This window comes from Dyadobacter sp. HNCC25DJ186 (assembly GCF_056895235.1).
Genome location: NZ_JBXHAS010000001.1, coordinates 922,743 through 980,413, shown reverse-complemented (window position 1 = coordinate 980,413; position 57,671 = coordinate 922,743). Strand labels below are relative to the sequence as shown.

Annotated in this window: 58 protein-coding genes (1 of these 58 only partly in view); 36 read left to right on the top strand and 22 right to left on the bottom strand. The window is 40.7% G+C overall.

Annotation, left to right across the window (positions count from 1 at the left end):
* The 4 genes from AC1XUO_RS04215 to AC1XUO_RS04200 form a co-directional block, all read left to right on the top strand.
* A protein-coding gene (locus AC1XUO_RS04215; protein WP_483328503.1) for a DUF4230 domain-containing protein crosses the window boundary here: on the top strand, positions 1–347 show its 3' portion. It extends 277 nt beyond the left edge of the window; only the last 347 of its 624 coding nucleotides appear in the window; its start codon lies off the left edge, out of view; it ends in the stop codon at positions 345–347.
* Positions 348–360: 13 nt separating this feature from the next.
* Complete coding sequence (locus AC1XUO_RS04210) at positions 361–1,740, top strand: glutamine synthetase family protein (RefSeq protein ID WP_483328502.1); 1,380 nt, start codon at positions 361–363, stop codon at positions 1,738–1,740.
* A gap of 287 nt (positions 1,741–2,027) precedes the next feature.
* Complete coding sequence (locus tag AC1XUO_RS04205) at positions 2,028–2,801, top strand: glucose 1-dehydrogenase (RefSeq protein ID WP_483328501.1); 774 nt, start codon at positions 2,028–2,030, stop codon at positions 2,799–2,801.
* Between the two features lie 12 nt (positions 2,802–2,813).
* The gene (locus AC1XUO_RS04200; RefSeq protein WP_483328500.1) at positions 2,814–4,196 is read left to right on the top strand and encodes an aldehyde dehydrogenase family protein; all 1,383 of its coding nucleotides are present in this window, start codon (positions 2,814–2,816) and stop codon (positions 4,194–4,196) included.
* A gap of 92 nt (positions 4,197–4,288) precedes the next feature.
* On the opposite strand, the gene lysA is transcribed toward AC1XUO_RS04200, so the two are convergent.
* Both lysA and pyrF read right to left on the bottom strand, forming a co-directional pair.
* Entirely contained in the window at positions 4,289–5,524 is a 1,236-nt protein-coding gene (gene lysA, locus AC1XUO_RS04195; RefSeq protein ID WP_483328499.1) for a diaminopimelate decarboxylase, read from the bottom strand.
* A gap of 50 nt (positions 5,525–5,574) precedes the next feature.
* Positions 5,575–6,402, bottom strand: a complete 828-nt coding sequence (pyrF, locus tag AC1XUO_RS04190; RefSeq protein ID WP_483328498.1) for an orotidine-5'-phosphate decarboxylase — start codon at positions 6,400–6,402, stop codon at positions 5,575–5,577.
* A gap of 108 nt (positions 6,403–6,510) precedes the next feature.
* On the opposite strand from pyrF, the gene rfbC reads away from it, so the two are divergent.
* Positions 6,511–7,053 (top strand): dTDP-4-dehydrorhamnose 3,5-epimerase, encoded by a 543-nt coding sequence (gene rfbC / locus AC1XUO_RS04185; protein WP_483328497.1) that lies wholly within the window; start codon positions 6,511–6,513, stop codon positions 7,051–7,053.
* A gap of 36 nt (positions 7,054–7,089) precedes the next feature.
* Here the strand turns inward: rfbC and AC1XUO_RS04180 are convergent, their stop codons facing one another.
* The 5 genes from AC1XUO_RS04180 to AC1XUO_RS04160 all read right to left on the bottom strand — a co-directional run bounded on the left by AC1XUO_RS04180 (position 7,090) and on the right by AC1XUO_RS04160 (position 10,577).
* Positions 7,090–7,770 carry a type 1 glutamine amidotransferase domain-containing protein gene (locus AC1XUO_RS04180; protein ID WP_483328496.1) on the bottom strand — a complete coding sequence of 227 codons (681 nt, stop codon included), beginning with the start codon at positions 7,768–7,770 and terminating at the stop codon, positions 7,090–7,092.
* 192 nt (positions 7,771–7,962) lie between these two features.
* Entirely contained in the window at positions 7,963–8,619 is a 657-nt protein-coding gene (locus tag AC1XUO_RS04175) for a response regulator transcription factor (RefSeq protein ID WP_483328495.1), read from the bottom strand.
* A gap of 4 nt (positions 8,620–8,623) precedes the next feature.
* Complete coding sequence (locus AC1XUO_RS04170) at positions 8,624–9,484, bottom strand: sensor histidine kinase (RefSeq protein ID WP_483328494.1); 861 nt, start codon at positions 9,482–9,484, stop codon at positions 8,624–8,626.
* A complete protein-coding gene (locus AC1XUO_RS04165; protein ID WP_483328493.1) occupies positions 9,471–9,902 on the bottom strand; it encodes a hypothetical protein in 432 nt (143 codons plus the stop codon). The genes AC1XUO_RS04170 and AC1XUO_RS04165 overlap by 14 nt, the downstream gene beginning before the upstream one ends.
* Positions 9,903–10,190: 288 nt before the next feature.
* A complete protein-coding gene (locus AC1XUO_RS04160) occupies positions 10,191–10,577 on the bottom strand; it encodes a hypothetical protein (RefSeq protein ID WP_483328492.1) in 387 nt (128 codons plus the stop codon).
* 762 nt (positions 10,578–11,339) lie between these two features.
* Here AC1XUO_RS04160 and AC1XUO_RS04155 point away from each other — a divergent pair.
* The 3 genes from AC1XUO_RS04155 to AC1XUO_RS04145 all read left to right on the top strand — a co-directional run bounded on the left by AC1XUO_RS04155 (position 11,340) and on the right by AC1XUO_RS04145 (position 12,966).
* A complete protein-coding gene (locus AC1XUO_RS04155; RefSeq protein ID WP_483328491.1) occupies positions 11,340–11,615 on the top strand; it encodes an Rdx family protein in 276 nt (91 codons plus the stop codon).
* A gap of 334 nt (positions 11,616–11,949) precedes the next feature.
* The gene (locus AC1XUO_RS04150; RefSeq protein WP_483328490.1) at positions 11,950–12,354 is read left to right on the top strand and encodes an Hsp20/alpha crystallin family protein; all 405 of its coding nucleotides are present in this window, start codon (positions 11,950–11,952) and stop codon (positions 12,352–12,354) included.
* 276 nt (positions 12,355–12,630) lie between these two features.
* Positions 12,631–12,966 carry a hypothetical protein gene (locus AC1XUO_RS04145; protein WP_483328489.1) on the top strand — a complete coding sequence of 112 codons (336 nt, stop codon included), beginning with the start codon at positions 12,631–12,633 and terminating at the stop codon, positions 12,964–12,966.
* An 86-nt stretch (positions 12,967–13,052) separates the two neighbouring features.
* On the opposite strand, the gene metG is transcribed toward AC1XUO_RS04145, so the two are convergent.
* On the bottom strand, positions 13,053–15,125 hold the full coding sequence (gene metG, locus AC1XUO_RS04140) for a methionine--tRNA ligase (RefSeq protein ID WP_483328488.1): 2,073 nt from the start codon (positions 15,123–15,125) through the stop codon (positions 13,053–13,055).
* Positions 15,126–15,341: 216 nt separating this feature from the next.
* Between metG and AC1XUO_RS04135 the strand changes: the two genes are divergently transcribed.
* From AC1XUO_RS04135 to AC1XUO_RS04085, 11 genes are all read left to right on the top strand, one after another.
* On the top strand, positions 15,342–15,848 hold the full coding sequence (locus AC1XUO_RS04135) for a hypothetical protein (protein WP_483328487.1): 507 nt from the start codon (positions 15,342–15,344) through the stop codon (positions 15,846–15,848).
* Between the two features lie 209 nt (positions 15,849–16,057).
* Complete coding sequence (locus tag AC1XUO_RS04130) at positions 16,058–16,597, top strand: carboxymuconolactone decarboxylase family protein (protein WP_483328486.1); 540 nt, start codon at positions 16,058–16,060, stop codon at positions 16,595–16,597.
* 14 nt (positions 16,598–16,611) lie between these two features.
* Positions 16,612–17,172, top strand: coding sequence for a carboxymuconolactone decarboxylase family protein (locus tag AC1XUO_RS04125; protein WP_483328485.1), 561 nt, complete (start codon positions 16,612–16,614; stop codon positions 17,170–17,172).
* A gap of 32 nt (positions 17,173–17,204) precedes the next feature.
* Positions 17,205–19,970, top strand: coding sequence for a TonB-dependent receptor (locus AC1XUO_RS04120; protein WP_483328484.1), 2,766 nt, complete (start codon positions 17,205–17,207; stop codon positions 19,968–19,970).
* A 16-nt stretch (positions 19,971–19,986) separates the two neighbouring features.
* On the top strand, positions 19,987–21,237 hold the full coding sequence (locus tag AC1XUO_RS04115) for an MFS transporter (protein ID WP_483328483.1): 1,251 nt from the start codon (positions 19,987–19,989) through the stop codon (positions 21,235–21,237).
* Positions 21,238–21,321: 84 nt separating this feature from the next.
* Complete coding sequence (locus AC1XUO_RS04110; RefSeq protein WP_483328482.1) at positions 21,322–22,470, top strand: DUF3179 domain-containing (seleno)protein; 1,149 nt, start codon at positions 21,322–21,324, stop codon at positions 22,468–22,470.
* A gap of 92 nt (positions 22,471–22,562) precedes the next feature.
* Positions 22,563–23,132: a carboxymuconolactone decarboxylase family protein gene (locus AC1XUO_RS04105; protein WP_483328481.1), complete on the top strand. Its 570-nt coding sequence runs from the start codon at positions 22,563–22,565 to the stop codon at positions 23,130–23,132.
* 79 nt (positions 23,133–23,211) lie between these two features.
* Positions 23,212–24,324 (top strand): AAA family ATPase, encoded by a 1,113-nt coding sequence (locus AC1XUO_RS04100; protein ID WP_483328480.1) that lies wholly within the window; start codon positions 23,212–23,214, stop codon positions 24,322–24,324.
* Positions 24,317–24,808, top strand: a complete 492-nt coding sequence (locus AC1XUO_RS04095; RefSeq protein ID WP_483328479.1) for a hypothetical protein — start codon at positions 24,317–24,319, stop codon at positions 24,806–24,808. The genes AC1XUO_RS04100 and AC1XUO_RS04095 overlap by 8 nt, the downstream gene beginning before the upstream one ends.
* Positions 24,809–24,824: 16 nt before the next feature.
* Positions 24,825–25,823 (top strand): NAD-dependent epimerase/dehydratase family protein, encoded by a 999-nt coding sequence (locus tag AC1XUO_RS04090; RefSeq protein ID WP_483328478.1) that lies wholly within the window; start codon positions 24,825–24,827, stop codon positions 25,821–25,823.
* A 78-nt stretch (positions 25,824–25,901) separates the two neighbouring features.
* Complete coding sequence (locus tag AC1XUO_RS04085) at positions 25,902–27,308, top strand: tetratricopeptide repeat protein (RefSeq protein ID WP_483328477.1); 1,407 nt, start codon at positions 25,902–25,904, stop codon at positions 27,306–27,308.
* Positions 27,309–27,345: 37 nt separating this feature from the next.
* Here the strand turns inward: AC1XUO_RS04085 and AC1XUO_RS04080 are convergent, their stop codons facing one another.
* Positions 27,346–28,341: a glycosyltransferase family 9 protein gene (locus AC1XUO_RS04080; protein ID WP_483328476.1), complete on the bottom strand. Its 996-nt coding sequence runs from the start codon at positions 28,339–28,341 to the stop codon at positions 27,346–27,348.
* A gap of 185 nt (positions 28,342–28,526) precedes the next feature.
* Between AC1XUO_RS04080 and AC1XUO_RS04075 the strand changes: the two genes are divergently transcribed.
* Together AC1XUO_RS04075 and AC1XUO_RS04070 are read left to right on the top strand one after the other, a co-directional pair.
* Positions 28,527–29,816: a M16 family metallopeptidase gene (locus AC1XUO_RS04075; protein WP_483328475.1), complete on the top strand. Its 1,290-nt coding sequence runs from the start codon at positions 28,527–28,529 to the stop codon at positions 29,814–29,816.
* A gap of 576 nt (positions 29,817–30,392) precedes the next feature.
* Positions 30,393–31,307, top strand: a complete 915-nt coding sequence (locus AC1XUO_RS04070; protein ID WP_483328474.1) for a glycoside hydrolase family protein — start codon at positions 30,393–30,395, stop codon at positions 31,305–31,307.
* Positions 31,308–31,316: 9 nt separating this feature from the next.
* On the opposite strand, the gene AC1XUO_RS04065 is transcribed toward AC1XUO_RS04070, so the two are convergent.
* Both AC1XUO_RS04065 and AC1XUO_RS04060 read right to left on the bottom strand, forming a co-directional pair.
* Complete coding sequence (locus AC1XUO_RS04065) at positions 31,317–31,637, bottom strand: hypothetical protein (protein WP_483328473.1); 321 nt, start codon at positions 31,635–31,637, stop codon at positions 31,317–31,319.
* Positions 31,638–31,706: 69 nt separating this feature from the next.
* Positions 31,707–32,951: a M16 family metallopeptidase gene (locus AC1XUO_RS04060; protein WP_483328472.1), complete on the bottom strand. Its 1,245-nt coding sequence runs from the start codon at positions 32,949–32,951 to the stop codon at positions 31,707–31,709.
* A 146-nt stretch (positions 32,952–33,097) separates the two neighbouring features.
* Between AC1XUO_RS04060 and AC1XUO_RS04055 the strand changes: the two genes are divergently transcribed.
* Entirely contained in the window at positions 33,098–34,216 is a 1,119-nt protein-coding gene (locus AC1XUO_RS04055; RefSeq protein ID WP_483328471.1) for a tetratricopeptide repeat protein, read from the top strand.
* A gap of 99 nt (positions 34,217–34,315) precedes the next feature.
* On the opposite strand, the gene AC1XUO_RS04050 is transcribed toward AC1XUO_RS04055, so the two are convergent.
* The 4 genes from AC1XUO_RS04050 to AC1XUO_RS04035 form a co-directional block, all read right to left on the bottom strand.
* The gene (locus tag AC1XUO_RS04050) at positions 34,316–35,461 is read right to left on the bottom strand and encodes an amidohydrolase family protein (RefSeq protein ID WP_483328470.1); all 1,146 of its coding nucleotides are present in this window, start codon (positions 35,459–35,461) and stop codon (positions 34,316–34,318) included.
* A gap of 79 nt (positions 35,462–35,540) precedes the next feature.
* On the bottom strand, positions 35,541–36,035 hold the full coding sequence (gene ispF / locus AC1XUO_RS04045) for a 2-C-methyl-D-erythritol 2,4-cyclodiphosphate synthase (protein WP_483328469.1): 495 nt from the start codon (positions 36,033–36,035) through the stop codon (positions 35,541–35,543).
* Positions 36,036–36,222: 187 nt separating this feature from the next.
* Positions 36,223–36,699, bottom strand: coding sequence for a hypothetical protein (locus tag AC1XUO_RS04040; RefSeq protein WP_483328468.1), 477 nt, complete (start codon positions 36,697–36,699; stop codon positions 36,223–36,225).
* A 12-nt stretch (positions 36,700–36,711) separates the two neighbouring features.
* Positions 36,712–37,173, bottom strand: coding sequence for a hypothetical protein (locus AC1XUO_RS04035; protein WP_483328467.1), 462 nt, complete (start codon positions 37,171–37,173; stop codon positions 36,712–36,714).
* A 352-nt stretch (positions 37,174–37,525) separates the two neighbouring features.
* Between AC1XUO_RS04035 and AC1XUO_RS04030 the strand changes: the two genes are divergently transcribed.
* The gene (locus AC1XUO_RS04030; RefSeq protein ID WP_483328466.1) at positions 37,526–38,182 is read left to right on the top strand and encodes an HAD family hydrolase; all 657 of its coding nucleotides are present in this window, start codon (positions 37,526–37,528) and stop codon (positions 38,180–38,182) included.
* 21 nt (positions 38,183–38,203) lie between these two features.
* Here AC1XUO_RS04030 and AC1XUO_RS04025 read toward each other — a convergent pair whose 3' ends face one another.
* The 3 genes from AC1XUO_RS04025 to AC1XUO_RS04015 all read right to left on the bottom strand — a co-directional run bounded on the left by AC1XUO_RS04025 (position 38,204) and on the right by AC1XUO_RS04015 (position 41,820).
* Positions 38,204–39,862, bottom strand: coding sequence for a hypothetical protein (locus AC1XUO_RS04025; RefSeq protein ID WP_483328465.1), 1,659 nt, complete (start codon positions 39,860–39,862; stop codon positions 38,204–38,206).
* Entirely contained in the window at positions 39,859–41,082 is a 1,224-nt protein-coding gene (locus AC1XUO_RS04020; RefSeq protein WP_483328464.1) for a hypothetical protein, read from the bottom strand. The genes AC1XUO_RS04025 and AC1XUO_RS04020 overlap by 4 nt, the downstream gene beginning before the upstream one ends.
* A gap of 123 nt (positions 41,083–41,205) precedes the next feature.
* The gene (locus tag AC1XUO_RS04015) at positions 41,206–41,820 is read right to left on the bottom strand and encodes a C40 family peptidase (protein WP_483328463.1); all 615 of its coding nucleotides are present in this window, start codon (positions 41,818–41,820) and stop codon (positions 41,206–41,208) included.
* Positions 41,821–42,141: 321 nt separating this feature from the next.
* Here AC1XUO_RS04015 and AC1XUO_RS04010 point away from each other — a divergent pair, with 321 nt between their 5' ends.
* The 10 genes from AC1XUO_RS04010 to AC1XUO_RS03965 all read left to right on the top strand — a co-directional run bounded on the left by AC1XUO_RS04010 (position 42,142) and on the right by AC1XUO_RS03965 (position 50,528).
* Positions 42,142–42,753 (top strand): fumarylacetoacetate hydrolase family protein, encoded by a 612-nt coding sequence (locus AC1XUO_RS04010; protein WP_483328462.1) that lies wholly within the window; start codon positions 42,142–42,144, stop codon positions 42,751–42,753.
* Positions 42,754–42,782: 29 nt separating this feature from the next.
* Positions 42,783–44,735, top strand: a complete 1,953-nt coding sequence (locus tag AC1XUO_RS04005; RefSeq protein ID WP_483328461.1) for a M23 family metallopeptidase — start codon at positions 42,783–42,785, stop codon at positions 44,733–44,735.
* 2 nt (positions 44,736–44,737) lie between these two features.
* Positions 44,738–45,196: a thioredoxin-dependent thiol peroxidase gene (bcp, locus tag AC1XUO_RS04000; RefSeq protein WP_483328460.1), complete on the top strand. Its 459-nt coding sequence runs from the start codon at positions 44,738–44,740 to the stop codon at positions 45,194–45,196.
* A 126-nt stretch (positions 45,197–45,322) separates the two neighbouring features.
* On the top strand, positions 45,323–46,180 hold the full coding sequence (locus AC1XUO_RS03995) for a transketolase (RefSeq protein WP_483328459.1): 858 nt from the start codon (positions 45,323–45,325) through the stop codon (positions 46,178–46,180).
* Between the two features lie 65 nt (positions 46,181–46,245).
* Positions 46,246–47,226 (top strand): AAA family ATPase, encoded by a 981-nt coding sequence (locus AC1XUO_RS03990; RefSeq protein WP_483328458.1) that lies wholly within the window; start codon positions 46,246–46,248, stop codon positions 47,224–47,226.
* Positions 47,220–47,777, top strand: a complete 558-nt coding sequence (locus tag AC1XUO_RS03985) for a hypothetical protein (protein WP_483328457.1) — start codon at positions 47,220–47,222, stop codon at positions 47,775–47,777. The genes AC1XUO_RS03990 and AC1XUO_RS03985 overlap by 7 nt, the downstream gene beginning before the upstream one ends.
* Before the next feature lie 19 nt (positions 47,778–47,796).
* On the top strand, positions 47,797–48,753 hold the full coding sequence (locus AC1XUO_RS03980) for a transketolase family protein (RefSeq protein WP_235148453.1): 957 nt from the start codon (positions 47,797–47,799) through the stop codon (positions 48,751–48,753).
* Positions 48,754–48,989: 236 nt separating this feature from the next.
* Positions 48,990–49,532 carry an RNA polymerase sigma factor gene (locus tag AC1XUO_RS03975; RefSeq protein WP_483328456.1) on the top strand — a complete coding sequence of 181 codons (543 nt, stop codon included), beginning with the start codon at positions 48,990–48,992 and terminating at the stop codon, positions 49,530–49,532.
* Positions 49,533–49,587: 55 nt separating this feature from the next.
* Positions 49,588–50,028, top strand: a complete 441-nt coding sequence (locus AC1XUO_RS03970) for a hypothetical protein (protein WP_483328455.1) — start codon at positions 49,588–49,590, stop codon at positions 50,026–50,028.
* Positions 50,029–50,048: 20 nt separating this feature from the next.
* On the top strand, positions 50,049–50,528 hold the full coding sequence (locus AC1XUO_RS03965) for a hypothetical protein (protein WP_483328454.1): 480 nt from the start codon (positions 50,049–50,051) through the stop codon (positions 50,526–50,528).
* 72 nt (positions 50,529–50,600) lie between these two features.
* On the opposite strand, the gene AC1XUO_RS03960 is transcribed toward AC1XUO_RS03965, so the two are convergent.
* The 4 genes from AC1XUO_RS03960 to hisB all read right to left on the bottom strand — a co-directional run bounded on the left by AC1XUO_RS03960 (position 50,601) and on the right by hisB (position 54,760).
* Positions 50,601–52,178, bottom strand: coding sequence for a SulP family inorganic anion transporter (locus tag AC1XUO_RS03960; RefSeq protein ID WP_483328453.1), 1,578 nt, complete (start codon positions 52,176–52,178; stop codon positions 50,601–50,603).
* A 44-nt stretch (positions 52,179–52,222) separates the two neighbouring features.
* Positions 52,223–52,867 (bottom strand): carbonate dehydratase, encoded by a 645-nt coding sequence (can, locus tag AC1XUO_RS03955; protein WP_483328661.1) that lies wholly within the window; start codon positions 52,865–52,867, stop codon positions 52,223–52,225.
* A gap of 126 nt (positions 52,868–52,993) precedes the next feature.
* On the bottom strand, positions 52,994–53,269 hold the full coding sequence (locus AC1XUO_RS03950; protein ID WP_483328452.1) for a hypothetical protein: 276 nt from the start codon (positions 53,267–53,269) through the stop codon (positions 52,994–52,996).
* Positions 53,270–53,635: 366 nt separating this feature from the next.
* Positions 53,636–54,760, bottom strand: coding sequence for a bifunctional histidinol-phosphatase/imidazoleglycerol-phosphate dehydratase HisB (gene hisB / locus AC1XUO_RS03945; protein WP_483328451.1), 1,125 nt, complete (start codon positions 54,758–54,760; stop codon positions 53,636–53,638).
* 515 nt (positions 54,761–55,275) lie between these two features.
* Here hisB and AC1XUO_RS03940 point away from each other — a divergent pair.
* The 3 genes from AC1XUO_RS03940 to AC1XUO_RS03930 all read left to right on the top strand — a co-directional run bounded on the left by AC1XUO_RS03940 (position 55,276) and on the right by AC1XUO_RS03930 (position 57,638).
* On the top strand, positions 55,276–55,620 hold the full coding sequence (locus AC1XUO_RS03940; RefSeq protein WP_483328450.1) for a hypothetical protein: 345 nt from the start codon (positions 55,276–55,278) through the stop codon (positions 55,618–55,620).
* Between the two features lie 699 nt (positions 55,621–56,319).
* Positions 56,320–56,676, top strand: coding sequence for a hypothetical protein (locus tag AC1XUO_RS03935; RefSeq protein WP_483328449.1), 357 nt, complete (start codon positions 56,320–56,322; stop codon positions 56,674–56,676).
* Positions 56,677–57,044: 368 nt separating this feature from the next.
* A complete protein-coding gene (locus AC1XUO_RS03930) occupies positions 57,045–57,638 on the top strand; it encodes a riboflavin synthase (RefSeq protein WP_483328448.1) in 594 nt (197 codons plus the stop codon).
* Positions 57,639–57,671 lie beyond the last annotated feature (33 nt).

Sequence of the window (57,671 nt, the reverse complement as noted above, 5' to 3'; positions counted from 1 at the left end):
CAATTGGTTGTGTGGATTTAACCAAAATTGAGATCGCTGACATTACCTCTGACCAAGAGATTTTAGTAGTGAACATGCCTGAACCTGAGTTATGTGTTTTCAAAATTGATCACGAACATTCCAAAGTTTATAACACGGAATACGCTTTTATGGAAGAGGGGAAACTTGTGAATGATGCATTTTTACAAGCAGAAAAGCAAATTCAGAAATCAGCCCTGGATATGGGGATTTTGGAGCAGACAAAGGAAAATGCAACAAAAATATTGACGCCCATGCTTGAAAAAGCGTCAGGTAAAAAGGTGATGTTAAAATTTCCAATGAGTACGAAAATAGATAAATTACGCTAACAACCACTTTCTTATGCCCGTTAAAGGATTTCTCACACAGGAAGATTTTGAAAAAAAAGTTCAGCTTGAAGAAATAGAAACTGTTATCGTAGGTTTTACAGACCATTACGGGCGCCTGCTGGGAAAGCGGGTGGACGCTGAATATTTCATCGACAGTGTGCTGAAATCGGGAACACACGGCTGTGATTATCTTTTGACAACCGATATGGAAATGGAGCCGGTTCCGGGATATACTTATGCGAACTGGGAGCTTGGTTACGGCGATTTTCACATGGTTCCAGATCTTTCAACCTTGCGTATGGCAGACTGGCTGGAAAAAACGGCGCTAATTATCTGTGATATTTTTGATGAAAAAACCCATGCTCCGGTTCCTGTCGCACCGCGTTCTATCCTGAATAAGCAGCTTGAAAATGCCGCTGACTATGATGGCTTAAAATGTTTTGCAGCGTCTGAACTGGAATATTATCTTTTAGAAAACACTTATAAGGATGCTTTTCAAAAGCATTACCAAGACTTAACCCCGGCCGGATATTATCTCGAAGATTACCATATACTTCAAGGGACGAGAAATGAAAAATTCACTTCGGCGGTCAGGAGGCATTTGAAAAACTCCGGCATAGCCATCGAAACGTCCAAAGGCGAGTGGGGTTTAGGACAACATGAGCTGAATGTGAAGTATGATGAGGCTCTGCCCATGGCGGATAACCATGTTGTTTATAAACAATGCATGAAGGAAGTAGCCGATGCCATGGGGTTTTCGGTGACTTTCATGGCAAAGTTTGCAACGGGGCAGGCGGGGTCCAGCAGCCATATTCACATGAGTTTGTGGAAAGACGGCAAAAACGCCTTTGCCGGAGAGCAGCAATTTGGGCCGGTAAAAGGATCGGATATTTTTCGCTGGTTTCTTGGTGGTTGGATAAAACATGTGCCGGACGTTATGCCGTTTTACGCGCCAACAGTGAATTCCTACAAGCGTTTTGTCGACGGCTCCTGGGCTCCTACGCGGCTTGCATGGAGTTATGACAATCGCACGGCGGGTTTTCGCGTAGTCGGACATGGGGCAAGTCTGCGGATCGAATGCCGGATTCCCGGCGCAGATTGTAATCCTTATCTGACTTTTGCAGCTTCACTTGCGTCAGGTTTGGCCGGAATAAAAAATAAAATCGAACCGCCGGAATGTTTTACAGGAGATATTTATGCAGCATCGCATTTGCCAAGAGTCCCGTACACACTTGCCGAGGCAACAGCTCTTTTTGAACAAAGTACATTTGCTAAGGAGACTTTTGGAGAAGATGTTGTGAAACATTACACTCATTTTTTTAAAACAGAACAGCGGGCATATGATATGTCAGTTACGGATTGGGAGCGCAAACGGTATTTCGAAAGGATATAAGTGAAACTTAGGAGTTAGGCAGGAGGCTCCGATGGAGCCGGAATTTTAAAAGATTAGAATCAATTGCTATAAACAGGAAGCTCCAATGGAGCGAGGTAGTAAGCCTGGAAATTCGTGAATAGAAATTAGTTTTAAAAATTTGGAATTGTCCAGCCGGGCAGCGGCTTCCTGTTTATAGAAATGAATTATAACGCGTAAGGTTTGGCTCCGTAGGAGCCTCCTGGAATTACCAGAAAATTTTAAACAATAATAAGCTCAATTACTATAATTTTAACCAATACCATCCAATGCGTTTAGAAAACAAAGTCGCCCTCATCACAGGTGGAAGTGGTGGAATCGGCCGGGAAACTGCTCTTTTGTTTGCAACAGAAGGAGCGAAGATTGTTATTACCGATGTCAACGACGAAGCCGGGCAGGAAACGGCAGATATGATAACCGCAGAAGGCGGCGAAGCTTTTTATCTACATGCCGACGTCTCAAAAGCAGCCGATTGTGAAGCGATGGTTGCCTTCACGGAAGAGAAATTTGGAAAGTTGAATATTATGTTCAACAATGCTGGTATCATGCATAGCGATGATGATAATGCGGTAACGACCGAAGAATCTATCTGGGATCTGACGATGAATATCAATGCAAAGGGAGTTTTTCTTGGTTGTAAATATGGTATTCCGGCATTGCAGCGGGCCGGAGGAGGATCCATTATTAATACTGCCTCTTTTGTCGCAATTTTAGGAGCTGCAACCCCGCAAGTTGCTTATACAGCCAGTAAAGGAGCTGTTTTAGCTTTGACCAGAGAATTGGCGATCATTCACGCACGTGAAAACATCCGTGTAAATGCCTTGTGCCCGGGCCCTCTTCGGACAGAGTTACTAATGAAATTTTTGAATACAGAAGAAAAGAAACAACGTCGTCTGGTACATATACCCATGGGCCGTTTTGGTGAAGCAAAAGAAATGGCTTCTGCCGTTTTGTTCCTTGCATCAGATGAATCATCTTTTGTTACCGGTACTGACTTTCTGGTTGATGGAGGGATTACTTCCGCCTACGTAACGCCATTATAAATTTTCGGTTTTATGCAAAAAACAATAAGTCCTGTTGATGGATCCATATACCTGGAAAGGCCATTGGCGACAGATGAAATGATCGAAAACGCTTTGGCAAAAGCAACTGAAGCGCAGAAAGAATGGAAAAAAACGTCGATTAAAGATCGCGCTGATTTTTGTCTGAAGGCTGTGGAATACTTCCTGAATCATGCAGACGAAATCGGTTTGGAGTTGACCTGGCAAATGGGGCGCCCGATACGGTACACAGCCAATGAAATTCGCAAAGGATTTCAGGAGCGTGCGAAGTATATGATTTCAGTCGCAGAACAGGCTCTGGCTGACATTGAGGTAGAAGAAATTTCGGGCTTTAAGCGGTTTATCAGACGTGATCCGGTTGGTGTAGTATTTGTGGTTGCGCCATGGAATTATCCTTATCTCACTTCGGTCAACTCTGTTATTCCGGCGATTATGGCTGGAAATACGGTTATTTTGAAACATGCCCAGCAAACGCCTCTTTGTGCCGAGCGTTATGCCGAGGCATTTGCCTTCGCAGGTTTACCGGATGGTGTTTTTCAATATTTGCATTTAAGTCACGAAAAGGTAGCAAAGGTTATTGCCGATCCCAGAACTTCTTATGTTGCATTTACAGGTTCTGTGGAAGGCGGACATGCAGTTCAAAAATCGATCAATGAGCGATTTATCGTAGGAGGTTTGGAGCTTGGAGGTAAAGATCCTGCCTATGTGCGCGCTGATGCAAACCTCGCCGATGCAGTTGAAAATCTTGTAGATGGATCGTTTTTTAATTCCGGACAATCTTGCTGCGGTATCGAACGGATTTATGTTCACGAAGATGTCTATGATAAGTTTGTTGAGGAATTCGTAGCACTTACTAAGACCTACACCTTAGACGATCCATTGAATTCGGACACAACTTTGGGCCCGATGGTAAGAACATCTGCTGCCGCTTTTGCTCAGAAACAGGTGGATGAAGCAGTTAAACAAGGCGCAAAAGCACTTATTGATACGTCGCTTTTTCCCTCACATAAAGAAGGAACGCCGTATATGGCACCACAGGTTTTGGTCAATGTCGATCATTCCATGGAGGTAATGACGGAAGAAACTTTTGCTCCCGTTGTCGGAATCATGTCTGTGAAAAGTGATGAGGAAGCGATTCAATTAATGAATGATAGCCAATATGGCTTGACGGCTTCTATCTGGACAAGCGATATTGATGCCGCTTTGGAAATTGGGGCGCAGGTTGAAACGGGAACATGGTTTATGAACCGCTGCGATTATCTGGATCCAGCTCTTGCCTGGACGGGTGTTAAAAATTCTGGTAGGGGAGTGACGCTTTCAAAAGTTGGATACGAAGCTTTAACAAAAGCAAAATCTTTCCATTTGAAAATAGGGTAGTTTTTAGGTTACACAGATGGCCACGGAGTTAATGAGAGGACCACAGTTTGAATTATTTAAACGCTGTGGTCCTCTTTCAATTTACCTCTATGCTACTCTGTGTAACCTACCTGCGTGCGAAGAAGATCTTCTAGAGTCTCGCGTCTTCTTACCAATTTCGCGGTGCCGTTGTCAATTAAAACTTCTGCCGGGCGGAAACGGGCATTGTAGTTTGAACTCATCGTGAAACCGTATGCGCCGGCATTCATAAACGCCAGAACATCGCCCTGACGAACTTCCGGTAGCGGACGATCGGTAGCGAACGTATCTGTTTCGCAGATATAACCCACAACAGTATAATCCATTTCTTCACCCGCCGGATTAGAAATGTTCAGGATATGGTGGTAAGAACCGTACATCATCGGACGGATAAGGTGGTTCAAACCAGAGTCGATATGAACAAAGGTGCGGGCCGGATCTTTCTTTACCACAGTCGCATTGACCAGCAAATAACCACATTCGCTCACCAGAAACTTCCCTGGTTCAAACCATAGTTGCAATTCACGGCCATATTTAGCGCAAAAATTTTTAAAACGTTCTGAAATTTTATTTCCCAAAAGCTCCATATCAGTGATCGGATCATTTGGTTTGTAGGAAACTTTAAAGCCGCCTCCCAAGTCAATAATTTCAAGGTCCGGGAACTGCAACGCAGCTTCGAAAAGGATATCCGCTACCTGCAAAAATGGTTCAGCATCTTTTATGTCTGACCCGGTATGCTGGTGCAAGCCAATAACTTTGATATCGTATTTTTTAACAACTTCCAAAATCTGGTCCATAAGCAGCACCGAAATTCCAAATTTGGAATCTGCGTGGGCCGTCATGATTTTAATATTTCCACCAGCAGCTACGTTCGGTTTCAGACGTATCAGGCATGGCTTTGTATTTCCATAAGTTTGCCCAAACCATTCCAGCAAAGGAATGCTGTCAACGTTTACGATCGCACCAGCTTCAACTGCTGTTTTTACTTCGTCAAATGGAACACCGCTCGGGGTGAATGTGATTTGTGTCGTATCATATCCGGCGAGTTTTCCCATTTCCAATTCGCCAGTCGAAACGACATCAAGGCCAACACCGATTTCACGCATCAATCTTAAAATGGCAAGATTCGTATTCGATTTGCAGGCAAATTTTATCTTCATATCAATGCTTGAAAAAGCACTCTGTAATTCCTCCACTTTACGACGAATTGTGGATCCATCATAAACATAAAGAGGACTGCCGTATTGCTCAACAAGCTGGGTTGGGTCAATATCTTGAATTGTATATGTATTTTGTTCTGAAAGCTGCATTGGAAATAATTGGATGGTATTAAATTAATATTTAGAAAGCGGAAGGTGACTTATTTGCAATATTTGTCAAGATATACAGCCATTTCCTTTTGTAGAACCTGCGCTTCCTCCTTCGCCTTTTGAGCAAAATCAAGACCGTCGCCGGCGTAAATAATACTTCTGGAAGCATTGACAAGTAGCCCACAGGATTTATTCATACCATAACGTGATACTTCTTCGAGGTTTCCACCTTGTGCGCCAACACCCGGAACCAATAAAAAATGGTCAGGAACGATCGTGCGGATATTGGCCAGATCCTTCGCCTGTGTCGCACCAACCACATACATCATCCGATCAGCACCGGCCCAGGTTTTTGAAGTTTTCAACACCTGTTCATATAGCAGGCCTTCACTTGTTTCGAGTCGCTGAAAATCAGATCCTCCTGAATTTGATGTTAAGGCTAAAAGAATCACCCATTTTCCATCAAAATCAAGAAATGGTTTTACGGAATCGCTTCCCATATAAGGCGCGACGGTCACCGAATCAAAATCCAGGCCCGATGAAGATGGATCGAAGAAAGTTCGGGCATAAAGTCCCGAGGTATTTCCGATATCACCTCTTTTGGCATCTGCTATCGTAAAATGGCTTTTTGGAATATACTCAATCGTTTTTTGCAAACTTTCCCATCCCTTTGCGCCCAGCGCTTCGTAAAATGCGATATTGGGTTTGTAAGAAACGCAATAATCAGCTGTGGCGTCAATAATCTGTTTATTGAATTCAAAAACCGGGTCACGCTCTTTCTGTAAATGAGCAGGGATTTTACGTATATCGGTATCAAGTCCGACGCAGAGGTAAGATTTCTTTTGGGAAATTTGGTCAAAAAGCGCTTCGTATGTCATGTTATTTCGAAATAATGTGCCGAAATTACAACGTCTGCAAATAGATTCATAAATTTGAGCGCACATTAAATTGTTACAATCTTAAAAAGGGTAATTTAAAAAGTCATTATGCAGATCCGTGAAACATCTATTGCTGGTTTAGTCGAAATTTTCCCACGCGTTTTTCAGGATGACAGAGGGTTTTTCTTTGAGTCATACAATGAGGAAGTGTTTGAAAAATTAGGCTTGCCAACGAATTTCGTCCAGGACAACCAGTCATTTTCAATCAAAGGCGTTGTCAGAGGCCTGCATTTTCAGAATGCACCTTTTGCTCAGGGGAAATTGGTCCGTGTAATATCAGGGCGTGTTTTGGATGTTGCTGTTGATATTCGTCCAGATTCTCCAACTTTTGGAAAACATGAAGTTTTTGAATTACGCAGTGATACCAACAACATGGCATACATTCCTGAGGGTTTTGCACATGGTTTTGTAGCGCTCGAAGATTCCGTATTTAGTTATAAATGTACCAACGTATATAACAAAGGCGCTGAATCGGGCTTGTTATGGAATGATCCTGAACTGGGCATTGACTGGGGCGTTGAAAATCCTATTGTTTCAGAAAAGGATGTAATTCTCCCAACGTTCAAGGCTTTATTCGAAAAGTTTGTATAAAATTAAAAAAAGGCTTCTGTGATTATCAGGAGCCTTTTATTTTTCAAAAAGTTCCTCCAAAGCTTTGGAGGCAACTTTTCCGGCAGAATTCGGATTTTGTCCGGTGATCAGGCGTTCATCCATCTCAATGTATTCAATAAATGGAATCATGGATTTGGTATAATGCGCGCCCCTTTCCCGAAGTTTATCTTCCAGATGAAAAGGGATTTCACTGACAAAACTCATCAAGGTATCCTCAACATGGGAGAAGCCTGTAACGTATTTATCTTCAATCAGATAGGATCCGTCGGATAATTTTACATTCAAAAGTCCGCTTACACCGTGGCATACGGCGGTTACCATTCCGTAGTTTTCGTAAATTATTTTTGTAATTTGCTGTAATTCAATATTATCGGGGAAGTCCCACATACCTCCGTCCCCTCCGGTAAAGAAAATGAGGCGGTAATCTTTTGCAACGATTTCCGTTGGATTCAGCGATTTTTCAAATTTTGCTAAAAACGCTGCGTCATTCAAACATTTCTGATTGATCTCATCTTTCAGGTCAAAACTTCTTTCGTCAATTGGAATCGTCCCGCCTTTCGGACTTACTATATCAACCAGCACTTTTCGCTTTGTCATGGCATCATAAAAATGCGTCAACTCACTCAGCCACAATCCTGTCTTTCCCGTTTTTGACGGATAGCTGTCGTGATTGGTACATACAATAAGTACTTTCATTTTGATCAATGATTGAATTTTGAATGAGAGAATGTCGAGTAGTTCTGTCATTCATTAATAAGGTAGAAAGATAAATAAAATTGAAAGAAGGATATCACGCAAAGCAAAAAAGTTAAAATGAAAGCACGCAAAGCTATTTGCGTTCTTTCATTTTAACTCTTAAAACTTGGCGTGAAATTATATTAAAAGATTTTACAAGAGCTGGTTTTTATACGCAAACGCCACAGCCGCCGCGGTAGATTTTGTGCCCGTTTTTTCCAGAACTCTTAGCCGGTGACCTTCAACCGTTCGGACGCTGATAAAAAGTTTATCACTTATTTCCGTAGTTGATAGTCCATCACATATTAACTGAAGAACTTCTTTTTCCCTGGCGGAAAGGGCAACGTTACAAGAGTTTGGGAAAAACGGATGCTTATTGGGCTGACGGTTCACCATTTTTCGGTGCATGGCCTTTGATACAAAATCGTTGTAGTAAAATCCTTCTTCTGATACACGTCTGATCGCTTTTTCAACCTCATCCGGACTGGTATCTTTTAAAAGGTATCCCTGAACTCCTTTTTCGAGCATGTGTATTACAAAACGGTCTTCGTTGTACATAGAAACAACAATAATTTTTATCTCAGGAAAACGCTCAAAAGCAAGTTCTGTTGCCTGGATACCGTCCATCACAGGCATTTGCAGATCCATGAAAACAATATCAGGCATGTTTCCGGGAAGTTTGTCCAGAAGTTCCTGGCCATTTGCCGCTTCCAGAACAAAATCAAAATCGGGAATATTACTCAGCATGGAAATGAATCCTTTCCTGAATAATTCGTGATCGTCTGCTATGCCAAGTTTCAAGGTTTTCATGCTGCTAAATTATCGCTCGCTCACGGCGAAATGGATGTAATGGTTCCGGTTTGGTGGCGGAAGCGGGTACGACCGGTATCTGGGCATACGCCATACAGCCGCCCATAGCAGGTTTTTCATAAGCGATGATTCCATCCACAATGGCGAGCCGGCTTTCTATACCAAGTAAGCCGAGACCTGCCAGTTTACTTTCCCTAATCATTTCAGGATCAAAACCTATGCCGTTATCAGTTACCTGAAGCCCGATAATGGTACTATTTATCTGCAAGTTAATTTCAATCTGCGAACATTGCGCATGTTTGATCGAATTGTTGACGAGTTCCTGCATGATCCGGTAGATCGTGAGCTCAACCTTCGCGCTCTGTCGGGGAGCATCCTCGGTGTTGGAATGAAAAGAAAGTTTTAAATGATTATCCGCTTCAAGTTTGCTGATAAATTCCTCGATAGCTGCAGCCAGGCCAAATCTTTCCAGCGTAGTCGGTACCAGGTCCCGTGTAATCCGCCGTACATGAAGGATTGTTTCTTCAAGAAGGGACTGGGATTTTCGCATCATCTGGTCCTCTTTTACGCCACTGTCAACAGTTAGTTTGCTAAGCTGGTTTAAGCTAAGTTTTGTCAGAGACAGCATCGTCCCAATATCATCGTGCAAATCCTGTGCAATTCTGCGACGTTCTGTTTCTTCAGAGTTTAACGCAGTATCGAGTAAAAGACGCTGATAGTCTTTTTCAATTTCCCGAAGTTTTTTTTCCTGTGATAATTGTCGTTTTTGATAGAACACAACAAAGAGGATCACAAAAAATGCCATCATTAACATTGCCATAGTTGCAATTAGTAAAGCCCACTTTAATTCGTCACTTTCGAGCATAATACCGTGCAGAAAATATCCAAGTACCGAGACCAAAAAGTACCATTGAGATACTTTCAAAAATATAAGGCATATCGTGTAGAAAACCAATATCGATTTTATTATTCCATTTTTCAGTATAACTTAAAACAGGGGCAATAAATAGTATGGTAGAATAATACAATAATAAACCTGAACATACCCAAAAGAAAGGAAACGTCAATATGTTAGGGATTTTAAGTGCCTGAATTGTTTGGTAAAAAAACAAAAGCACCCAAAATAGCATTAATAGGCTTTCCAAGGTGGTTGCATAGAGCACCATACGATGATTATGCAAATCTGAAAGCAATGGATTAACGTGCAAAAAATCCCAAATAAAAAATAATATAAAGAGACCTATGGATATCAGTATTCCGGTTTTGAAAATCTTTTTATCCATTTTATAATAAAACATACCACTTAAAAGCGCGTAACGTATGGAGACGCCGATGTTGTAGTACAAAATATTATTGACTCTCTTGGAGGCGTAATGAAACATTACCAGGTCGATGCACAATTTTAAAATCAGATAGACAAAAAGCAGCCTAAACGCCGGATCAATAAACGCTCTTCTATACCAGATCGCGAATATGGGTACAACGGTGATAAAAACGGAAATACTTGCGATTGGCTGTCTCTGACAGAAAGATAAATAACCCTCAAACATTTACGTCTCAATTAGTAATCATTAGCAACGTGAGGGACAGGTCGGCCCGCCAGCCATAGCATCATCATCAGCAGGCATATCCTTATGTCCCATACCTTTCGTAATGTCCCTGCCATTTGCGTCAACCGGCACTATTACCAATCTTGAAGTAGGCTTCCCTTTTCCAATGACAGGCTCATCTCCTTCATGGTCTTCATTTTGCGCGCCATAATAAACCCGAAATCCTACACAGTTGTCTCCCAAGGGCTCGATTAATTTCTTAAAGGTATTTATACCAAAAAATTCAGCTTTAATGAAATTTTCTCCACGGGCATAAATAGCCTTTTCTTTTGCCTGATGTGGTTCTGTTAATGCTTTGGCCGCGAGTGCGGAAATAAGTCTGCCTTCATTACCTGTAAACTTTGCCATAATACTGAAAAAAGAGGGATTTGCGATAAATTCAATTATACGTAAAATTAATCTTAACCATATGCATTGCAATGCATGTGAAATTATAGCTCTCGTATATTATCATATAAGTAATTGATTTTGAGTATATTGTATTAATTTATTTAAATAAAACACGTAAATTTACGTATTAGAATGGGGGTAATTACCACTAGAAATAATAGGACTACGCGATATTAAAATCAGGGATATTCACGCTAAAATAGAAAATGACATTCTTGTACTTTCGTATCAGCCATGAAACGTATTTCCACAGCATATGATTAAGGTTAAAGGTTAGGTAAGTATAAAAATCCGGGATGAAAGTTCATTCCGGATTTTTTATTTCTCATCTTTTTATTCTGATTTTTATGTAATGCAGGTTAAGCCACTGAAATTTCAATTGACTTATAACTGGCCGGATACCGACCGGGTACGCATCCGCACCAGTGATGGAAACAGGAATTTGCTGTTTACCGAAAATGTACTGATCTATAAAAATATGAGAAGTTGTTTGACCTGTCCATGTTCATAGATGGTCATTATACCTTATAGTTATGGGATGGGGAGAAAACATTTGATCAGTCCCTTAATATTTCCACGGTAACCAAAAGGGAAGCCACTGCAAGAAATATTGGTTTTTATCAATTTCTGAGTTTTGATTCCCGATTCACAATAAATCTTCTTTTCATTCTCGTCTTTTGATAAGGAATCTGTAACTAACTTTATCAAAAAAGAATCAAGATGAAACCCACTATTACAATCGAATATTGCCCGAAGTGCGGCTGGTTATTACGGTCAGCCTGGATGGCACAAGAACTGCTGACCACTTTTACGGAAGATATTCATGCAGTTACATTGGTGCCATCCGAGGTCGCCGGACGGTACACGATCAGGTTGAATGACGAAATTTTGTGGGACCGCAAACGAGAAGGCCATTTTCCTGAGCCGAAAGAGATGAAACAGCGTGTTCGTGACCAGATTGATCCAAATCGGGATTTAGGGCATAATGATCGATAAGCGTGACAAAATCGTATATTCAACATAATTAATCTGTAATAATTTAAAATGGTACATTAAACCTTTATGATGTATTTGAGTCTATAAGGAAGATAGATTTAAAGGACATTATGGCATTTCATGCAAACAAATCGGTTAAATTGTCAGCCACTACGAAATTTATATAAATAAAATTCTCGGTGAGAAATTATAACAAGTATTTCTAATAATTTATAAATCAACAGGTTATCATTTATAATTGAATTTTTTTTAATCTAGTGTCTTTTGAAGATGAAATTCTGGTACAAATGTTTTTGTTAAGTGTATAGTTAAGTTAATACAAAACGCGGAACACATGGAAAGTAAAATAAAAATACCCCGGGAAATGTTGATGCATATTGATTTTTCAAATAGCATTAACGGTGGAACGAGTGAGCCGGTTGTCCAACTTGTAAAAGGAACAGACGGCTACCAGGTAACAGTAAAGGCTCCGGGGATTGATTCGGATGATCTGGAACTTGAAATTGTAAAAAATAAGATGCGTTTATATCACCTTTTACCAATATTTTCACAGGATGAAGGGCGAGAAGAACAGTGGAAAACAATTCATTTTATCAGCACACTGACAATTCCTGATGGAGTTGATGCCGATAACATTACTGCAAAATATGACGAAAGAAAACGTCAGCTGGTCCTATTTCTTCCATTCAATCACCAACAAGATGATTTTCGTAGAAAAGTGGATATCGAGCGTTGGTAATCGGAAAAGGAGAATATCTGAATTTTAGGAGGCCTCACAACTTTTTGTGAGGCTTTTTTATTGCCTAATAAATTGGACAACGATACGTTCTCTAGGCATAACTACTGATTTTTTCCAGCGACTGGTTGTGCAAATGGTTTAAAGGTTTGAATTTATTGTATCGATCTAATAGTTAATGTTAAGATACGATTAACCTCCATTAAAGGGTAAAAAAATAAATTTGTATATGCGTATATTCGTATATAAAATACCTCCAAAATAATTTAATACAACGTTATGAAAAAATCAAACATCTTCGCTTATATCGAACTCTCGAAGTTGGCCGAAGGTCTGCGTTCGTCTGATTCTACTGAACATGCAAAAGATCAGCTAAAATCTCAGGCAGCTTATTTTAATATTATAGAACCTAAATATTTTTCGGACGATCTTATGGTTGAGTGGGAGAATATTTTGGGATCTACGAAGAAACTGGGAGCGAAAGTTAATGAAGAGGGTAGGGTTGTGTCCAATGCTGTGACGAATACGATAGAAAATATGACCAATGAAGAATGTGAGGTTTTGGTGGAACGTGTAAATGCTATCTATGACAAATTGAAAAAAGAATTCGAATAACATATTGATAATTTTTGATTGATATAAAACAAAACCCTGTTGCTCCTGGCAATAGGGTTTTGTTTTATATCAATACGGATCAGTTGTTAATTGACGGTTCCGCCATTCCAAACATCTTTTCCGGGCTGAACAAAGGCAAGGCTTCCATCCTTATCTTCTGCCATCAGGATCATGCCGTGACTTTCCATCCCCATCATTTTACGCGGGGCAAGATTGGCAAGGTACAAAACAGTTTTACCGATAATATCTTCCGGTTTGAAATGTTCGGAAATTCCGCTCAAAACGGTACGTTGTTCGCTGCCGATATCCACTTTAAGTTTCAAAAGTTTCTTGCTTTTCGGAACACTTTCCGCTTCAACGATCGTAGCTACACGAATGTCCATTTTTGCGAAATCATCGTACTGGATTTCAGTCTTCACCGGAGCCACAACTTTTCCTTCCAGCTCGTTCGCGCGTTTGGCATCGTGTAGTTTCTGAACCTGTTTCTCAATCACGTGATCTTCTATTTTCTCAAAAAGTAAACCTGCTTCACTGATCGGCTGACCTGCCTCTAACAAATCAGGTTTTCCGGCATCAAGCCAGTTTTTGCCCGTTACGCCTAATTGCTTCTGAATTTTTTCAGCAGTAAAAGGAAGAACCGGTTCGGATACAATCGAGAGTGACGCAGAAATCTGTAATGCGATATTCATAATCGTATTAACCCGCTCCGGATCCGTTTTGATCGCGTGCCAGGGCTGCGTATCAGCAAGATATTTATTTCCTAATCGGGCAAGATCCATAGTGAAAGTTAACGCTTCACGGAAACGGTAATTCTCCATCGCATCACCGATTTTTGCAGGGAAAGCAGCCAATTCAGCCAGAACAGCCTGGTCGATTTCTGTCAATTCTCCCGCAACCGGCACTTTGTTATCACAGAATTTTTGTGTCAAAACAACCGCACGGTTGATGAAATTGCCAAAAATTCCTACCAGTTCGCTGTTATTGCGCGTTTGGAAATCCTTCCAGGTAAATTCGCTATCCTTGGTTTCTGGCGCGCTTGCTGTCAATACATAACGCAAGACATCCTGTTTATCAGGAAGTTCTTCCAGGTACTCATGCAGCCATACCGCCCAGTTTCTTGAAGTTGAAATTTTATCACCTTCAAGATTCATGAATTCATTGGCCGGAACATTATCTGCCAGTACCAGATTTCCTTCAGCAATAATGGTCGCCGGGAAAATGATGCAATGGAAAACGATATTATCTTTTCCAATAAAATGAACAAGCTTGGTATCCTCCGCGCCGTCTTCATTTTTCTGCCACCATTTTTTCCAGCCTTCGTCTGTTCCATTTTTCTGGATAAGCCAGTCTTTGGTAGCCGAAATGTATCCAATCGGTGCTTCAAACCAAACATAAAGAACTTTTCCTTCTGTATTTGGCACAGGAACCGGAATCCCCCAGTCGAGATCGCGGGTCATGGCGCGTGGTTTCAAACCTTCCTTCAACCAGGATTGGCATTGCCCTAACACATTCGTTTTCCATTCCGGATGGCTGTTTACATATTCTTCAACCTGCGGCTGTAAAGTATCTAATGGTAAAAACCAGTTTGTCGTCGGACGCATCACCGGTTTTGCACCCGAAAGCATCGAATGCGGCTCAATCAGTTCGGTCGGGCTCAAAGCAGATCCGCAGCGCTCACACTGGTCGCCATAGGCATTTGGATTGGCGCAAACCGGACAAGTACCCACGATATATCGGTCAGCCAAAAACTGCTGCGCCGTTTCATCATAATACTGCTCCGTCGTTTCTTCTATGAAAACACCTTTCTCATACAGATCTTTAAATATTTCCTGCGAGGTTTCGTGGTGAATTTTCTTGCTTGTACGTGAATAAACGTCAAAAGAAATTCCCAGTTGCTTGAAAGATTCGTCAATCTGCGTATAATATTTATCGACAACCTGCTGAGGCGTAAGTCCTTCTTTTTTTGCGCGGATCGTGATGGGTACGCCGTGTTCATCCGTACCACTGATAAATGCGACGTCCTTTCCGTTTGAGCGAAGATAACGTACGTAAATATCAGCCGGAATGTAACATCCGGCAAGGTGGCCGATATGGATAGGTCCATTGGCATAAATCAATGCTGCCGTTACGGTATAGCGTTTAGGGTCAATAATTGCCATTAATTTTTAACTATAATTTAGTTTATCGTGCAAAGTTACATCTAATTAAAATGTAACAAATTGTTGCAGGTTAATTATGTAGATTACTGAAAATAATCCGGGGTTTGGAAATTACAATGCTTGTTATATATTTGTACAATTATAAGTAAAACTTTTACTTTTGTAACCTTGGGTCGAATTCTTTCCATATTACTTTGCGGGCTTTTGCTCTACAACATGATGGGCTACTCTGTAGTCTATTTGTTGGAGGACAAGTATACCGTAAGTGCTGGAAATAACGATTTTATAGAGAAACAATCTTCTTCAAAGGATATTCTGATCAAAATTCCGGTCTCACTTCCTTATCAAACCAGCTGGGATAATGCCGAGCAGGCGGAAGGCAAGATAGAACACGAAGGTGAATTTTATCAAATGAGGACAAGACAGCTGATCAATGATACGATGTATGTTCATTGTGAATTTGATCAGAACGCGCGTGATCGTTTTATGACACTTGTTTCAAATATTAACGATGAAGTTGCAGGTGATAATGCGGATTCGAACAAGAAATCACCATCAACACTTTTAAAGAGCTTTCTTAAAGATTACATGTCTTCTGGTAAGAAACATGTTTTCTATGTAATGGAATGGTCTGAGGGAATAATTAATCCGGCCGACCGTTATCATTCATTTTTACTACAAGCCTTCCTGAGTATCCCATCTCCGCCGCCTGATTTGGTGTAAATTTTTATTTCCTGGTTGAACTATGGTGATTTCACTTTGATGTTTTTTTAATATCAAAGGAGTGATTTGGCTATAATTCATTCCGCTTTCAAGGGCAGGAATTTCTCTAAAAATTTCAACTATTTAAAAATCAGTAGGTTGTCGCTCTTTTTTACAGCGAAGCCGCGATCAGTCATTGTTTATGGCTGAATAAAATTGCTCATACTTAAATGGCGCATATATCCTTACCGAATGAGGAGCTTCCGGGTATTGTCGGACTTTTCTACTTTCGTCCCGAAACTGCTAAACCGCTCAATGCACTTGCTGAGGTACTGCTCAGAGGCCCGTCTTCTCTGACAAGCGGCGACCGTGAATTAATTGCTTCTTATGTTTCAAATCTGAACAATTGCCATTTCTGCCATACTTCCCACGGTGCTGCGGCGATGGCGCATTTGTCATGTGATTTAGATCTGCTGGATGATATCAAGCAGGATTTTGTCACAATCCCGGTTTCACAAAAATTACGTACACTATTAAACATTGCCGCCAAAGTTCAGAAAAGCGGAAAAAATGTATTGGAAGAGGATGTTCAGGCAGCGCGTGAAGAAGGAGCTAATGATGAAGAAATTCATGATACAGTATTGATTGCGGCCGCATTCTGTATGTTCAATCGCTACGTTGATGGCCTGGGAACCTGGGCTCCGAAAGAAAACGAGGCCTACCGCGAAATGGGCGAACGAATGGCTTTTGTAGGTTATAACCGATTCTGATAAACATCCTGAAAATGCCTCATATACCACTCCCATCACATCTACCGGGCATTACCGGTTTGCTGGAATTTAGTCAGGACACGGCTGCTCCGATCCGAGAACTCACCCAGATTTTGCTTCGCGGTGACTCGACGCTTTCACAAGGCGAGCGTGAACTGATTGCTAGCGTTGTTTCCAATGACAATGAATGCACGTTTTGCACCACAGCACACACTGCCGCGGCTGATCTGCTTTTAGGTGAATCGGTTACCTGCGAGATGGTCAAAAAAGATATTGATTCTGCGCCGGTCAGCAGCAAAATAAAAGCGCTTTTAAAAATCGCAAAACTCGTCCGGAAAAGTGGAAAAGCAGTGACAGAGGAAGCTATTTTGCTGGCAAAAGCGGAAGGTGCAACGGATCTTGAAATTCACGACACCGTTTTGATCGCCGCGCTTTTTTGTCTTTACAACAGGTATGTAGACGGACTTGCTAGTGTAACGCCAACAAACCCGGAGTTTTATCAATATCTGGGCGAGCGGATTGTAAATCATGGCTATAACCGTCTGCCACAAGGTTACGATCATTTGAAAAAATAAAAATTTGTAATCACAACAGTTCAACCTTCCCTATGAAAAGAAACTTTTACCTGTATATATTATTTACGGTTCTACTCAGTGCTACGATGGCAAAAGCACAATCTTCCAAAATTTCAGGTCTGGTTCAGGATTCTGAGACGAAGCAGCCTCTGGCGGGAGCCTCCGTGGTGGCGAAGGGGAATATTGCCGGAACGATCACAAATGCCGCTGGTAATTTTGAAATAACAACTTCATCAACAACTTTAATAATTTCACTGGTTGGCTACGATCGCCAGGAAGTGAAAATTAATAATAATTCGTTTTTCAATATTTCTCTGAAATCATCAGCCGAAGAGTTGGACCAGGTGGTGATATCTGCTTCGCGTGTTGAAGAAAATATTCTGCGCTCGCCGGTAAGCATTGAAAAAATGGATATCCGTGGTGTTCAGCAGACACCATCCGCTAATTTTTATGATGGCTTGGTCAATATGAAGTCTCTGGATATGGTGACCAGCAGTTTGACGTATAAACAAATCAATACGCGTGGATTTAATACCACTGGAAATGGTCGCTTTTTGCAACTTGTTGAAGGTGTGGATAATCAGCCGGCTGGTTTGGGTTTCGCCATGGGCAATTTGTTCGGCCCTCATGATCTTGATGTAGAAAGTGTCGAGTTAATTCCGGGTGCTGCCTCCGCGCTTTATGGCCCGGTAGCTTTCAACGGCATGTTGTATACCAGAACAAAAAATCCTTTTGATTATCAGGGATTAAGTGTTCAGACAAAATTTGGTGTAAACCACATCGGAGATGGGACTGGTTTGGGTGCGAAACCAATGTATGACATGGCTGTCCGGTACGCAAAATCTTTTAACAACAGACTGGCTTTTAAAGTAAACGCTTCGTATTTAAAAGGCACAGATTGGTATGCCAATGATTACACCGATATCGATCCGAATACGCCGATCGAAAACAGAGGCCCAAATAATCCGGGTAAAAATTCCCTAAATATTTATGGAGATGAAGTTGCGCAAAGTCTTGTTGGGATTGGCCGCGTTTCCAGAACGGGATATCAGGAAAAAGATCTTGCCAGTTATGGCGTGTATAGTTTAAAGTTAAATGGCGCGCTTCATTACAGAATTACGGACAAGATCGAAGCGATTTATCAGGGAAATTTTAATCAGGGAACGGCGCAGTATACCGGCAGCAACAGGTTTGTAATCAACGATTTCAAATTGATACAACATCGCCTTGAATTAAAAGGTAGTAATTTTTACGTTCGTGCTTATTCGAACAAAGAATTATCAACGAACTCATACAATACCCGGGCGCTTGGACAGCAAATAAACCGGACCTGGGTTCAGGATCTAAATGGAGCTACTGTAACGCCCGATAAGGCTGATGCGACCTGGTTTACAAGATATGCTGCTGCTTACAACGGAACGATCAGCGGTGTTACCGGAAAAGATAATAACGTAGCGCGAGACTTTGCTGACCAGGGTAGAGTTTTGCCAGGCAGCGCGGCATTTGACGCTGAAAAAGAAAGATTGATCAAAGTTCGGGGACTATCAGGAGCCGGAATTTTGAGTGAATGTAAACTAGAACATATCGAGGGAATGTATGATTTCAGTTCCATGCTTAAAGTTTTCAATTTACAGGTTGGTGGAAATTACAGGAAATATTACCTGAATACCGGCGGGACATTATTTGATGATAAAGATAAAAATCTGACCAACGAGGAATATGGTGCCTTCGCTCAGGCTTCAAAATCTTTACTTGAAGATCATTTGAAACTTACGCTGTCTGGTCGTTACGATAAAAATGAAAATTTTGAGGGGAGATTTACGCCACGCGCTTCCGCTGTTTATTCAGTTGGTGACCATAATTTCAGAGCATCCTATCAAACCGGGTTCCGTAATCCAACGATCAGTGATCAGTATATTAAATTAAATGTCGGGCCGATTATTATTCTGGGCGGTGCGCCATCCAATGCCCTTGGCCAGAATGCGTATGAAAATTCTTTCACTTCTGCTTCGGTTTCAGCCTTTGGTTCTGCTTTTGGAAAAGAAGTGCAGCAAGGTGTGCCTTTCCCTCAAGCCGTTGCCAATAATAAGGATAAGCTTGTAAAGTCAGACGTTCCTTACATCAAGGCGGAGCAAGTAAAAAGTTATGAGATTGGTTACAAAGGTTTGTTTGGAAAAAAATTGCTGGTTGATGTGAATTATTATCATAGCCAGTACACAGATTTTATAATCAATACGGTTGTTATCCGTCCCAATTCAAATGTGTTGGCCGCTGATGGATCCATTAATGTTGCGGCTGCCGGAGATATTCCTGCCGGGAAAATTCAGGCTTTTCAACTGTATACAAATGCTGCGGATAAGGTTTCGATTCAGGGTGTAAGTGCGGGTTTGACTTATTCTTTCCCGAAATCATATCGTCTGAATGCTAATGCAACCTGGGCGAGTTTTAATATTCTCGATGCAAATCCAAATAATATCCCTGCATTCAATACACCGGAGTGGAAGACAAATCTGGTGTTCAGCAACCCGAAAGTTACAGAGAATTTAGGTTTTAGCGTCGCCTGGCATTGGCAGGATTCGTTCGATTGGTATGGCAGCTTTACGGAGATGCGTCCGGGTAAAATAAATGCTTACAATTTATTGGATGCGCAGATCAGCTATAAAATTCCATCGTTGAAAACGATCGTTAAACTTGGTGCAGCAAACCTGACGAATAAATATATCGTGCAGGCTTATGGCTCTCCGGCAGTTGGAGGATTGTATTATGTAAGCTTGAATTTTGACCAAATATTCAGATAGGTTTATAAAAATAACTATGGAAACCCTGGAATTGCAAGAGGCAAAAAGTCAAGTTTTAACCAGAAACCGGATCGCATTTGGTTTGTGTATGGTGAGCTATATCCTTAGTGGTACTGTATCCACTTTGATGTCGGTTTATTTGCCGGTTGCTATTCCTGACCTTTTAAAGAGGAATGTTTCGGAGGCCGAACTGGGAGAAATCGGAGCTTATGTGAACGCGACATTTTTATATGGCTGGATGCTGGGAGGATTACTTTTTGGTCTGGTCAGTGATAAAATCGGAAGGGTCAAAACGCTTGCTCTGGTTACAGCACTTTCGGGTTTAGGAACTTGTCTTGTTGTGATCGTGCCGGACTGGTACATTTTAATGGGATTAAGATTCCTGACTGGAATGGGCGTTGGTGGCGTCTTGCTGGTATCAACGGTATACATTTCCGAGATATGGGAGAAGCGCACGCGTCCGGTAATGCTGGGAATTCTGGCTGTTTCTTTTCCAATTGGTATTGTAGCGACTGGAAGTTTAAACATGCTTTTTGCGGAATGGAGACCGGCATTTGGTCTTGGTATTATTCCGATTGTTGTTGCTGTTTTGATTTTACTGACATTAAAAGAATCGACATCATGGCAACTGACAAGGACACAATTTTCCCGAAAACCGGAAAGCATTTTTGATAAAACAAACAGACCAAATCTAATCGCAGGATCTGTGATTTTTGGTTCCGTTCTGATAGGTCTTTGGGGTATTTTTTCCTGGCTGCCGACCTGGGTTCAGACATTACTTGCAGCTGGCGAAGATGGTCAGAAACAACGTGGTCTGACCATGGTTCTTCTGGGATTGGGCGGAATAACCGGCGGAATTCTATCGGGTTTTCTGGTCAGGAATTTTGGAAGCAGGAAAACACTGATGATGACTTTTTCCGGTTGTGTCGTTATGTGTGGCATTTTATTTATTACAAACCACACTTTCAATACGGTCATTTATGTGGAAATAGCAGCATTAGCACTTTTCTTTGGTATCAGCCAGGGGGCTTTGTCAAGTTATATTCCTGAATTATTTCCGGTAGTGATCAGGGCAACTGCGACAGGCTTTTGCTTTAATATCGGCCGCTTTTTTACTGCTACTGCTGTTTTTTTTATCGGTGCACTGGTGGCAACCCTTGGCGGTTTTGGCAATGCGTTAATGGTTTTTTCAATACCATTTCTCATCGCCCTGACTGCTGCCTGGTTCAGCAGAGGCACGGATACTAATATAAAGAACTTATCATAGGTTAATTAATTCAAGCAAACGGACTTGTCATTTGACGAGTCCGTTTCTCTAAAATTACGAAACCTTTGTTTATCAAATTTTACAATGAAAAAATATTTTTACGTCGGCATTATTGGCTTAATTCTTTTCGAAATAGCCAAAGTTTATTTCATCATGCCCATGCCGGGAAGTCAGCGGATGAATAGCATTGATCTTGCTTATTTTTTGCATTCCTGGCGCTGGACGTTCAGGATTGTGTTTATGTTACTCATTGTGCTGGGCTCGCCTTCGGTTTTTCAAACAAAGAATAAGTGGCTGCCGACTTTGATGATATTACTGGTGGCCGGAGTGGCCTACGCTGCTAATTTTGAAATGGCGGCTGATACCATGTTTTATCAACCGAAAACGCTATTGCTTAAAAATGCGGGAAGTAACAAGGTTGACAAAGACAGATTGGTTATCGGCGTCGAAGAAAATGGAGAGGCAAAAGCATATCCAATTCAGTATATCGGTTACCATCACCAGGTTCAGGATCAATTGAATGGGAGACCTATTATTGTTACCTATTGCACCGTTTGCAGGACCGGTAGGGTTTTTGAACCTGTTGTAAATAATCAGCCGGATGTTTTCAGATTGGTCGGAATGGATCATTTTAACGCCATGTTTGAAGACGGAAAAACGCACAGCTGGTGGCGGCAGGCAAATGGCGAAGCGATTGCGGGACCATCAAAAGGGCAAACATTGCCGGAAATCAACAGCACACAAACTTCTTTGGGCGAATGGCTGAAACTGCATCCAAACAGCCAGATCATGCAGCCGGATCCGGAATTTCAGATGAAGTATGATTCCATGAGCAAGTATGAAAGCGGGAAAGGTAAATCCACATTGACGAAAACAGATTCTCTTTCCTGGAAAGAAAAATCCTGGGTGGTTGGAATTCAGATCGGGAAAGAAAGTAAAGCTTTTGACTGGAATCGTTTAAAAAAAGAAAGAGTGATCAATAGCGAAGTTGGCAATACACCGGTTGCTTTGGTTCTGGCTTCGGATGATAAGAGCTTTTTTGCTTTTATCAGGTCTTCTAAACAAGAGAATTTTATTGTTAAAAATGACACGATTATCGGCCGGGAAAACCGATATAACCTGCTTGGTAAAAATATTTCATCTGAATCTTCAAACAATTTAAAACCGGTAAACGCCTACCAGGAATTCTGGCATAGCTGGCAGACATTTCACCCTAAAACTGAGAAGTATTAAAACACAAAGGTTATTAGCCATGACTATTTAATTCGGTCGCTCATTTTGGAGCGGCCGAAATTTTTTAATTTCTTATTTTGACATTCAATAAAATGGCACATATCCAAATTCCGGAAGAGGAACAACTACCTGGCATTCGCGGTCTGATGGCTTTCAGGCCGGAGACTGCAAAACCCTTAAATGACCTTGCTGAGGTTTTGTTGAGAAAAACTGATAACGACTTATCCAGAGGTGATCGTGAATTGATAGCCACCTACGTATCTTATTTGAACGATTGTTTATTTTGTCAAAGTGTACACGGAGCAGCAGCACAATGTTACCTGAAAGATGACGGCACTTTGATAAGTCAGGTTAAAAATAATTTTGCTGAATCAAAGGTTTCTGAGAAAATGAAAAGTCTGTTATCCATTGCGACAAGCGTTCAAAAAGGTGGGAAGTTTGTCACTGCTGAACAAATTGAAATCGCGAAAAATAACGGAGCAACAGATTCGGAAATACACGACACAGTTTTGATCGCTGCGGCATTTTGTATGTTCAACCGTTACGTGGATGGTTTAGGAACGTGGGCATCGACCGATCAGGAAAGTTATATTCCAAGAGGAAAGAGGATTGTTGAAGAAGGATATGCGGGTTATGATCCGATGAAGAGTTTGGTGAAATAAGGACAATGCCGGAGAAACTTAATAAAGCAGGATTTTACGTATCTTTCGCTGTTAAGAAAATAATGTAAGAAACTTCCGAATGAATAATTTTATCAGTCAACTCGAAATTAAAAACTTCAAATCAATCAAAAATCTTGAACTTGATTGTAAACGGGTTAATGTTTTTATTGGTAAACCGAACGTTGGGAAGTCGAATATTTTGGAAGTTATGGGACTTCTTAATCCTAAAAATTTAAGTACGGAAAATTCAGAAGGCGTCAATATTAGATTCGAGAATTTTAATGAACTTCATTACGACAATGAAGAAAAAAATAATGTGCAGGCAAGTATTCAAATGACTTCTCAATCTGAATACAAAATGGATCTTTTCCTGCTGAAAAAAGATTATTCTGAAATAAAAAAGGGAATTTATTTAACTTATCAAGACCTTACCGACCCGAAATCCAAGTCAAGTAATCAATTAGACTTTCCAAGTGAAAGAGATATAATTAAATCCTTTTGGCACTACAAACTGTCAGATATAGGAATGGAATATCAACCAAATGGGTATCCAAAGACTTTATTTTCGGAAAAGCAGTTGAATGATATTTTCTCAATTAAAAAATATGAATTTAGAAATACGGTCGACAGAATATCAGAGAGTTCGGATGAAAATTTTCTTTTGCCCCTCGGTCAAAATCTTTTCAATGTCGTCACCAATATTGATTCACTAAAACAAAAGATCGTCGAGCTATTTAAAAATGATTACGGCTTACAATTTGTTTTTTCAAAAGTTGATAAAAAGTTTTTTGTTCAAAAACTGATAGATGGGTATGTTTATCAATATCCTTATTCCTCAGTTGCGGACACTTTCCAACGGTTCATATTTTACCTCGCAGCAATAGAATCCAATACTGATTCTGTGCTCATTTTTGAAGAACCGGAAGTTCATTCCTTCCCGCCTTATGTCAAAGAATTGGCGGAGAGAATTGTTTCAAAAGAAGATAACCAGTTTTTTATAAGCACGCATAGTCCCTACATGCTTCAAACGCTGGTAGAGGAACTCGATGACACTGAATTAAATGTGGTATTGACTTACTACAAGGATTATCAAACACACATAAAAGTATTGTCTGCTGCTGAACTTAGGGAAGTTCAGGATTACAGCATTGATATTTTCTTTAATCTGAACAAATTCGAACCGGATGCCTGATCTTCGATTAATTCCTGAATGTCATGCGGATACTACCCTGATTCGTTTTTTTACTAATAATGATCCCAGAATTATTCATGCATCCGGTTATCCGGAAGTCGGAACTACGATGCGTCATGCGCCCATAAATTCAACGATAATTGGTTTTGTTGATGACGATAAACGAGTCCCACCCTTTTTTGATGATTTCGAAATAATTGATTCTTTTGATAAGGTGGTTTTCAAGAAAAAACTTGCAAATCATCGATACCTTATTGTTATTCAAAAGGCGATAGAATCGTTTTTAATCTGGAATGCAGAACAAGTTGGAATTGATTTGGCAGATTTTGGGTTTTCTAATGACATTAAGTTGTTGGGTAATCGCCTGAAAAGCTTACAGATTGAAAGTGATGAAGACTTTCAAAGATTACTGAGTGCACTGGATATTAATAATGCGCCAGGCTTTGTCAGAATCAAAGCTCTTTTGCACCAACTTATGGGCTAGAACTATAAATTACTGAATGAAAATCCTTATTACCGGAGCCACAGGTTTAGTTGGAAGTACTGTTGCAAGGCAACTTCTGGCAGAAAATCATACTGTTTTTGCACTTGTTCGTTCAGGTTCCGACAGAAGTCTTCTCAATGATATTGAAAAAAAAATCCAATGGATTGAAGGTGATATATTGGATATCAAGTCATTAGAGGAATCCATGGAGCAGGTTGAGTATGTAGTTCATACCGCCGCCGTTGTTTCCTTTATTCCCAAAGACCGGAAAATGATGTACAAAGTCAACATGGAAGGCACTGCCAATGTCGTCAATGTTTGTTTGAAATATGACATCAAAAAACTTTGTCATGTTAGCAGTATCGCCGCCATCGGACGGCCTGATTCGCGGAAAATTATTGATGGTCAGGACCTGATCATTGACGAAGATCAGCGTTGGGAAGATTCTCCTGAAAATTCTGAATATGCAAAATCCAAATATCTGGCTGAGCTGGAAGTCTGGCGTGGTATGGAAGAAGGATTAAATGCGGTGATTGTAAACCCGACATTGATCCTTGGCGAAGGCGACTGGGCGAAAAGCAGTACCCAGATTTTTAGATACGTTTACCAGGAAAAGCCATTTTACACCGAAGGTATCGCCAATTATGTGGATGTTCAGGATGTGGCGAAGGCGGTAGTTCAGCTGCTTGCTTCGGATATTTCCGGAGAAAGATTTTTGTTGAATGCAGGGAGCATTTCCTACCAATCTTTGTTTAACAGTATTGCGGATGCAATGGGCAAAAAGCGGCCATCTTTTAAAGTCGGTCCGGGACTGGCGGGGGTGATCTGGCGTGTGGAGGCTGTGCGTACCTGGCTGATGGGTACGAAGCCGCTGATCACGAAAGAGACCGCCCAATCGAGTGCCAGAAGATTCCGTTATAACAACGAAAAAATAAAAAAAGCAATCGGGTTTGAGTTTCAGCCTATTGAAAAAACGATCGCTCGGGTGAGTGAAAGTTTGATCGGCAAGATTTGAATAGACCGGATTTATTTTTAACTTTCTTTTATTATAGTTAGTGGTAAATTTACCCTCAACTCTAACCTACTGATTCGTATGATGGAGAAAAACTTCGGGGAAAGAAAAGATTACATGAAAGAAACATTGCTCAGGTTTGAAAGAATGTTGAAAACCAATGAGTCAGCGTTTTTCGATTTGGATACATACGAGAAAGTAACGGAGTATTATTTGGAAAAAGGGGATTGGGATAAGGCTTATCAGGCCTGCGAGTTAGGTTTAGCAGATTTTCCATATTCACTTGATTTATTGCTTAACAAAGTACAGCTTCACGCCAATCGCGGCGAGCATGATCTGGCGATGGAAATATTGGAGCGCGCTTCTCTTTTTCATCCTGGCGACGTTGAAATTTCCTTTATGCAGGTGGGTATTGCCAACATGATGGGAGAATATGAAGAAGCGATCACAATTCTGGAAGGACTTTTGAACAGGGTGGAGGACAGGGATGAAATTTATTTTCAGATCGGGCAGACCTACCAGAATTGGGGGAAATATGATGAGGCGATTTTGAATTACAAACTTTCATTACGCAACAACCTGAATAACGAGAGTGCATTATATGAACTTGCACATTGCCTGGATTTGATTGGTGAGCTGGAAAGTCATCTTGCCTATTACCATGAATTAGTGGATCGTGATCCGTTTTCACAACATGCCTGGTATAACCTCGGAATAGCATTCAGTAAACTTGAACGCTTCGAAGATGCCGTAAATGCTTATGAATATGCAACGCTGGTAAAGGACGATTTTGCGTCTGCTTTTTTCCAGCTCGGTAATTCTTACATGAGCCTTGAACAATATGAGCAGGCGAAAATACAATATCTCAGGGCTATTGAACTGGAAGGCAAGCAAACAGAAACCTGCTGCTGTCTGGGGACTTGTTATGAGAAATTAGGTGAGTTTGAAACAGCGATAAAACATTACCGTGAGGCTGTAAAAATAGATAGTCAGTGGGACGACGGCTGGTATGGTCTGGGGATATGTTTTAGTGAACTCGGACGTTGGTATGAGGCAGTTGGTTTTTTAAGAAAAGCAATTCAGATCACAGAGTTAAATCCTGATTATTGGTTGGCTCTGGCCGAAACTGAATTCCGGGTAGGAAACGTCATTTCAGCATTCGAAGCCTTTGAAAAAGCTGCGGAAATTGAGCCTTCCAATCCTGATATCTGGCTAAAATGGTCGTTTGTCCTTTTTGAGCAGGGAAATTATGCACGTGCCTGCGACCTGTTACAAGCCGCAATTGACGAAATGCCCGAAGAAGCGGATCTTTATTACCGGATGGCAGTTTATCAGATTCATTCCGGCGATTACCGCGAAGCACTGGTTAATCTGGAAGTGGCGCTCACCCTTGATTATGATGCCCATTTACAGCTTTTTGACTTTTTTCCTGAATTGGAAAAACAAAAAGCGTTGTTCAGAATTATCGAACAGTACCGCGAAAAGTAACATTGGATTATAAAATATTGACAGTTTCCTGGATCTGCTATCGCAGCACTTCAAGAAACTGTTCTGTTTTAATATCAACTGCACATTTGAAATGGCCCTGCGGACAAGCCTTATGACCATGAAGTCCACAGGGACGACAGGTTAATTTTTCCAGAACCTCAACAATATGAGAATTATCAGACAACGGCCCGAAGCCAAATTCCGGCACTGTTGAGCAATAAACTGCCGTTACGGAAGCATTGACCGCAGAACTGATATGCATAGGCGCAGAATCATTCACAAAATTCATGACCGAAGATTTCATCAAAGCAGCAGATTGGAGGAAAGATAGTTTTCCACATAAGTTCTGAACGTTTTCTTTGGAAGAAATCTGATCCTGAATAGTCCGTGCCAGTTCGTTATCACCGGGTCCGCCGAGGAGAAAAATCTGGTATCGATCTACAAGTTGATCGATAAGCTTAATCCAACCTTCCGCAGGATATTGTTTCGTAAACCAAACAGAAGCCGGCGCAATACAAATATAAGGTTTTGACTGATAGTATTTTACGAAGTTGTAATCATCCGCAGCAGGGTATAATTTTGGTTTAAGAATTTCGCCCGAAATCTCATTTTTTACAAGTTCGAAATTACGGGTTGTTTCATGGATACCATTTTCAATTTTGTGCGGAAATTTATTTGTAAAAAGGAAAGAAAATGGATTTTTATCAAAACCAGTGGTCTTTGGAGCTTTTGAAAATGCCGTCAGCATTCCGGTACCGCCAAACCTTTGTAAATTGATAACCCAGTCATATTCTGATTTTCTGATTTGTTTTAATAACTGTAAAAGGCTTTTTAACTTACCTTCTTTCTTTTTCCAAATCAGGACCTCGTTCAAAAAAGGATGATTTTCAAATAGGCCTTCATTTCCTTTTCGAACCAGAAAATCAATTTTTGCATCCGGCAAACCCTGATGCAGGTTTTCCAGTAATGAGGTCGCAAGAATTACATCGCCGATAAAAGCAGTTTGGATAACGAGTATGCGCCTGGGAATCATGTGATTGGACTCAAAAATTATATTTTCAAATTAAAGTTAATAAGTAATTGATTTTCAATAAATTATTAACTTTTCAATAACGCACTTTTTGACCATCGGCCTAAAAAAAACGTCTTTCAAACAAAAGTCTGTAATTTTGCAGACATCACCGAAAATTATTGACAGGTATTTTGTGTTCATAAGGAATGAAGAGAAATAATATGCGTAAACATGTGAATGCCGAAGCTCCCTCATTAGCGCTGACAGAAGAATATAAATTGCACACCTTAGCCAACGGAATTCGCATTGCACATAAACAAGTTCCTTACACGCAGATTGCGCACGTAGGAATTATGCTTGATATCGGAAGCCGAGATGAACAGCCTCACCAACAGGGACTGGCTCATTTTTGGGAACATATGGCTTTTAAAGGAACTGAAAAACGCAGTTCATATCATATCATCAACCGTCTTGAAAATGTTGGCGGTGAACTTAATGCGTACACTACCAAAGAAAAAATCTGTTTCCACGCGTCCGTTCTGGACGATCATTTTGACAAAGCACTTGACTTATTAGCTGATATTGCCTTCCATTCAGTTTTTCCTGACAAGCAGATTGAGCGGGAACGGAACGTGATTATTGAAGAGATGTCGATGTATAACGACTCGCCGGAAGATGCGATTCAGGATGATTTTGATCAACTTGTTTTCGCAAATCATGCACTGGGAAATAATATTCTGGGAACCCCCGAGACAGTTAATTCTTTTGGGCGTGAGGAGCTTTTTCAATTTATTAATGAAAACCTTGATACAGAACAAATTGTTGTTTCTTCGGTAAGCCGTTTGCCTTTTTCAAAGGTCGTGCGTGTTGCCGAGAAGTATCTTGGAAATATTCCTCATAAAAAAACGACAAGAACCCGTCAGGCGCCTGGTCTTTATACTCCTATTATTCAGGAAAAGGAACGTTCCATTACGCAGGCACAATGTGCGATGGGGCAACCGGCTTATGCGCTTGGAGACGATAAACGTTTGCCATTTTTTATGCTGGTAAATCTGCTGGGTGGTCCTGGCATGAACTCTCGGTTTAATTTATCACTGCGTGAAAAATATGGTTTCGTTTATTCCATCGAAGCCAATTATACGCCATATCTGGATACCGGATTTTTAGGCATATTCTTCGGGACAGAACAGAAACAACTGGCCAGAAGTATTTCTTTGATCAATAAAGAATTAAAAAGAATCCGGGAAATTCCTTTGTCGACATCACAGCTGCATCAGACAAAAGTTCAGCTGATGGGCCAGTTGGCAATGTCGGAAGAGAGTAATATGAGTTTTATGCTGATGATGGCAAAAAGCTTGCTTGATACAGGACGAGTGGATTCATTGCCTGAGATTTTCACAGAAATCCAGGAAATTACGTCAGAACAATTGCAATCAATCGCCCAGGAAATGTTTAACCCTGAGCATTTTAGCTATCTGACTTTTATTCCTGAGTAAGTTAGATTTTTGAAATAATATTATGGACAGTCATTTGCTTCGGTAAATGACTGTTTTTTTGTTTTTTAAATTACGTTTTCAGGCGACTCCGAAGGAGTCTCGTGCCAGATTTGTCCGTCCCGGTGCTATAAACAGGATGCTCTAAATGGAACAGTATCGCAGGGTAGATGGTAATTGTCACCTGGAATAGAATTATTTATGATGACTGTTATTGGGGAATAACCACAGTTTGGTCTTGTTTTATAGATATTTCCGGGAATTTCAGATCCTGTTGGCTTGGTAAGAAGCCTCCTGCGAAATTTTATTTAAGATTTGGGTGACTCGTATGGAGTCCCATATCAGATTCACCCAGGCAATTACATAACACCCGTGGTCATTTTTACTGAAAACCAGAGCGTGGTTCCCTGTTTATAGTAAATGGTAGAGAAGCATATTTCCTGGCTCCATAGGAGCCGCCTATGCATGACCTACAATTTCTGAGTTAGAACAAGAATAGCCTGAAATAATAAAATTGACGTATTATTTATATACACAAATATCCGATCCCGACAAATGATATTGTTAAATAAGTATTGCTTGTTAATATTACCCGCTTTACTTTTTACTGGCTGGATTTCTCTTGCTCAGATTCCCAACAATTCAACGAAAGAGGCAGACGAATTTCCATCCGAAATCGTGAATTTTCAACCGTTTAAAAATAATCCTGTATTCAAAGGCACTGCCGACTCGACAACCTGGGATGAGCAGATTCGGGAAAGAGGATTTATTATAAAAGAAGAAAACACTTACTACATGTGGTATACCGGATATACCAGGAAAACGGGAAAGCATATAAAATATCTTGGTCTGGCGACTTCTCCGGACGGGCTTGAATGGACACGTTATCCTGAAAATCCTATCTACAAAACAAATTGGGTTGAAGATGTTTTCGTCTGGAAATCAGATCATTTGTATTATATGTTCGCTGAAAGTAAGGATGATATCGCGCGCTTACTGATTTCCAAAGACAGAATTCACTGGGAAGATAGAGGCGCTTTAGATATTCGTCTGAAGAATGGAAGTCCGATTTTGAAAGGACCTTATGGAACACCAACCGTTTGGAAGGAAGGCGATACCTGGTATTTATTTTACGAAAGAAACGATGCCGATGTTTGGCTCGCTGCATCAAAAGATTTAAAAATCTGGACGAACGTGCAGGACGAGCCAGTTCTGAACTCCGGGCCGGAAGCCTATGATCAATTTGCGGTTGCCTTCAATCAGATTATAAAATACAAAGGACTTTATTATGCCTATTATCATGCCTCTGCTTTTAAAGACTGGCGGGAATGGACAACCAATGTGGCTGTTTCAAAAGACTTAGTGCATTGGAAAAAATATGCAGCTAATCCTATTTTGAGGGATAATAAGTCGAGCGGCATTCTGGTAAATGATGAAAAAAACTTCCGGATGTATACCATGCATCCGGAAGTTAATGTTTATTTTCCGAAGTAATTGACCAAATTATTTGGCTCTGAGTATTGCTTGTACCTGATCAAAATCTTTGGTAAGGAATATTTTGTATAAGTCTTCAATTTCAGCCCAGTCGGCGAATTGCGCCTTTATATTTTCATCCTCGTCTTCATTGAAAATGCCTGTGACAGTAAGGTCTTTCTTTGCTTCCAGAATGACCTCGGCATCGCCAACAAATATGCCAACCCAGAACAGGCCTTGTTCTTCATCCATTTCGATGGTTTCGGAGATCGCCCAGCTAACATCTTCCATGTCCACGTCGTCTACGGAGTCACCCCATCCGGTCTGCAAATATGTTTGTGGTATTGTCATTAACCAATTATTTTAAAGTAGAAAAAAGAAAGCTGTGAGATAATTTGATCATTTCAAAGCACTAATTATTTAAACACTTTCCTCAGCCCGGTAATAAAGCGTGGAGCCGTTTTCCGGCCGAAGAATTTTTTTGGCAGCCTCGTGCAAATCCTCCGATTTCATATTTCGGATAATTTCGGCATCGTCATTTGCCCAGTCAACATTTCCGGCGTTGGCCGCAAAAGCTAGGTTCATCGCACGATTTAAAAGCTCAACCTCTGAAAATGCCAGGGTTGCTTCCGTTTGATTTTTAACCTTGGTTACTTCTTCGTCTGTGGCGCCAGTCGCAACAATTTTACTCAACAGATCTTTTACTGCTTCGTCAGCCTCTTCCAAAGTAACACCCGGATTAAGATTTCCCCTAATCAAAAGAAGCCCGGGATCCAGCGAAGATGTGGTGCTCGCACTGATACTGTTAAAAAGCGGTTTGTCTTTCAGCAAAGCCTGATAAAGTCGCGATGATTTCCCTCTTCCCAAAATATCGCTTAACAAATCCGAGGCATAAAACTGATCCTCATAACGGCCAGGCATATGAAAAACCTTGATCAAAGCGTTTAGAGGCACTGCTGCGGAAGTTTCCAGATGACGGGCTTCAGTCTGTTTCGGTTCTTTTGGAATATTACGAACGTAAGGTGCCCCGGCAGGAATTCCTGCAAACCACTTTTTCGCTAGTTGTTTGATCTGTTCCAGTTTTACAGCACCGGCCACCACCATAACTGCGTTATTGGGTCTGTAAAAACGGAAGAAAAAATCCTGAACATCTTCCATCGTGGCGCGTTCAATATGTTCGATGTCTTTTCCGATCGTCGCCCAGCGGTATGGATGTTCCTGATAGGCTAATGGCCTCAATTTTAGCCACATATCGCCATAAGGCTGGTTAAGATAACGCTGTTTAAATTCTTCGATGACCACCTTGCGCTGGACTTCCAGCACATTCGGATCGAACGACAAACTCATCATTCTGTCAGATTCGAGCCAGAAAGCAGTCTCAACATTGTCGGCGGGAAGTGTGATATAATAATTCGTAATATCAGGTGATGTAAACGCATTATTTTCGCCGCCAACGGTCTGAACCGGAATGTCATAATTAGGAATATTTTTTGAGCCGCCGAACATTAAATGTTCAAATAAATGCGCAAAACCGGTGCGCTCTTCATGCTCATCCCGCGATCCGACATTATATAAAATATTGACCGCAGCCATCGGCGTTGAAAAATCTTCATGAACATATATTTTCAGGCCGTTGTCTAACGTAAAGTGCTCGTAGCGAATCATAAGTAAGTCAGTAATTAGTAGTTGAGGTTGTCTCCTCAAAATAAACAAAAACAGGAGAAACCTGTACGCAGGTTTTGTGGTTATAAACAAAGCTAATGCTCAGGTGGGATTCCACCAAACCATTTATCCTGTTATCAATGATTGTCATGAAATTTACGTTGCGTTTTATTCTATTAACCATTTTCTTTTTTGTTGCTTCAAAACCCGCAGATGCCCAACTATTAAATGACGCTGCATCGCTTAAATTAATTCAAAAAGGGCTCGACCATATTTACAACTACGAGTATGCAGAAGCAAATGTCATTTTAAATCAGGTTGAAAAAAAATACCCGAATCACCCTGTCTCTTATATCCTCGACTCGTTTGTGATGTACTGGCAATATCTGCCAATTAAGGATAATCCAACCAAGTCAAAGGAATATATTGCCAAGCTGAATCAGTGTCTGGATGCTATAACGAAGAAATATGGAAAGAACAGTACCGATCCGGAAGCTGTTTTTTATACCATTGTTGCCCGAGGTTATATTGCGATGATGTACAACTACAACGGAGAACTGATGAGCGCGGCAGGAGAAGCAAAAAAAGCTTACAACGCGCTGACCACGGGTTTGAAATTGACTGAAAGAAATCCTGAGTTTTATTTCACTTCGGGGATGTATAATTATTATGTTGAATTGTATCCCGAAGACCACGCGATGGTGAAACCGCTGATGATTTTTTTCAAAAACGGGAATAAAGCGCTGGGATTAAAACAGATTGATATTGCGACGCGTCATGGTGTGATTACCAGAGCCGAAGCCTGTTTTTATCTGTCACATATTTATATGGAACATGAAACGAACTTCCCAAAAGCGCTGACATATTCTCAAAAACTGGTTGAATGGTATCCCAAGAATCAGATTTTTAACATGCTCAACACCGAGGCGTTGCTGCTGACAGGAAAGTACGATCAGGCGGAAAAAGGAATGAATATGCTGAAAGCGAATACGAGAGGATTTTATCCGGTTGCCTACAATACTTTTCAGGGAATTATTTATGAAAAAAGTGTCAAAAATGACAGTGCAGCGCAAAGAGCTTATCTGACTGCGCTAAAGACGCCACATGATGATCAGTATACCCGTGAGTATTATGCGATGTCCTATTCAGGTTTGGCTCGTATTGCTAACCGCGCAGGAAACAAAGCGAAAGCACGAGAATATTATAAAAAAGCTTTGGATAAAGCGGAATACAAGTCGATTGTGAAAGAAGCAAAAGCGTTTAAATAATGATTAATTGTTAATGGTTAATTATTAATGAAGAGGGCTTGCAAGATCTTCCTTGCAAGCCCACTTTTGTCATATATCAAAAACTATTAACATAACAGATCACTTCGGGAACAACGACTTATCCAATCCAGGAATGATGGTTAAGGCGTTTTTGTAATAGAGCTTTTTTAATACTTCGTCAGAAAGTCCCATACCGTACATGCGCCAAAAAGCGTGGTATTTTTTGTGATATGGAAAATATTCATCTTCTGTTTCCAGCACCCTGAAATAAGTACTGTATTCAGACGGAACCCAGCTGTCTTTTCCGAAAAGGACCTTGTCTTGCCATTTGTCAAAAAACTTTTTTGCTGCTCTCGGCTGGCGTCCCAATTCTGCAATAACCGCACCAATTTCAACATACATATTGGGCAGGGCGGTCATCAGACTGTCTAGTTTTTTAAGGTTGTTCGGGTACCAGCCCATGTGCGCATTTATAAAAATGGTCTTCGGATTATTCTTGAAAATGTAATGCTGCTCTGCGATCAGTGAGTCAAAAGGAACGGGATCATTCATTCCACGGCGTCGGCCCGGGTGCGTTTTTAATTCTAACCAACGCTCGTTGTAACGGTCCATCGGGTCCCAAAAGGAGGGAACGTCCGCGGTATGGATCAATACCGGAATTTTTAATTCACCGCATTTTTTCCAGATCGGATCAAGTCTTGAATCATTCACCGCAACCCGGTTTCCCTTATCATCTTTAATGCTGCTGAAACCCAGATTTTTATAGATTTTCAGTCCTTTGGCACCCATTTTAAAATCGGCTTCCAGCTGTTTAACTGCTTTTTCCGTCCAGTCCTTATCGCCAAATCCTTTGAATTGAAGGTTTGTAAAAAGGGCAATACGCCTTGGTTCGTTTTTGGCAATGTTTTCGAGTGACCCTTTCAACGTTGCTGTTCCTTCACTCCATTCCTGCGACCAGCCTCTTCCGCTCAGATTTATCATGATGCCCATATTCAAGCTATCCATTTGCGAAACCAGCGCTTTCAGATCCTGCGTCGGCATTTGATATTGGTGGTTATGCACATCAATAAAGGGAAACTTCGCCCGTGTGACCTTATGTTCCTCAACTTTCAAAGTCGAGACCGGATCATATTCTTCAAAACCTAGTGGCTGAGGAATTTCCTGCGCAAAGGTGTTTAGGGAAAACAGGGTGAAAACAGTGAGAATCGATAAAGAAAACAGGAGTAAGGGTCTGATGATTTTCATAGTAAGCGGTTTCAGGGGGATTTTACCTTTATTAGAAAAATGTATTGGCGCGACGGTTGATTTGGATTACAACCTGTGCTTAGGGATTACTTTCAGAACGATAAATTAAAGCAACACAGTGCGCAGCAATTCCTTCTTCTCTCCCTACAAAACCAATATGCTCGGAAGTGGTTGCTTTTATTGAGAGATCATCCTCAGAAATCTGCATAACGCCCGCCAGGCAGGATTTCATTTCAGGAATATGGGGATTTAATTTTGGTCGTTGCAGGACAATCGTGACGTCAACGTTGCCAACTTCAAACCCTTTCTCACGCACCATTTCCAGCACTTTTGTTAACAAAACTTTGCTGTCAACACCTTTCCACTGTGGATCCGTGTCCGAAAAATGATAGCCAATGTTCCTCATATTGGCTGCCCCAAGTAAGGCATCACAAAGCACGTGGCAAACGATATCTGCGTCAGAATGGCCTTTTGCTCCATGGGTATGTGGAACCAAAATACCGCCCAGCCAAAATGGGCGATCCTCAACGAGTTGGTGAACATCATAACCTTGTCCGATACGAAAGGGAAACATGTAAAATGGGATTAATAAATAGTAAGCGCAATTTGGTGATTGAAATTGTGAAAGACAACAGTGAGAATGAAAACGGACAAATAACCTATATGCCTTATATATTGCTACTACTAAATTTTGAAAAGTATTGACAACAAAAATCCCTGCATCCGGATAGTCTGAATGCAGGGATTTTTTGTAGAAAAAATTATCGTTGCGGTAATGAAATTTCGGTTCTCAGTTTTTCTATTTCTTTTTCCAGACTGGCAGATTTAAAATAGTAATACAAACCTGCGATCAAGAATATTTTCGACAATACAAATATGGCAATAAATGCCGGGCGCCACCATTTGTGTACTTTTATGTAAGTATCATTTACCTCGACGTTTAAATATTCCTCCTTTTTTTGTTCTGTTTTTGGAATATCGTAATACGTATGTTTTCCGGCTTTTTCAATATCACTTTTTCCGGCACGAAGCTGTATGGTTTCCCTCACAACCGGCGGTGGCGGAACTGCATTTTGAATAAAATATCTATGGGCATTTTTCTCGAATTCCACTACGTAGTCAGCAAATTCTGAGCTGGCCAGGATCTGCTGATTAATTGCATGCTGTTCTTCCTCTGTGGCAAATCCTAAGAGGTAAGACTCCAAAACACCACTTTCTATAAATTCCTGCGTATTCAAAGTTTATATAAATTAAGCGTGAGGAAAGGATTTGAAAAATTCATGAAAAGCTTTTAGCACCTCTGTCTTTGAGATGTTTAACTTTTCAGCAACTTCTTCCGGAGAAAATCCCTGACGAAAAGCAAGGTCAAAAATTAACTCAGGAGTTACTTTCTGCTCTTTCAGACTTCCATCCGCATTAAAGGAGCCAATCGTCATTAATTTTCTCTTTGCCTCTATCGCTTTTGACCGGGCCAATTTGATGACACAGGCAGCGAATGTAAATGGATAACTATTGCACGACTGTAAAAGGGGGGAGGAAAAAACATTGACCAAAACTTCCTGAGCCAAATTTGGCTGAGGGATAATTTGCAAGATAATTCCGTATGCCATAGCACCATATTTGTCATAAACTTCCAGCGACGTCATCGGCCCTGATTGTTTGGCAACAGACTGGTGCCCGGAGTTGTCATTTAAACGTTCGAGTTCGTTCATATAACGCTGATTTTTTGCGGATAGGGATAGGGGTAAGGTGTTAATCTGAAAATTAAAATAAAGAAGATCAATCCTTTATTTGGATGAATAACGTTACAATTATTGCAGAAATAATTATCAAATATTACAAATATACCAATGCTAAATTAAAAAGTATCTCTGATAAATCACTATTGATTATATCATTTTTCAAATTAAAATTGTGATATGGGCCCAGTTTTGATTTAAACAGCGAATTTTTTTTACAAGTATTTCTACGAATAATTTTTTGAGGAAGTCAATTACTTTGTATTTCAGATCAGGAATTAACTGGTATTGCGCTTTTTAATTTGTTGATCATTAACTTTATGGCATGAAAAAAGAAATTGCAGTCATCTTTGATATGGACGGTGTCATCGTTCATACCAATCCATACCATTCCCTGGCTTTTCGTGAATTTTTTTCAAGCAGGAATCTCGCTCCGACGGACGAGGAGTTTGCCCAGCACATGTTTGGAAAAAGCAACAGTTATATCCTGAGCCATTTTCTCCAAAGAAAAATTGAAGGGATTGAGCTAAGTTTGTTGGAAGATGAAAAGGAAAGTTTGTTCCGGAAAATTTACGAACCGCATATTGACCCAATAAAAGGTATTGTCCAGTTTATAGATGAGCTCTATGCAAATAGTGTAAAACTTGGTGTCGCGACCTCTGCACCTTTAGCCAACCTCGACTTGATTTTAAGTAAAGTGCCACTGCGCGATAAAATGGGTTCCATTATGGCAAGTGAACATGTAACAAAACACAAGCCTGATCCGGAAGTGTATCTTACTTCTGCAAAAAATCTGGCTATATCTCCTGATCAATGTGTGGTTTTTGAAGATTCTTTTTCAGGAATTTCTGCCGGTTTAAATGCAGGAATGAAGGTAGTGGGTGTACTCACCTCACATACCAAAGATGAATTGCCTCCATGCAGTTTTTATATCAAGGATTATTCTGAACTTTCGTTTGAGAAAATTGCCGAGTTGTTTTAAGATAATATTTTATCGGACCTTTTACAAAGTCGTAGGGTCTGTTACCTGTGCGTCAAATGCACCGGTTAAAACCTGACCGTTTCTTTTTACTTGCAGAAAAATTCGATAGCGTCCTTTTTTTGGGAACGAATATGGGAAAGAAATTCTATTCCCATGTTCCATACCGTTCATCGATCCGCCGTCCTGTTTATACATACCCATTTCAGCCATCAAAGTTTCTTCCCTTTCAATGGTAGACATCACTTTGAGTTTAGCCAAATAACGGTCAATGCTGTCTTTAAATACAACAGAAGATGGTCTGCCGACGAGTTTTGTCGTATCACTTAATCTGTTTTTCATGGTCTGTTCCGCTGCCATCGCAAATGTTCCTGTTGGGTGTAAATGGATGTAAACAGAACCATCGGAACGGAAAACGGCCACATGTCCCATCATACCCAGATATGGTTCCGGGAAAGTTGGTGTGCCATCCGGGTTGAAGACTTCGAAATTCAATGAATAAGGTTTTCCAGCTTCCAGCGGACGATTCGGTTTGCCTTCCCAGATTGCATAAGAGCTATCTTTAAAAACAGTTTTCGTACCCGGTTTTCCACAAATGACAACATTGTCGTCCATGGGAATCTGCCCCGGTGCGTTGATCGGCTCTGTCACGACATAAGTATCCTCTTCTGCGGTCTTTTTCAGGCTGGCTGTATTTTCCGTGGATTCGGGAATATCAACGGTATCAACAATCGTTTCAGCAAAACCAGAATATTGAACAATATCGGCGTAAACCAGGTATTTGCCTTTCGGTAAATTCGGCAGATATGCTTTGAAAGTAGTGCTGTCAGCGCGTTCAGGGTGGATATGAGCGAAGGCGTCCATTTCGGGCGTACGAATCAGGAAAACGTGCATCAGTTTCCCATGGTCGGGGATAAGCGTGTTTAACATCGATCCCCTGTTTCTTTTAGCCCAGTCACTCGTATCGATTTTAAATGTGAATAGTCGCTGGTTATCCTCTTCTTTTATGTTCGAATTGCCCTGCAAAGGTTTGTACATAAACTCCTTGTAGTCTTCCGCCCAGCTATTCCACCAACTGCTTCCGCCATAAAGAATCAGCGCACAAACAACGGTGGCAATCCCCATGTTGATCCACCTTTTTTGTTTTTGTTTTGATGATAAAACTTCTCCGGGACGTAAGAGACCATCGCTCACGCTAGCGCCAATTGCTGTGATCATCAACAAAAACAGAAGAAGTCCAAGAATTGAAAGTCCGATGCCCAAACCCTTTGGCATTTCCCGTTGTGCGGTTGATACGGCAACGATGGGGACAATAAACTCGCCTTCGCCCTCTTTTCCGGCAATCTTGATCTGCACGCTCGACGAACCACTTTGCATTAACCAGACATCTCCCTGAAATTGGCCCTGCTGATTTGGCACTGAAAGAATTTCATCCGCAGAAGGTGCGCCCTGGTCTCCTGAGCGAAAATAAATTGGGCGAACCAATATTTTTTCAGCAGTTCCTGTTTCTACAAAAACGGTAATTTTTGCTGTTCCGGGAATAACATCTGGCGGTTTCACGTCGATTAACACTTTGTAGGGACCCGCCTGGCCCTGCATCAGCACGCCAGAACTGCCTACATGCGCAAATGAGACCTGAATTGATACCAGCGTGAGTACGAGAAGGTATAATATTTTTTTCATCGTTGAATTTTGTTCATCCAGTTTCCCCATTTCAAGCCAATTCGTGTTGACACCAGGCAGCATACCCAGGCAATGGCCAGACCTTTTACAAGTTCAGCCGTTGATTCGAGGCCCCAGGGCGGAAATTTATAGCGAAATTCCCAATCCGGGTTGCTTCCAAAATACCAGTAGTGACTGCCGAAAACCCAGTTTCTTGCATAAGGAGATTCCACCAGGAATGTTCCAAAGGGCCACTGTACGACAAAAAAGGTCAGAAGAAAAGCTGTTGCTAGAATCGGGGTTAAAATCCAGTCGTTCAGATACGCGAATTTATTCCTTAGAATATCGGTAAAAATCGCTGGAATTAGCAGCAGTAGAGGAAACTTAAATCCCTGATAATGATCAATATGGTTGATGACCGGACCAAGTTTTGGCTCTGCGGGGAAAAGCGGTATGATCCATAGTGTCAGCAGCATTAACAAAGTATATATTCCGGTAACAGCTGTAATTGTCCACCTGTTCTTCACAGCTTTCCCAAAAGCCATAAGAAAAATGGGAAAAACAATACAGGCGACAATGTAAAAATCTGACTTATGCATATCCCTATGGCCCATTTCTTCGGAAAGCAGGGTATACCACATTGTCAGCAAAAAGCCGGCAGAGAGTGAGAACAACCAGAAAAGAATTTTATTTCTGACTTTTTTTCTGGCCGGGTTATCGCTGAAAAAAAGTTTAGTCTGATTTTTCAGAGAAATGACACTGATCATCGCGCCAAATTGAACGCTGATAATTCCGAGTGCCAGAACGGTATGTGGTGGTGAAAGAATCGTGACATCGAGACCGTAGGTATTGTGCCACCAGTCATCAAACGGAGCGGATGTCAACATCGCAAGCGCGCCCCATACACAGAATAATGAACCAAGAGCACTGGAAAAGAATCCCCAGACTTTGACGCTTTTGGCTTTCTCGATAGGTTTTCCAAAAAAGGTAATCCTTAAAATTTCGTATCCTGAAAATAATCCTGATACCACCGCACCTAAATAAATAATTAAATGGGGAGGAGAAAGCAATCCGTCGCGTCCGATACTCAGGTGCCAGCAGATGTCCCAGATCAATCCTGTAATGACACAGAACGACGAAAAAACCGTTGCAAAAATATACGGTGGAATTTCTGAGCTTCCAGGATGCAGGGCTACCACCCGGCCTGGCGGCTCAGCTGGTGGATTGATCGTTGTTTCCATTAATAAGTATTGGAGGTTGAAGGGTTTCCGGTATTTGAAAATAAGTTTTTAAGCAACTGTCACTGATGTACTTAAAAGATATAGTTAAGGTACTACTACTTAATTTAATTTCTTATGTTTATTTCAAAAAGGCCGCATTGCTTTGACAAACCTTCCTTTAAAATAGGTAGAAAATAAATTATCTTCCCTGACACCGCGGGAGGTCGATGCATGGATGAAAAAAATCTCGCCAGGGTTGCGTACATCAGTAACAATTCCTGCATGGGACACATATCCTTCTTTGCCTGCCTCAGGAACGAAAAACAGCCAGTCGCCTGCCTTGATCTCTTCAATACTTCCCACCTCCGTTCCGAACTCAGATTGCTGCCAGGAAATTCGAGGTACTTTTACACCAATCTCTGAATAAACAGAACAGATCAGCCCTGAACAATCGATACCATTTTTATCGTTGCCACCAGATCGGTAAGGCGTGCCGGAGTATGTTCTGGCAACTTTAACGACTTGCGGAATTTCCTTTGAAAAGTTCCCGGTCGGACGCGTATATGTGGGCTTTGCGGGGGCCGTTCGTGTTGTTGAAGACGGGCGTCTGCCTGCTGGAGTGGCTGGTCTTCTGTTCGCTGTTGTCGGTGGTTTTCTTTTTTGAGCCGTCGGAGCGGGGCTTTTACGTAAGGTATCGCAGGAAAATAAGACGAAAATGCAAATCGCGGTAATGAAAGAAATGGGAATCTGCTTCTTCATGAATTACTTTTTATTGATTAAACTAAACGGCAAAGCCAGAATTTTTGCTGTCAGGACGAATTATTTAAAAAAGGTTATATTGGGTTATGACTTAATCTATACAAATAACGCTACTTCCGATAAAAATTGTAGGATAGATTCAGGAAAAGGTGGTAAGAATTATCTAACCGGTTGACCTTCAAATTTTACACTTTTTCAACAATATTAAAAAATGGCGGAAATATTATGTGACTGTGCGCTTTGTAAGTAGTTTTGTCGTTGACCAGAATTATTTATTGAATAAGTTCTGATACCATTATTTATAATCTCAAATCATTTTTGATGAAAATTATTTGTGTTGGCCGTAATTATACGGAACATATTGAAGAGCTTAATAACGAGCGCCCAGACGCTCCGGTTATTTTCCTAAAACCTGAAACGGCCCAAATTCGTGCAGGAGAACCGTTTTTTTACCCTGATTTTTCAAAAGATATTCATCACGAAGTTGAGCTTGTGGTAAAAATAAACCGGGTAGGCAAAAATATTGAAGAACGTTTTGCACATAAATATTATGACGAAATCGGCGTTGGTATTGATTTTACCGCGCGTGATTTACAGTTTGAACTGAAAAGCAAAGGGTTGCCCTGGGAACTTGCAAAGGCATTTAACGGCTCTGCTCCGGTTTCTGAATTTGTTCCGATCTCATCATTTGACGATATCCAGAATATCAATTTCAGCCTTGAAGTAAATGGTGAAACACGTCAGAGCGGGAATTCTTCGATGATGTTGTACCGAATCAACTACCTCATTTCGTTCGTTTCAAAATACTTTATGCTGAAAAAGGGAGATTTGATATTTACGGGTACCCCAAAAGGCGTTGGTCCGGTCCAAATTGGGGACCGTCTGACGGCTTGCATAGAAGGTAAAAAACTTTTGGAGTTGGGCGTGAAGTAAGGAAAAGTTAATTTATCTGAATCATTTTCATGTTTTATAATCATCTGGCGATCAAACGTTCCGGTTTTTTATTCCTGTTGTTTGTTGGCATTTTTTCTTCGGGAAATGCTCAGAAGCAATCTTATCCAAAGGGGTATTATCAGTTTCCAATCCGGCCGGGTTTGTCTAATTCGCTGGCAGGTGGCCTGGGCGATTTACGTACCAATCATTTCCATGCAGGTGTAGATATCCGGACACAACAGGTGGAGGGGTTGCCGGTATATGCAGCGGCGGAAGGTTATGTTTTCAAAGTCGCTGTGCAGCGGTCTGGATATGGAAACGTCATTTATCTGCGGCATCCAAACGGTCAGACGACAGTATATGGACATTTGCAGAAGTTCAGCGATTCGCTGGCTGCGTATGTACGGAATGAGCAATACAAAAAACAAACTTTTGAAATTGATCTTTTTCCAGCACCAGGAAAATATGCTTTCCGAAAAGGAGAGTTGATCGCACTTTCAGGAAATACCGGAGGCTCTGCCGGGCCACATTTGCATTTTGAAATCCGTGATTCCAGGGATAATTATCTGAATCCTTTATTTTTTGGTTTCAGTGAAATCAAGGATGTTACACCGCCCAAGTTTGTTAGCCTGGCAATCCGTCCGCTGGATATCAATGGCCGGGTAAATGGCAAATTTGACAGACAGGCTTATAATCCTGTTCGCCAGAAAGACGGTACTTTTATTATTCCTGCAACGATCACCGCATCAGGAATGATAGGTCTGGAATTGATGGCACATGACATGATGACGGGAACTGGCTTTCGGTATGGCTTGCAGTGTATTGAAATTAAGGTTGATGATAATGAGGTGTTCGCTTACAACATGGAAATTTTTCCAAATGCTGCCACGCGCGACTATAACAATCTCATTGATTATGATACGGAACAGGAAACCGGTCAGCGTTATTTGAAATGTTATGTTCCCGACGGAAATGTCTTTGATCTTTACAAGACGGGTGCTTACAAAGGCAAGCTTTTCATAGCCGACACGCTCGTTCATAAAGTGAAAATTAAGGTTTTTGATTCCTATGAAAATTCGTCCGTTTTGATGTTTAATATCAAAGGCGAAACGGAAAGTCAGCCTTTGCCTGTTTATGATACTGAACTTAACCCCGAGTGGATTCAGACTGAAATCAGCGGGAATACTTTGAAAGTCAGAGCTAAATATTACAGAAGTTCGCTTCCGCTGGCGACATTTTATGTGGACGGAAGGCAGGTCAAAAAGACACCGGATTTATATGAAAATGAGTCGGCGGTTTTTCTCGCTGATTTAAGAGAGTATATGCCGGATTCTGTGCAAATTGGTAATACGATGGCAAGGACTTATTTGCGGGCAAAAATATCACCCGGAAGAATTGCAAGTTACAAATCCGACCGTTGGTCTGTTGATTTTCAGGAGACAAGCCTGTTTGATACATTATACATAACCGGTCAGCAAAATTACAATGCTCTGACAATCAATGATAAAGGAACACCACTTCGCGATTATGTATCAATCAATTTCAAGCCGGAAGAAATCCCAACCAACAAGGATCGAAGTAATATCTACAGATATACAGGTTACAGTTACCGTTTTATTGGCGGCGAGTGGAATGGGGATGAAATATCGTTTAAAACAAAAGAGCTTGGCACTTTCGTAATTCAGAAAGATACTATTCCTCCAAGAGTCAGACTCATTGAGCATAGCAAAAACAGGATCCGTGCTTACATTGCCGACGGAATGTCCGGAATTGACCGTTTTAGAGCGTTGGTCAACGATGAATGGATTTTAATGAATTATGAAGCAAAGACGGGTGTTATCTGGTCGGAAAAACTTGACAATACGCAACTTTTTGAAGGAGAACTAACACTCGAAGTGACAGATGGAGCCGGAAATAGTACTATCTTGCAAACTGATATAGTTGAACCGGTGATCGCACCTACAAAACGAAAACGAAAATAATTATGGCACTTCAGACAGGTGATCCAGCTCCGGAAATTTTGGCCAAAGACCAGAGCGGAAACGACGTAAAACTTTCCGATTTCAAAGGCAAAAAAGTAATTCTTTATTTTTATCCAAAAGACGATACCCCAGGGTGTACGGCTCAGGCTTGTAACCTTCGTGATAATTATGACTCACTTTTGAACAAAGGTTATGTGGTTTTGGGCGTCAGTGTGGATGGAGAAAAATCGCATCAGAAATTTATAAAAAAGTACGAACTTCCTTTTCCGCTGCTGGCTGACACAGATCACGCGATTGTGGAGTCTTATGGCGTTTGGGTTGAAAAAAGCATGTATGGCAAAACGTATATGGGGACTGCACGTACAACTTTCGTCATAGACGAGAACGGCATTATTTCTGAGATTATCCAGAAAGTGGATACGAAGAATCATACTGATCAAATTTTGAGTAAAAATGACTAATTAAAAGTCAGCAATTAATAGTTTTTAATACGTAATTCGCATCTGCTTATATGATGCTTATCATGAATGAGATGGCGGAAGTTTAATCCAGCTGTATTACGCTCCAAAAAAAATAATAATCGAGAAATGGAAATTGAACAATTAGAAAAAGTTGCAGCACAAGTTCGCAGGGATATCGTTCGCATGGTACATGGCTGCCAGTCAGGACACCCGGGAGGATCTTTGGGCTGTACAGATTTATTAGTTGCGTTGTATTTCGAACGCATGAAACTGAAAGAAGAAGACGGCAAGCCCGTTTTTGACATGGATGGAAATGGAGAAGACCTTTTCTTCCTTTCGAATGGTCACATCTCTCCGGTGTTGTACAGCGTTTTGGCTCGTAAGGGTTATTTCCCGGTTCCGGAACTGGCAACATTCCGCAAGCTGAATTCCAGACTTCAGGGACACCCGACACCACATGAACACCTGGAAGGTATTCGTATCGCGTCAGGTTCACTTGGACAAGGAATGTCTGTGGCAATCGGGGCGGCACTTTCTAAAAAATTGAACAAAGACGACAGTCTTGTTTATGTCCTTATGGGCGATGGCGAGCAGCAGGAAGGTCAGGTTTGGGAAGCGGCTATGTTTGCGCCTCACCACAAAGTTGACAACCTTATTGCCGTAATAGATTTGAACGGTCAGCAGATTGACGGTCCGACAGCGAAAGTGATGGACAACCGTGATCTTGGTGCCAAATACGAAGCATTCGGTTGGGAAGTAATGGAAGTGGAAGAAGGAAACGATATGGCTTCTGTGGTAAAAGCACTTTACGAAGCGAAAAGCAAAGCCGGACATGCAAAGCCAATCATGATCCTTCTTCGTACCGGAATGGGTTATGGAGTTGACTTCATGATGGGAAGCCACAAATGGCACGGTGTTGCGCCAAACGACGAACAATTGGCAGCAGCATTGGCGCAGTTGGAAGAGTCGATGGGGGATTATTGATTTAGCAGTCAGTTTTCGGCTGTCGGCAATCTGCTGGCAGCCAGATAAATTTCTTACCAGATAAAGTGAAAATAAAAAAGCTTCACATAAAGAATTTCAAATCCCTGGTCGATCTAGAAATCGTCGAGCCAAATCCGTTTACGGTTTTTGTCGGCGCGAATGGGGTTGGGAAGTCGAATATTTTTGAGGCTTTGGAGTTTGCTACTGCATATATTTCAATTCCTGGTCAGTTTCATAGAATATTTGGAAGTAAAGATGATTTATTGCCGAAACGGAATTCGGAAACAAAAATAGAGATTAGATTAACTTTTGATTCTCAAAGTCCTTTTGTTTCTACCTATGATTTTGGAGATCCTTTTACAGTGGGAAAAAAGTGGGAAGCTGATGATAAGTTTAATGGTGCCGAGGGAAATTTCTCTAATTTTTGGATAACTGCATTTACGAGAATATTTGTTGGAAACAGAAAAGAATTGAAACTGTTATTTAAAGATGACAAAAGCTTATTATTAGACGGTTCAAATCTTGAAAAAGTTTTGAAACGTCTTCTTGGTGACGACAATATTCGTGAGGAAATTTTAGAGTGGTTGCAATTATTTATTCCAAGCTTTGAAAATGTAGAAGTCCTCTCAAGTACTTTGTCTGGATCCGATACGCTATTAGTTTACGAAAAGCATATTGAAAAGCCATTCAATAAGGACCTAATTTCCGACGGAACCTACAATATTCTATGTCTTTTAACCGCGGTTTATCAATCTGACGAGCCGCAATTCCTTTGCATCGAAGAACCTGAAAATGGCCTTAATCCTTTTGTGATAAAAGAACTTGTAACATTATTCAGAAATGCTTGTGAGGAAAAGGGACATTACATTTGGTTAAATACGCACTCTCAATCCTTGGTTGAAGCATTGACGCCGGATGAAATTATTTTGGTTGATAAGGTAAATGGAGAAACGAAAATCAAACAAATTCAGAAAATGAACCTTCATGGTTTGCCAATGGACGAAGCATGGATATCTGGTGCTCTTGGAGGAGGAGTTCCATGGTAAGACTAGGCATTTTATGTGAAGGAGAAAGTGAGACTTATATTTTAAAGTCTGATTTATTCCAAAACTGGTTACAAGAAAATGATATTGATTTGGTCGAGATCAGAATTGTTAAGAGCAAAAATCAATATTGGGAAGATAGATTTGAATCACATATTTCTATTCTTCAAGATTTGGATGTTGACCAGATTTTAATAATGGTTGATTTAGATGAGGATGCTTGTATTACCGAAACCAAGAATAAAATAGTAGTCGGAGAAAATCAGCATATTGTAGTTTCTGTTAAAGAATTTGAAAATTGGTATCTTGCTGACAATGTTGCAGTAAGTAAGCTGATAGGGAGAAGTGTTAAAATTGATTATCCAGAAAATGATGATGCTGTAGGTAAAATCATACAACTCAATAATGGTAGAGGTTTCGGTGGTAGTAAACCACGGCTAGCCATGAAAATGAGAAATAATGGTTTCTCTATCCAAAACGCAGCCAAACACCCAAACTGTCCAAGTGCCACTTATTTCCTGAGTAAATTAGAACAAATAGCAAAAATTAATTAGACATTACATTGATACAAATATGAAAAAATACACCTTCACCGAAAAAAAAGATACCCGTTCGGGCTTTGGCGCCGGGATGCATGAACTTGGTCAGAAGAACCCAAACGTTGTAGCACTTTGTGCTGACCTTGTTGGCTCTTTGAAACTTGAACCTTTCATCAAAGAAAATCCTGAGAGATTTGTTCAATGCGGTATTTCTGAGGCAAACATGATCAGTGTTTCTGCTGGTTTGACTATCGGTGGTAAAATTCCTTTTGCAACCACTTTTGCTAACTTCGCTACGGGCCGTGTCTATGACCAGATCCGTCAAAGCGTTGCTTATTCAGGTAAAAATGTAAAAATCTGTGCTTCACATGCAGGTCTTACTTTGGGAGAAGATGGTGCAACCCACCAGATTCTTGAAGATATCGGAATGATGAAAATGCTTCCTGGTATGACCGTGATCAATCCTTGTGATTACAACCAGACAAAAGCTGCTACAATCGCAATTGCTGATTACGAAGGACCGGTTTATTTGCGTTTTGGTCGTCCGGTTATTCCAATTTTTACTGCTGCAGATCAGGTTTTTGAAATTGGTAAAGCTTGGATGGTAAGTGAAGGAACGGATGTAAGTATCTTCGCAACAGGCCACATGGTTTGGGAAGCGATCCAGGCTGGTGAGCAACTGGAAGCAGAAGGGATCAGTGCTGAAATTATCAATATCCACACGATCAAACCACTTGACGAAGAAGCAATTCTGAAATCAATTGCAAAAACGCGTTGCGCTGTTTCAGCTGAGGAGCACAACCGTATCGGTGGATTGGGTGACAGTATTGCACAGGTGATCGTTAAAAATGACCTGGTTCCTCAGGAATATGTTGCTGTTGATGACAGTTTCGGAGAAAGTGGAACACCAGCCCAATTGATGGAAAAATACGGTTTGACTGCTGCTGATATTGTTGCAGCTGCAAAACGTGCAATTGCGAAGAAAAAGTAATAAGAATTTCCTGGCAAATTAAAATAGCCGTTGGAACCGGAATACCTTTGAGTCTTGTATATAGGTAAGATAACATCCTGCTTATGTACAAGACTCGAATTTTATTTGCCCTGGACAAAAAAATAAACTATTATTGATTTTTATAAGGAATCAAGAACCACCATTGTATTTAGAAAAGGTAAAGATCGTTTAAGATGTAACCTTTTATCAAACAATCAGACTAGGACTGAGTATAAATGTCTGACGAAGAATTATTAGCATTATTTCAAAATCCCGAAACGCGGAGAAACGCTTTCAACCAACTGGTGCGCAAGTATCAGCAAAAGGTCTATTGGCTGGTTCGTAAAATGGTAGTTGACCATGACGATGCTAATGATATCACACAGGATGTTTTCATTAAAGCATGGACAGCGCTTGAAAATTTCAGAGGTGATTCCAAGTTTTATACCTGGCTTTACCGCATTGCAAGTAACGAATCGATCAATTTTTTAAATAAAAAACGGAAACGCTTTTTTGTCCCGATTCATGATGTAGAAAATGAGCTTAGTGAAAAACTTGAAGCTGATCCATTGATTAGTGGAGATGTAATTCAGCTTAAATTACAAAAAGCTTTACTGAAATTACCTGAAAAACAGCGGCTTGTATTTAATTTAAAATACTACGAAGAGTTGCCTTATGAAGAGATATCCGAGATCACGGGCACATCGGTAGGAGCGTTGAAAGCTTCGTATCATTGGGCTGTGAAAAAAATAGAAGACCATTTAAACGAAACAGATTAAACCATTTGTAAGTCATTAAGTCAAAGATTAGTAAGACAAAGAAACACGTGAAGTCATGGACAAAAAGCACATACGGTTAGATGATCTAAAAAAGGAAACGCCTTTTGTAGTACCAGATGGCTATTTTGAAAATTTACCCCAAATCATTCAGTCAAGAATTCCTAATGAGGTTGTCCGCGAGCCATTTATTCAATGGAGCTGGCGGAGGTCAGCTGGGTTAGTCGCTGCAATGAGTTTTTTACTGGTGATGGTGTGGGTGACTTATCCTGAACGCCAGGGATCTTTGGGGCAGGGGCCACTAAGTTCGATCAGTGATGCCTCGATTGTAACGTATCTGGAAGACCAGGATATCAGCTATTATGATTTAAGTGAACATCAGGTGGTGCAGAAAGCGTTCGATACAGATTCGACCGTTATGTATTATCTGGATGGACTGGATGAGGATCTTATCCGTGAGCAAATCCTGGAATCAGGGTCCGACTCCGAACAAATTTGACATTTAATGACCTAACAAAAATGAACCCATTACAAAAAAAGACTAACGTTAAGATATTTAGTTTGATGTTGCTGTGTATTCTTTTTTCAACAGCTTCGGCTTGGGCGCAACGTCCGTCGGGAGAAGAAATGCAAAAAATCCAGGATGCTAAAATTGCGATTATAACCAACAGACTTAATTTATCGCCTGAACAAGCGACTGGCTTCTGGCCGGTCTACAATGAATATTCGCACAAACGAAAAGATATTCACCGCGCTCAACGGAAGATTATCAATGATAAGAAAGCTGAGGGTAAAACGGATGATCAGGTACTGAACAATTTGAAGGAGGTACAAGATTTGAAACAGAAAGAGCTTGATCTTGAAAAAGAATATCAGAACAGGTTCCTGAAAGTTATTTCCGCGAGCCAGGTTATTGAGTTGTATAAAGCAGAACGAACTTTTAACGATATGCTTATCCAGCGTTTGAAACAAAGGAAAGAGCAAAAGCCAAACGAATAAAACGTCATAAAAAAATAATCCCCGCAATCGACGACTCTTTTGCGGGGATTATTTTTTTATGAAGTCGCGAATTTAGTGCCCGCCAACTGACGATACCGACTCAATACCTCTTGTTTCCACTGTTATGTTTTTCGCAGGAGCTGCGTGTTTCCTGAATTCCTGAATAATTTCCAAGACATCATAGTCGATATTCATCGATTTGGATCCATCAATAATCACCTTAGAATTTTCAGGAAGATTGTCCAGCGTATGTCCTATACTCCCTTTGTTTAGAAACGTTACCTCCTCTGACAAAACAAGCGTGATGACGTCGCCATCTTTGTATTCTTCCTTCTTATAATGATAGGAATGTTTGTAGTTCTTTCTCAAAATAAAGTATATCGCAATGACCATACCAACAGCAATTCCTTTTAACAGGTCAGTACTTAGAATGGCAATGATCGTTACGATAAATGGAATGAACTGCTCTTTGCCTAAACTATACATTCCCCTGTAAAGCTGCAATTTCGACAATTTATAACCTACAACCAATAGGATCGCTGCCAGGGAAGCAAGGGGTATATAATTTAAATAAGTGGGTATAAAAATGGCGGAAAGAAGTAAAATGGAACCATGTGTTACTGTTCCCATTTTTGTCCTGGCCCCTGATTCAATATTTGCGGAACTTCGAACAATTACCTGAGTTATCGGCAAGCCGCCCAAAAGACCTGAAACCATATTTCCGATTCCCTGCGCTTTCAATTCTCGGTTTGTAGGCGTATTCCTTTTATATGGATCAAGCTTATCAGTTGCCTCCACTGAAAGCAAAGTTTCAAGACTAGCGACAATTGCCAGCGTAAATGCCACTGTATAAACATTGACGTTTGTGAAGGCACTAAAATCCGGGTGTTTGAAAAAACTAATAAATTCCGAAGCACTTGATGCTACCGGAAGCTGGACCAGATGCTCGCCACTCAATGCAATCGAAGGGAAAAAATTAATGAACAACACATTTAAAGCAATGCCAATCATAACCACAAAAAGAGCACCGGGTAGAAACTTGAAAAGCTCAATTCTTTTCACGAAAGGTTTGTCAAACAGGATGAGAAGTCCGAGTGATATGACTGAAATAATGATGGCACCCGTACTGCTGTAACGGATAGCATTATACACTTCCGTGAAGGTATTTTGTCCGTCCTTTTGGCTAAAAGCTTCGTCGCCCATAAAGTCTGCGTCGTAACCAAACGCATGTGGTATTTCCTTTAATATCAGTGTGATACCGATCGCAGCCAGCATTCCTTTAATGACTGAGGAAGGGAAATAATAACCAATGATTCCCGCGTTTAAAAATCCAGCCAGAAGTTGTATGGCACCGGCTATGACAACAGCAAGTAGAAAGGCTTCAAAACTGCCAAGTGTTTCAATTGCAGTCAATACGATCACCACAAGCCCTGCAGCAGGGCCTGAAACTCCCAGCGCGGAACCACTCAAAAGTCCGATGACGATGCCACCAATCACCCCGGAGATAATCCCGGAAAATAATAGATCTGGTCGTCCGGTGGATGCCAGCGCAACACCAAGACAAAGCGGCAAAGCTACCAGATAAACGACCAATCCTGCCGGGAAATCGTATTTGAGGTTTGAAAACAGATTATTCTTATTAGCTGACATAGGGATTATTCGATGAATAAAAAACGGTTATTTTAAAGCTTTAATTATATAACAGCAGTTTCCATCCGATAAACATCTTCGATGTCTTCATTATTCTCGATTGTCAGCCCAAGGTCTGTCAGGATGCCATCTCTTACACTGTATACAATTCCATGCACCTGAAGCGATTTTCCGTTAGCCCAGGCATTCTGAACGATTGAGGTTTTGGTTAAGCCATAAACCTGCTCCTGAACGTTTAATTCAACCAATCGATCACTTCTTTTATCCATATCATCAATAGCATTCAATTCATTTTTATGAAGACGATATACGTCTTTGATATGACGCAGCCAATTGTCAATCAAACCAACTTGTTTATGTCCCATAGCTGCATTTACGCCTCCGCAACCGTAATGACCACAAACAATAATGTGTTTCACATTTAAAACATTCACAGCATAATCCAGAACACTCAGCATGCTTATGTCCGTGTGAATGACCATATTTGCGATATTTCTGTGTACAAATATATCTCCCGGGAATGTTCCTGTTATTTCGTTTGCCGGAACACGGCTGTCGGAACAACCAATCCATAGGAACTGCGGTGACTGGCCGGCAGCCAGGCTGCTAAAGAATTCAGGGCTACGTTTTTTTGTTTGCTCCACCCATTTTTTGTTGTTGTCGAAAAGCTGATTATATGAATTCATGATTGTCTGATTAATTATCGTTGAAAAAATACAGCATATAGCTGAAAAGTAGACCGATGCCGATCCGAAGGAACAGGCACAAACCTTACTGACATTAAACAATGTCAGCGCATTTAATCGATAAGAAACTTAGACTAATTCGGGTGGGGGAGACAGGAGATTTCTATAAATCTCATTTTCGAAACCGACGGTATACGAAAAAGCAGTGTTAAGGATGACTGCGACCGTAGTATGATGTAAAGAAAAATGATTATCAGGAAATAACTGATCATCTATCATTTTTTCGGCTTCTTCGGTGTTTTCGTTATCACAAGTGCCGGAATCACAAACAACTTGTGCCTTATCTTTTGCCAACAGAAGACTTGCGACATCTGTGGCTTTACAGATGAGGAAGGTCGTGAGCAATATCAGACAAAGTGTTTTAAACAAGGTTTTCGAAATAATTATGATTAACGATAGAAACAGAGGTTACCTCTAAAACGTTCGGACGGCTTTATTGGTATACTAAATGAATAGAATTGATATTTTTTACAAGAACGGATTAAATTTTGTAAATAAAAAAGGGAGTTAAATAACTCCCTTTATATCAAGGCTTGTAGCTTTTTTCGTGATTCTCTAACCAGCGGCCAACCAAAAAGGCTGAACCCAACAGAACCACATAAAAAACTATCATTATAATCGTCATGAACATAATAATATCTGATTAAGCATAATTGAATATGAACAAAATTAAAGAAAAAAAGCAAATGCCTGACCTCGGTGCGTAAAAAATTATAAAACGCCTTTGGTAGAAGGCATAAAATCCAACGCTTTCAGGTCACGGCGAACGGCCATTTTTATCGCTTTGGCGAAACCTTTAAAGATGGATTCGATCTTATGATGCTCATTTTGGCCTTCAACTTTGATATTCAGGTTTGATAACGAAGTGTCGGAAAAAGATTTGAAAAAGTGGAAGAACATTTCTGTCGGCATTTCACCGATTTTTTCTCTTTTGAATTCCGCATCCCAAACTATCCACGGACGACCGGAGAAATCAATGGCAACCTGTGCCAAAGCTTCATCCATTGGCAATAAAAATCCGTAACGACTGATACCACGTTTGTCTCCGATGGCAATTCTGTAAGCTTCACCCAAAGCCAGTGCCGTATCTTCAATCGTATGATGTTCATCAATATGCAGATCGCCTTCCACATGAATGTTCAGATCCGCACCCGAATGTCTTGCCAATTGGTCAAGCATGTGGTCGAAAAATCCAAGTCCTGTATGGATCTCAGATCTTCCGCTTCCGTCAAGGTTCAGTTCAATACTAATCTGCGTTTCTTTCGTATTTCTTTGTACAGAAGCCGTTCTCGCCGGCAATTTCAGGTGTTCATAAATCGCGTCCCAATCCGTCGAAACAAACGAAACTGCTGATTTCATTTCTTGCGATACACCATCTTTTGCAAGTTCCGAACCAATAAATATCGCTTTCGAACCTAGATTTACGGCCAGTTGAACATCCGTAAGCCGATCTCCGATCACATAACTATTCGCCAGATCATATTCTTCCGAGAAATAAGAAGACAGCATACCAATTCCGGGTTTTCTCGTAGGCAGGTTGTCTTCCGGAAAACTTCTGTCAACATGTACTGCTGTAAACTCGATGTTTTCTCCTTTTAACGTTTGAAGCATTTTATTTTGCGCCGGCCAAAAGGTATCTTCAGGAAAAGAACTTGTTCCAAGTCCATCCTGGTTGGTAACCATAACCAGTTCATAATCCGTCTCTTCTGCTATTTTTCGGAGATTGGAAATGGCTTTGGGTAAAAATTCCAGTTTTTCAAGAGAATCAACCTGGAAATCTGTTGGTGGCTCGACGATAATCGTTCCGTCGCGATCAATAAATAATACTTTTTTCATTAAAATAGGATACTAAGGCTCAAACGATTTGATACAAATTGGGGTAAAGGAAAAAGGCTGCTGCCTGTTATAAGTCACGAAGGTCGTAAACTAGTGGTTAAATTAAAAGAGACAAGACGGCAGCTGCTTCAAAAAGCGGTGCTGACTGTCGTAGAAAGTTTAATTATTGATGCAGGAAGACTACAACCTTAATTCAAATAATAGAACAGGCAACCCGCGTCATAACCATAGCCATTAAAGAAGAAAAAAATGAGATTTTTGCAAGGGTGTTTCCGAAACGATTTTTATGTTAACCGACGAAACATCTAATAAGTCTTGGAGGCTGTTCTGCGAAAGTTCTTGGTTTTGTACAAGCTCAGCGCACTTCTCCCATGATGTTCCGTAGCAGCGGCTGCACCAGGGTAGCTACATTACGAAAGATGACAATATTCCAACGAAACCGCCTTTAAATGAGTCCTGTAAAAGGTATAGTCTTAATTTGATACTTTGATGAATCATCTAAACCAAACCGACTTATGAAACGCTTTGTATTGGCTGGTGTATGCATGTTGAGTATACTAAATTGCAAGGAAGACAAAATTAGTTCAGAGGCATTAAATTGTTATGGGTCTGAAGTTTTTACACGGGACGAATATGTAGTTGATGCGCCAGTAACAGTCCAACTTAGCGGCGGATTAGCTGTCGGTAGCCAACTGATAGCACCTAATGGAGTTGCCTGGGGCGGGTGCAATCTTCCCAAACAATTTATGCAAGATAGTTTAGCCGTTTACGTGACAGGCTATTTTTTGACTTCTAAGGAACTGGAAACAATGAATTTAACACCTTTACCTTTTATAGTCACTTCCGCAAAGCTCAGATAATAACGATCCATTTTTTAATCCCGTTACCATTTTACAACACGTCCAACTCCTGAGACCAGCACCGGCTGGGATTTGACTGGCTAAAGCGGCAAAAAAGTGTATCAATTGTTATCTCGCAAGACTAGATATTATTTCGTCATGCTGTTTCGAATTATTGAAACACCGGATTACCTTTCCAGTTATGTTCCTTTCCGAAATTAGCGAAAGCGGTTATTTTTTCCTTTGTTTTTTAATCATATATGGGTGATTTTGTAAATCACATTTCAGCTTGCTTGGATTTAAAAGTATTTCATCAGTACCACACATACATTTACAACGCAAAACTCGTAACACTTTTTTACATATACCATTTGAAAGTGTTGTTATTCAGGATAAATTAAGGACTGAATTTTGCGGGAGTAAATCAACGTTAACTGAGAAAATGCAGAACACGAGGGTATAGGGCGTTTTGCGAAAGTTCTTTGAAGAGTGCCAGCAGAACGTACTTTGGCATTTTGTTTTGCGGATACAGCTGCATTAAAAAATTAAACTTTTTACTCCTGTCTCCGAAAGGAATGCAACGTAGTGAGTGAATTATGTGTCTAAAAATAAACTCATCTATATATTATGAAACTATCAGTACTCCCCTGTATCTTATTATTTTGTTTCCTGTTTCTAACAACTTTTTTATTAGAAAGTTGTGGTAACAATGTGGATTGCATGGCTCCGCCTTCAGAGATTGGTATTCAAATAATGGATGGAACGCTTATCTACCCTGCTGATTTGGATACTGCTGCACGGATAAAGGTGTCCTATCAAGAAAACAACCAAAAGAAATATGTAGATGATCTAAGTATAATGGGCGATGTATTTTTCTCGAACATGTTAATTGAAGAATCCCGTAAGGCCAAAGATCCAGAATTTTCCTTTGAATTAAACGGCCGAGTCTTGGCTCAGATGAGGATGGAAACTTATATCAATGATGCAAAATGTAACGGTTGGGCGACTATTTCAAAGGTTTATCAAAATGGAGAAATCGTTTCAATGTCAGCAAATGGATCCTATCTGATTAAATAGCTATTGTATCCGAACATCCGTTTCCCGAGACCTGCGCCGGCTGAAATTTGACTGCCTAAAAGAGCTCAAAGAGTGTATCAATTTGTTATCTGACAAATTTAAATATCATTTTGATAACTGTCCTGAGTTAGTGAGACACAGGATTTTTTTCATTTGTTCCGGATCCGTTGCATACCTGTACCAGGTGAAGCGACTGTTATTTTCCGTTTTCCCTCTAACCTTTCAGAGCAGCTTTGCTGATGTAAACCCAAACAATACCAAATCGAAAAGATTCAAACCAACTAAATAATACCAATCAACAAGTCTACCTCAAAAAGGTCTCCAAAGAAGTTGTACATTTACGTTGTAAATTAATTCATTTTTGCAGCATGTTTACAGGAATTGTTGAAACCATAGGAGAGGTTCTAAAAGTTGAAACGGAAGGCACTAATAAAACCTTCACTTTACGTTCAAGTTTGACTCCTGAATTAAAAATCGATCAGAGCCTGAGCCATAATGGCGTTTGTCTAACGGTTGTGTCCATTAAAGAAGATACTTACCAGGTGACGGCGATCGAAGAGACTTTAAATAAGACGAATCTGGGTCAGTTAAAAGAAGGAAGCAAAGCAAATCTTGAAAGATGTATGTCGGCAAACGGTCGTTTTGACGGACATATCGTTCAGGGTCATGTGGACCAGACTGCCATTTGCAAGCGTGTTGAAGAGCGTGACGGAAGCTGGCTTTTTGATTTTGAATACGATGCTTCGCTGGGCAATATGACGGTGGAAAAAGGATCAATCTGTATCAATGGCGTTAGTCTGACCGTTTTTAATTCTGAGGCTAATTCATTTCGGGTTGCCATTATTCCATATACCTATTCTTTTACCAATTTTCATCAGTTGCAGGAAGGAGACACCGTTAATCTTGAATTTGATATTCTTGGAAAATATATCAAAAGAATTCTTGGTTCATATACTCTCTAGGATATTTGCATCTTGAAATATTCCTTCTATTTT

Coding starts and splice junctions, on each gene's coding strand:
- AC1XUO_RS04210 (WP_483328502.1), top strand. CDS start 361: ATGCCCGTTAAAGGATTTCTCACACAGGAAGATTTTGAAAAAAAAGTT.
- AC1XUO_RS04205 (WP_483328501.1), top strand. CDS start 2,028: ATGCGTTTAGAAAACAAAGTCGCCCTCATCACAGGTGGAAGTGGTGGA.
- AC1XUO_RS04200 (WP_483328500.1), top strand. CDS start 2,814: ATGCAAAAAACAATAAGTCCTGTTGATGGATCCATATACCTGGAAAGG.
- lysA (WP_483328499.1), bottom strand. CDS start 5,524: ATGCAGCTTTCAGAACAAAATACATATACAATTCAAGATATTGACCCA.
- pyrF (WP_483328498.1), bottom strand. CDS start 6,402: ATGACATACGAAGCGCTTTTTGACCAAATTTCCCAAAAGAAATCTTAC.
- rfbC (WP_483328497.1), top strand. CDS start 6,511: ATGCAGATCCGTGAAACATCTATTGCTGGTTTAGTCGAAATTTTCCCA.
- AC1XUO_RS04180 (WP_483328496.1), bottom strand. CDS start 7,770: ATGAAAGTACTTATTGTATGTACCAATCACGACAGCTATCCGTCAAAA.
- AC1XUO_RS04175 (WP_483328495.1), bottom strand. CDS start 8,619: ATGAAAACCTTGAAACTTGGCATAGCAGACGATCACGAATTATTCAGG.
- AC1XUO_RS04170 (WP_483328494.1), bottom strand. CDS start 9,484: ATGCTCGAAAGTGACGAATTAAAGTGGGCTTTACTAATTGCAACTATG.
- AC1XUO_RS04165 (WP_483328493.1), bottom strand. CDS start 9,902: ATGGATAAAAAGATTTTCAAAACCGGAATACTGATATCCATAGGTCTC.
- AC1XUO_RS04160 (WP_483328492.1), bottom strand. CDS start 10,577: ATGGCAAAGTTTACAGGTAATGAAGGCAGACTTATTTCCGCACTCGCG.
- AC1XUO_RS04155 (WP_483328491.1), top strand. CDS start 11,340: ATGAAACCCACTATTACAATCGAATATTGCCCGAAGTGCGGCTGGTTA.
- AC1XUO_RS04150 (WP_483328490.1), top strand. CDS start 11,950: ATGGAAAGTAAAATAAAAATACCCCGGGAAATGTTGATGCATATTGAT.
- AC1XUO_RS04145 (WP_483328489.1), top strand. CDS start 12,631: ATGAAAAAATCAAACATCTTCGCTTATATCGAACTCTCGAAGTTGGCC.
- metG (WP_483328488.1), bottom strand. CDS start 15,125: ATGGCAATTATTGACCCTAAACGCTATACCGTAACGGCAGCATTGATT.
- AC1XUO_RS04135 (WP_483328487.1), top strand. CDS start 15,342: ATGATGGGCTACTCTGTAGTCTATTTGTTGGAGGACAAGTATACCGTA.
- AC1XUO_RS04130 (WP_483328486.1), top strand. CDS start 16,058: ATGGCGCATATATCCTTACCGAATGAGGAGCTTCCGGGTATTGTCGGA.
- AC1XUO_RS04125 (WP_483328485.1), top strand. CDS start 16,612: ATGCCTCATATACCACTCCCATCACATCTACCGGGCATTACCGGTTTG.
- AC1XUO_RS04120 (WP_483328484.1), top strand. CDS start 17,205: ATGAAAAGAAACTTTTACCTGTATATATTATTTACGGTTCTACTCAGT.
- AC1XUO_RS04115 (WP_483328483.1), top strand. CDS start 19,987: ATGGAAACCCTGGAATTGCAAGAGGCAAAAAGTCAAGTTTTAACCAGA.
- AC1XUO_RS04110 (WP_483328482.1), top strand. CDS start 21,322: ATGAAAAAATATTTTTACGTCGGCATTATTGGCTTAATTCTTTTCGAA.
- AC1XUO_RS04105 (WP_483328481.1), top strand. CDS start 22,563: ATGGCACATATCCAAATTCCGGAAGAGGAACAACTACCTGGCATTCGC.
- AC1XUO_RS04100 (WP_483328480.1), top strand. CDS start 23,212: ATGAATAATTTTATCAGTCAACTCGAAATTAAAAACTTCAAATCAATC.
- AC1XUO_RS04095 (WP_483328479.1), top strand. CDS start 24,317: ATGCCTGATCTTCGATTAATTCCTGAATGTCATGCGGATACTACCCTG.
- AC1XUO_RS04090 (WP_483328478.1), top strand. CDS start 24,825: ATGAAAATCCTTATTACCGGAGCCACAGGTTTAGTTGGAAGTACTGTT.
- AC1XUO_RS04085 (WP_483328477.1), top strand. CDS start 25,902: ATGATGGAGAAAAACTTCGGGGAAAGAAAAGATTACATGAAAGAAACA.
- AC1XUO_RS04080 (WP_483328476.1), bottom strand. CDS start 28,341: ATGATTCCCAGGCGCATACTCGTTATCCAAACTGCTTTTATCGGCGAT.
- AC1XUO_RS04075 (WP_483328475.1), top strand. CDS start 28,527: ATGAAGAGAAATAATATGCGTAAACATGTGAATGCCGAAGCTCCCTCA.
- AC1XUO_RS04065 (WP_483328473.1), bottom strand. CDS start 31,637: ATGACAATACCACAAACATATTTGCAGACCGGATGGGGTGACTCCGTA.
- AC1XUO_RS04060 (WP_483328472.1), bottom strand. CDS start 32,951: ATGATTCGCTACGAGCACTTTACGTTAGACAACGGCCTGAAAATATAT.
- AC1XUO_RS04055 (WP_483328471.1), top strand. CDS start 33,098: ATGAAATTTACGTTGCGTTTTATTCTATTAACCATTTTCTTTTTTGTT.
- AC1XUO_RS04050 (WP_483328470.1), bottom strand. CDS start 35,461: ATGAAAATCATCAGACCCTTACTCCTGTTTTCTTTATCGATTCTCACT.
- ispF (WP_483328469.1), bottom strand. CDS start 36,035: ATGTTTCCCTTTCGTATCGGACAAGGTTATGATGTTCACCAACTCGTT.
- AC1XUO_RS04035 (WP_483328467.1), bottom strand. CDS start 37,173: ATGAACGAACTCGAACGTTTAAATGACAACTCCGGGCACCAGTCTGTT.
- AC1XUO_RS04030 (WP_483328466.1), top strand. CDS start 37,526: ATGAAAAAAGAAATTGCAGTCATCTTTGATATGGACGGTGTCATCGTT.
- AC1XUO_RS04025 (WP_483328465.1), bottom strand. CDS start 39,862: ATGAAAAAAATATTATACCTTCTCGTACTCACGCTGGTATCAATTCAG.
- AC1XUO_RS04020 (WP_483328464.1), bottom strand. CDS start 41,082: ATGGAAACAACGATCAATCCACCAGCTGAGCCGCCAGGCCGGGTGGTA.
- AC1XUO_RS04015 (WP_483328463.1), bottom strand. CDS start 41,820: ATGAAGAAGCAGATTCCCATTTCTTTCATTACCGCGATTTGCATTTTC.
- AC1XUO_RS04010 (WP_483328462.1), top strand. CDS start 42,142: ATGAAAATTATTTGTGTTGGCCGTAATTATACGGAACATATTGAAGAG.
- AC1XUO_RS04005 (WP_483328461.1), top strand. CDS start 42,783: ATGTTTTATAATCATCTGGCGATCAAACGTTCCGGTTTTTTATTCCTG.
- bcp (WP_483328460.1), top strand. CDS start 44,738: ATGGCACTTCAGACAGGTGATCCAGCTCCGGAAATTTTGGCCAAAGAC.
- AC1XUO_RS03995 (WP_483328459.1), top strand. CDS start 45,323: ATGGAAATTGAACAATTAGAAAAAGTTGCAGCACAAGTTCGCAGGGAT.
- AC1XUO_RS03985 (WP_483328457.1), top strand. CDS start 47,220: ATGGTAAGACTAGGCATTTTATGTGAAGGAGAAAGTGAGACTTATATT.
- AC1XUO_RS03980 (WP_235148453.1), top strand. CDS start 47,797: ATGAAAAAATACACCTTCACCGAAAAAAAAGATACCCGTTCGGGCTTT.
- AC1XUO_RS03975 (WP_483328456.1), top strand. CDS start 48,990: ATGTCTGACGAAGAATTATTAGCATTATTTCAAAATCCCGAAACGCGG.
- AC1XUO_RS03970 (WP_483328455.1), top strand. CDS start 49,588: ATGGACAAAAAGCACATACGGTTAGATGATCTAAAAAAGGAAACGCCT.
- AC1XUO_RS03965 (WP_483328454.1), top strand. CDS start 50,049: ATGAACCCATTACAAAAAAAGACTAACGTTAAGATATTTAGTTTGATG.
- AC1XUO_RS03960 (WP_483328453.1), bottom strand. CDS start 52,178: ATGTCAGCTAATAAGAATAATCTGTTTTCAAACCTCAAATACGATTTC.
- hisB (WP_483328451.1), bottom strand. CDS start 54,760: ATGAAAAAAGTATTATTTATTGATCGCGACGGAACGATTATCGTCGAG.
- AC1XUO_RS03940 (WP_483328450.1), top strand. CDS start 55,276: ATGAAACGCTTTGTATTGGCTGGTGTATGCATGTTGAGTATACTAAAT.
- AC1XUO_RS03935 (WP_483328449.1), top strand. CDS start 56,320: ATGGCTCCGCCTTCAGAGATTGGTATTCAAATAATGGATGGAACGCTT.
- AC1XUO_RS03930 (WP_483328448.1), top strand. CDS start 57,045: ATGTTTACAGGAATTGTTGAAACCATAGGAGAGGTTCTAAAAGTTGAA.